At 71.6% G+C, this 55,039-nt stretch carries 52 protein-coding genes (1 of these 52 cut by a window edge); 23 read left to right on the forward strand and 29 right to left on the reverse strand.

Annotation, left to right across the window (positions count from 1 at the left end; genetic code table 11):
- Nucleotides 1–700: 700 nt before the first annotated feature.
- The 3 genes from Q8W67_RS19865 (at nt 701) to mscL (ending at nt 2,758) form a co-directional block, all read left to right on the forward strand.
- Nucleotides 701–1,411, forward strand: coding sequence for a phosphatidylserine decarboxylase (locus Q8W67_RS19865; RefSeq protein WP_305548984.1), 711 nt, complete (start codon nt 701–703; stop codon nt 1,409–1,411).
- A gap of 8 nt (nt 1,412–1,419) precedes the next feature.
- Nucleotides 1,420–2,259 (forward strand): phosphatidylcholine/phosphatidylserine synthase, encoded by an 840-nt coding sequence (locus Q8W67_RS19870; protein ID WP_305548987.1) that lies wholly within the window; start codon nt 1,420–1,422, stop codon nt 2,257–2,259.
- 70 nt (nt 2,260–2,329) lie between these two features.
- The gene (gene mscL / locus Q8W67_RS19875) at nt 2,330–2,758 is read left to right on the forward strand and encodes a large conductance mechanosensitive channel protein MscL (protein WP_305548990.1); all 429 of its coding nucleotides are present in this window, start codon (nt 2,330–2,332) and stop codon (nt 2,756–2,758) included.
- Nucleotides 2,759–2,778: 20 nt separating this feature from the next.
- Here the strand turns inward: mscL and Q8W67_RS19880 are convergent, their stop codons facing one another.
- From Q8W67_RS19880 to Q8W67_RS19945, 14 genes are all read right to left on the reverse strand, one after another.
- Nucleotides 2,779–3,054 (reverse strand): hypothetical protein, encoded by a 276-nt coding sequence (locus Q8W67_RS19880; RefSeq protein ID WP_305548993.1) that lies wholly within the window; start codon nt 3,052–3,054, stop codon nt 2,779–2,781.
- A 139-nt stretch (nt 3,055–3,193) separates the two neighbouring features.
- On the reverse strand, nt 3,194–3,607 hold the full coding sequence (locus tag Q8W67_RS19885) for a DUF1236 domain-containing protein (RefSeq protein WP_305548996.1): 414 nt from the start codon (nt 3,605–3,607) through the stop codon (nt 3,194–3,196).
- Between the two features lie 132 nt (nt 3,608–3,739).
- Entirely contained in the window at nt 3,740–4,480 is a 741-nt protein-coding gene (locus Q8W67_RS19890) for a NepR family anti-sigma factor (RefSeq protein ID WP_370693912.1), read from the reverse strand.
- 155 nt (nt 4,481–4,635) lie between these two features.
- Entirely contained in the window at nt 4,636–5,427 is a 792-nt protein-coding gene (locus Q8W67_RS19895) for a class II glutamine amidotransferase (RefSeq protein WP_305548999.1), read from the reverse strand.
- Between the two features lie 79 nt (nt 5,428–5,506).
- The gene (locus Q8W67_RS19900; protein ID WP_305549002.1) at nt 5,507–5,818 is read right to left on the reverse strand and encodes an oxidase; all 312 of its coding nucleotides are present in this window, start codon (nt 5,816–5,818) and stop codon (nt 5,507–5,509) included.
- A gap of 7 nt (nt 5,819–5,825) precedes the next feature.
- The gene (locus Q8W67_RS19905) at nt 5,826–6,485 is read right to left on the reverse strand and encodes a cytochrome c oxidase subunit 3 (protein ID WP_305549005.1); all 660 of its coding nucleotides are present in this window, start codon (nt 6,483–6,485) and stop codon (nt 5,826–5,828) included.
- Nucleotides 6,482–8,158, reverse strand: coding sequence for a cbb3-type cytochrome c oxidase subunit I (locus tag Q8W67_RS19910; RefSeq protein WP_305549198.1), 1,677 nt, complete (start codon nt 8,156–8,158; stop codon nt 6,482–6,484). The genes Q8W67_RS19905 and Q8W67_RS19910 overlap by 4 nt, the downstream gene beginning before the upstream one ends.
- Before the next feature lie 10 nt (nt 8,159–8,168).
- Nucleotides 8,169–9,143, reverse strand: a complete 975-nt coding sequence (gene coxB, locus Q8W67_RS19915; protein ID WP_305549008.1) for a cytochrome c oxidase subunit II — start codon at nt 9,141–9,143, stop codon at nt 8,169–8,171.
- A 4-nt stretch (nt 9,144–9,147) separates the two neighbouring features.
- Nucleotides 9,148–9,636, reverse strand: a complete 489-nt coding sequence (locus tag Q8W67_RS19920) for a hypothetical protein (RefSeq protein WP_305549010.1) — start codon at nt 9,634–9,636, stop codon at nt 9,148–9,150.
- The gene (locus tag Q8W67_RS19925) at nt 9,633–10,721 is read right to left on the reverse strand and encodes a hypothetical protein (RefSeq protein ID WP_305549013.1); all 1,089 of its coding nucleotides are present in this window, start codon (nt 10,719–10,721) and stop codon (nt 9,633–9,635) included. Before Q8W67_RS19925 ends, Q8W67_RS19920 begins: the two co-directional genes overlap by 4 nt.
- Nucleotides 10,718–11,251: a cytochrome c gene (locus Q8W67_RS19930; protein ID WP_305549016.1), complete on the reverse strand. Its 534-nt coding sequence runs from the start codon at nt 11,249–11,251 to the stop codon at nt 10,718–10,720. The genes Q8W67_RS19925 and Q8W67_RS19930 overlap by 4 nt, the downstream gene beginning before the upstream one ends.
- Nucleotides 11,248–13,269 (reverse strand): quinol:electron acceptor oxidoreductase subunit ActD, encoded by a 2,022-nt coding sequence (locus Q8W67_RS19935; protein ID WP_305549019.1) that lies wholly within the window; start codon nt 13,267–13,269, stop codon nt 11,248–11,250. The genes Q8W67_RS19930 and Q8W67_RS19935 overlap by 4 nt, the downstream gene beginning before the upstream one ends.
- A 2-nt stretch (nt 13,270–13,271) precedes the next feature.
- Entirely contained in the window at nt 13,272–16,262 is a 2,991-nt protein-coding gene (locus Q8W67_RS19940) for a TAT-variant-translocated molybdopterin oxidoreductase (RefSeq protein WP_305549022.1), read from the reverse strand.
- Nucleotides 16,259–16,918: a cytochrome c3 family protein gene (locus Q8W67_RS19945; RefSeq protein ID WP_305549025.1), complete on the reverse strand. Its 660-nt coding sequence runs from the start codon at nt 16,916–16,918 to the stop codon at nt 16,259–16,261. Before Q8W67_RS19945 ends, Q8W67_RS19940 begins: the two co-directional genes overlap by 4 nt.
- 338 nt (nt 16,919–17,256) lie before the next feature.
- Here Q8W67_RS19945 and Q8W67_RS19950 point away from each other — a divergent pair, with 338 nt between their 5' ends.
- The 3 genes from Q8W67_RS19950 (at nt 17,257) to Q8W67_RS19960 (ending at nt 22,284) form a co-directional block, all read left to right on the forward strand.
- Nucleotides 17,257–19,845 carry an ABC transporter ATP-binding protein gene (locus tag Q8W67_RS19950; protein WP_305549028.1) on the forward strand — a complete coding sequence of 863 codons (2,589 nt, stop codon included), beginning with the start codon at nt 17,257–17,259 and terminating at the stop codon, nt 19,843–19,845.
- Nucleotides 19,846–19,937: 92 nt separating this feature from the next.
- Entirely contained in the window at nt 19,938–21,137 is a 1,200-nt protein-coding gene (locus Q8W67_RS19955) for a murein L,D-transpeptidase family protein (protein WP_305549031.1), read from the forward strand.
- A 205-nt stretch (nt 21,138–21,342) separates the two neighbouring features.
- On the forward strand, nt 21,343–22,284 hold the full coding sequence (locus Q8W67_RS19960) for an MBL fold metallo-hydrolase (protein ID WP_305549033.1): 942 nt from the start codon (nt 21,343–21,345) through the stop codon (nt 22,282–22,284).
- A gap of 91 nt (nt 22,285–22,375) precedes the next feature.
- Here Q8W67_RS19960 and Q8W67_RS19965 read toward each other — a convergent pair whose 3' ends face one another.
- Complete coding sequence (locus Q8W67_RS19965) at nt 22,376–22,558, reverse strand: hypothetical protein (protein WP_305549037.1); 183 nt, start codon at nt 22,556–22,558, stop codon at nt 22,376–22,378.
- A 224-nt stretch (nt 22,559–22,782) separates the two neighbouring features.
- On the opposite strand from Q8W67_RS19965, the gene Q8W67_RS19970 reads away from it, so the two are divergent.
- Nucleotides 22,783–24,003 (forward strand): complex I NDUFA9 subunit family protein, encoded by a 1,221-nt coding sequence (locus tag Q8W67_RS19970; RefSeq protein WP_370693913.1) that lies wholly within the window; start codon nt 22,783–22,785, stop codon nt 24,001–24,003.
- A 65-nt stretch (nt 24,004–24,068) separates the two neighbouring features.
- Nucleotides 24,069–25,028: an NAD(P)-dependent oxidoreductase gene (locus tag Q8W67_RS19975; protein ID WP_305549043.1), complete on the forward strand. Its 960-nt coding sequence runs from the start codon at nt 24,069–24,071 to the stop codon at nt 25,026–25,028.
- An 85-nt stretch (nt 25,029–25,113) separates the two neighbouring features.
- Here the strand turns inward: Q8W67_RS19975 and Q8W67_RS19980 are convergent, their stop codons facing one another.
- The 4 genes from Q8W67_RS19980 to Q8W67_RS19995 are packed head-to-tail and all read right to left on the reverse strand — an operon-like array spanning nt 25,114 to nt 28,911.
- Nucleotides 25,114–26,316, reverse strand: a complete 1,203-nt coding sequence (locus tag Q8W67_RS19980; protein WP_305549047.1) for a CaiB/BaiF CoA-transferase family protein — start codon at nt 26,314–26,316, stop codon at nt 25,114–25,116.
- Between the two features lie 11 nt (nt 26,317–26,327).
- Nucleotides 26,328–27,152, reverse strand: coding sequence for an IclR family transcriptional regulator (locus Q8W67_RS19985; protein ID WP_305549050.1), 825 nt, complete (start codon nt 27,150–27,152; stop codon nt 26,328–26,330).
- Nucleotides 27,149–27,898: an enoyl-CoA hydratase-related protein gene (locus Q8W67_RS19990; protein WP_305549053.1), complete on the reverse strand. Its 750-nt coding sequence runs from the start codon at nt 27,896–27,898 to the stop codon at nt 27,149–27,151. Before Q8W67_RS19990 ends, Q8W67_RS19985 begins: the two co-directional genes overlap by 4 nt.
- Nucleotides 27,895–28,911 carry a nitronate monooxygenase family protein gene (locus Q8W67_RS19995; protein ID WP_305549056.1) on the reverse strand — a complete coding sequence of 339 codons (1,017 nt, stop codon included), beginning with the start codon at nt 28,909–28,911 and terminating at the stop codon, nt 27,895–27,897. The genes Q8W67_RS19990 and Q8W67_RS19995 overlap by 4 nt, the downstream gene beginning before the upstream one ends.
- 354 nt (nt 28,912–29,265) lie before the next feature.
- Between Q8W67_RS19995 and Q8W67_RS20000 the strand changes: the two genes are divergently transcribed.
- From Q8W67_RS20000 to Q8W67_RS20015, 4 genes are all read left to right on the forward strand, one after another.
- Complete coding sequence (locus Q8W67_RS20000) at nt 29,266–31,335, forward strand: 3-hydroxyacyl-CoA dehydrogenase NAD-binding domain-containing protein (RefSeq protein ID WP_305549060.1); 2,070 nt, start codon at nt 29,266–29,268, stop codon at nt 31,333–31,335.
- A 16-nt stretch (nt 31,336–31,351) separates the two neighbouring features.
- Nucleotides 31,352–32,539: an acetyl-CoA C-acyltransferase gene (locus Q8W67_RS20005; RefSeq protein ID WP_305549063.1), complete on the forward strand. Its 1,188-nt coding sequence runs from the start codon at nt 31,352–31,354 to the stop codon at nt 32,537–32,539.
- Nucleotides 32,540–32,543: 4 nt separating this feature from the next.
- Nucleotides 32,544–33,740 carry an acyl-CoA dehydrogenase family protein gene (locus tag Q8W67_RS20010; RefSeq protein ID WP_305549066.1) on the forward strand — a complete coding sequence of 399 codons (1,197 nt, stop codon included), beginning with the start codon at nt 32,544–32,546 and terminating at the stop codon, nt 33,738–33,740.
- A 258-nt stretch (nt 33,741–33,998) separates the two neighbouring features.
- Nucleotides 33,999–35,153 carry an acyl-CoA dehydrogenase family protein gene (locus Q8W67_RS20015; RefSeq protein WP_305549069.1) on the forward strand — a complete coding sequence of 385 codons (1,155 nt, stop codon included), beginning with the start codon at nt 33,999–34,001 and terminating at the stop codon, nt 35,151–35,153.
- Between the two features lie 306 nt (nt 35,154–35,459).
- On the opposite strand, the gene Q8W67_RS20020 is transcribed toward Q8W67_RS20015, so the two are convergent.
- From Q8W67_RS20020 to Q8W67_RS20035, 4 genes are all read right to left on the reverse strand, one after another.
- Nucleotides 35,460–36,332, reverse strand: coding sequence for a tetratricopeptide repeat protein (locus Q8W67_RS20020; RefSeq protein ID WP_305549072.1), 873 nt, complete (start codon nt 36,330–36,332; stop codon nt 35,460–35,462).
- A 351-nt stretch (nt 36,333–36,683) separates the two neighbouring features.
- Nucleotides 36,684–37,793, reverse strand: coding sequence for a 5-(carboxyamino)imidazole ribonucleotide synthase (locus Q8W67_RS20025; RefSeq protein ID WP_305549075.1), 1,110 nt, complete (start codon nt 37,791–37,793; stop codon nt 36,684–36,686).
- Nucleotides 37,790–38,287 carry a 5-(carboxyamino)imidazole ribonucleotide mutase gene (gene purE / locus Q8W67_RS20030; RefSeq protein ID WP_305549078.1) on the reverse strand — a complete coding sequence of 166 codons (498 nt, stop codon included), beginning with the start codon at nt 38,285–38,287 and terminating at the stop codon, nt 37,790–37,792. Before purE ends, Q8W67_RS20025 begins: the two co-directional genes overlap by 4 nt.
- A gap of 78 nt (nt 38,288–38,365) precedes the next feature.
- On the reverse strand, nt 38,366–38,626 hold the full coding sequence (locus tag Q8W67_RS20035; RefSeq protein WP_370693914.1) for a YdcH family protein: 261 nt from the start codon (nt 38,624–38,626) through the stop codon (nt 38,366–38,368).
- Between the two features lie 130 nt (nt 38,627–38,756).
- Here Q8W67_RS20035 and Q8W67_RS20040 point away from each other — a divergent pair, with 130 nt between their 5' ends.
- From Q8W67_RS20040 to Q8W67_RS20055, 4 genes are all read left to right on the forward strand, one after another.
- Nucleotides 38,757–38,939, forward strand: coding sequence for a YdcH family protein (locus tag Q8W67_RS20040; RefSeq protein ID WP_305549081.1), 183 nt, complete (start codon nt 38,757–38,759; stop codon nt 38,937–38,939).
- A 366-nt stretch (nt 38,940–39,305) separates the two neighbouring features.
- Entirely contained in the window at nt 39,306–41,231 is a 1,926-nt protein-coding gene (locus Q8W67_RS20045; RefSeq protein ID WP_305549083.1) for a propionyl-CoA synthetase, read from the forward strand.
- A 230-nt stretch (nt 41,232–41,461) separates the two neighbouring features.
- Nucleotides 41,462–41,881, forward strand: coding sequence for a CopG family transcriptional regulator (locus Q8W67_RS20050; protein ID WP_305549086.1), 420 nt, complete (start codon nt 41,462–41,464; stop codon nt 41,879–41,881).
- Between the two features lie 77 nt (nt 41,882–41,958).
- Nucleotides 41,959–43,245 (forward strand): PHB depolymerase family esterase, encoded by a 1,287-nt coding sequence (locus Q8W67_RS20055; protein ID WP_305549089.1) that lies wholly within the window; start codon nt 41,959–41,961, stop codon nt 43,243–43,245.
- An 18-nt stretch (nt 43,246–43,263) separates the two neighbouring features.
- On the opposite strand, the gene Q8W67_RS20060 is transcribed toward Q8W67_RS20055, so the two are convergent.
- Nucleotides 43,264–43,746, reverse strand: a complete 483-nt coding sequence (locus tag Q8W67_RS20060) for a hypothetical protein (protein ID WP_305549092.1) — start codon at nt 43,744–43,746, stop codon at nt 43,264–43,266.
- A gap of 206 nt (nt 43,747–43,952) precedes the next feature.
- On the opposite strand from Q8W67_RS20060, the gene Q8W67_RS20065 reads away from it, so the two are divergent.
- A complete protein-coding gene (locus Q8W67_RS20065; protein ID WP_305549095.1) occupies nt 43,953–45,071 on the forward strand; it encodes an NADH:flavin oxidoreductase/NADH oxidase in 1,119 nt (372 codons plus the stop codon).
- A 9-nt stretch (nt 45,072–45,080) separates the two neighbouring features.
- Here Q8W67_RS20065 and Q8W67_RS20070 read toward each other — a convergent pair whose 3' ends face one another.
- The gene (locus Q8W67_RS20070; protein ID WP_305549098.1) at nt 45,081–45,836 is read right to left on the reverse strand and encodes a phosphodiester glycosidase family protein; all 756 of its coding nucleotides are present in this window, start codon (nt 45,834–45,836) and stop codon (nt 45,081–45,083) included.
- 201 nt (nt 45,837–46,037) lie between these two features.
- Here Q8W67_RS20070 and Q8W67_RS20075 point away from each other — a divergent pair, with 201 nt between their 5' ends.
- The 3 genes from Q8W67_RS20075 (at nt 46,038) to Q8W67_RS20085 (ending at nt 48,916) form a co-directional block, all read left to right on the forward strand.
- Nucleotides 46,038–46,547, forward strand: a complete 510-nt coding sequence (locus Q8W67_RS20075) for a hypothetical protein (RefSeq protein ID WP_305549204.1) — start codon at nt 46,038–46,040, stop codon at nt 46,545–46,547.
- A 191-nt stretch (nt 46,548–46,738) separates the two neighbouring features.
- Nucleotides 46,739–48,043, forward strand: coding sequence for an MFS transporter (locus Q8W67_RS20080; protein WP_305549101.1), 1,305 nt, complete (start codon nt 46,739–46,741; stop codon nt 48,041–48,043).
- A gap of 3 nt (nt 48,044–48,046) precedes the next feature.
- Nucleotides 48,047–48,916, forward strand: a complete 870-nt coding sequence (locus Q8W67_RS20085) for an amidohydrolase (protein WP_305549105.1) — start codon at nt 48,047–48,049, stop codon at nt 48,914–48,916.
- A gap of 78 nt (nt 48,917–48,994) precedes the next feature.
- Here the strand turns inward: Q8W67_RS20085 and Q8W67_RS20090 are convergent, their stop codons facing one another.
- Both Q8W67_RS20090 and Q8W67_RS20095 read right to left on the reverse strand, forming a co-directional pair.
- On the reverse strand, nt 48,995–49,195 hold the full coding sequence (locus Q8W67_RS20090; RefSeq protein ID WP_305549118.1) for a hypothetical protein: 201 nt from the start codon (nt 49,193–49,195) through the stop codon (nt 48,995–48,997).
- 75 nt (nt 49,196–49,270) lie between these two features.
- The gene (locus tag Q8W67_RS20095; RefSeq protein ID WP_305549121.1) at nt 49,271–49,831 is read right to left on the reverse strand and encodes a cupin domain-containing protein; all 561 of its coding nucleotides are present in this window, start codon (nt 49,829–49,831) and stop codon (nt 49,271–49,273) included.
- A gap of 156 nt (nt 49,832–49,987) precedes the next feature.
- Here Q8W67_RS20095 and Q8W67_RS20100 point away from each other — a divergent pair, with 156 nt between their 5' ends.
- On the forward strand, nt 49,988–51,322 hold the full coding sequence (locus tag Q8W67_RS20100; protein ID WP_305549124.1) for an aspartate aminotransferase family protein: 1,335 nt from the start codon (nt 49,988–49,990) through the stop codon (nt 51,320–51,322).
- Nucleotides 51,323–51,423: 101 nt separating this feature from the next.
- Complete coding sequence (locus tag Q8W67_RS20105; protein ID WP_305549127.1) at nt 51,424–52,485, forward strand: SDR family oxidoreductase; 1,062 nt, start codon at nt 51,424–51,426, stop codon at nt 52,483–52,485.
- Nucleotides 52,486–52,628: 143 nt separating this feature from the next.
- Here Q8W67_RS20105 and Q8W67_RS20110 read toward each other — a convergent pair whose 3' ends face one another.
- Both Q8W67_RS20110 and Q8W67_RS20115 read right to left on the reverse strand, forming a co-directional pair.
- Nucleotides 52,629–53,918, reverse strand: coding sequence for an ArgE/DapE family deacylase (locus Q8W67_RS20110; protein WP_305549130.1), 1,290 nt, complete (start codon nt 53,916–53,918; stop codon nt 52,629–52,631).
- A 103-nt stretch (nt 53,919–54,021) separates the two neighbouring features.
- Entirely contained in the window at nt 54,022–54,906 is an 885-nt protein-coding gene (locus tag Q8W67_RS20115) for a LysR family transcriptional regulator (protein WP_305549133.1), read from the reverse strand.
- A gap of 120 nt (nt 54,907–55,026) precedes the next feature.
- On the opposite strand from Q8W67_RS20115, the gene Q8W67_RS20120 reads away from it, so the two are divergent.
- On the forward strand, nt 55,027–55,039 hold the 5' end (the start) of the coding sequence (locus Q8W67_RS20120; RefSeq protein WP_305549136.1) for a nitronate monooxygenase family protein. Its footprint extends 974 nt past the window's final position; the window shows 13 of its 987 coding nt (coding positions 1–13); it begins with the start codon at nt 55,027–55,029; the stop codon falls past the right edge of the window.

A 55,039-nucleotide genomic window follows, 5' to 3' on the forward strand; every position in this document is an offset into this window, starting at 1 on the left:
CTTGACAATGTTCCTATTTTGTGCTCATTAGCCGCCACCTGTTCCCCGGCGCCGCGGGGGTGATCCCGCAGCGCTCGGTTCGGGGCCGTCCCGGTGGCTGACCGGGCGGGCTCGGGGCGACAGGGCGGTGCCCGCGTCGGTGGCTCTCAGCCGCCATCGCCCCGGGCGGCGTGCCGGTACGGGGCGTGTCTCGGATGCGGGCGTGAGACCGGGCGGCCCTTTGCCCGGCGGGGTGCGGAAATGCCCCCGCGCCGACCCGGGTCTGGGCCGACCCTGAGCGACCTGCGGACCCGCCCACTACGAGGCGGGGGGCGGCTGGAAGGCCACGGCGGTGATGCGGGTTCCGGAGGCCGAAAGCCTCGTCCGAGACCGCTAACACGGAGTCGCAGGATCGGGGCGCCGCGAAGACATCGCGACGAGAAAGACGGCACCGGCCGGGGACCAGGCCCGTCCGATGCCGCGGGACGCCGCGGGGATCGGATCCCGCGCGTCTATGGCCGACACCAGGGTTCCCGCGGCGTCCCGCGTCCCTCGTGCTGCTCTTGGGCCATGCCCCCGGCGCCGTCAGGCGCGCGGGGACGATGGCGCGTGCCCGGAGAGGACGGCCGGGACCTCCAAAAAGTTGACGGCGGCCCGGCGGACTGCCATCCGCGCGTCCGACATGTCCGCCCGCCCGCGGCAGCCTTGAGTCCGAAACGCAATGACAGACCTGATCGAGACGATCCGCCGGACGCTCGTGCCGATCCACAAGGAGGGTTATCCCTTCATCCTGATCGGCATCGTGCTCACGGTGCTGGCCGGCTACTTCTCCCAGTTCTTCGGCTGGATCTTCCTGATCCTCACCCTCTGGGTCTGCTACTTCTTCCGCGACCCGGAGCGGATCACCCCGGTGGCGGACGGGCTCGTGGTCTCGCCCGCGGACGGGCGCGTCAATCTGATCGCCACCGTGCTGCCGCCCCCAGAGCTCGACCTGCCGCAGGTGCCGACCCTGCGCGTGTCGGTGTTCATGAACGTGTTCGACTGCCACGTGAACCGGGTGCCGGTGTCGGGCCGGATCGGCCAGATCCACTACACGCCCGGGTTGTTCCTCAACGCCGAACTCGACAAGGCCAGCGAGGACAACGAGCGCAACGGCCTCGTCATCGAGACGAGCCACGCGAGCCAGCCCAAGCGCGTCGGCGTGGTGCAGATCGCCGGCCTGGTGGCGCGGCGGATCGTCGGGTTCGTCTCGGCCGGCGACGTGCTCGGGGTCGGCGAGCGGTTCGGGCTGATCCGCTTCGGCTCGCGGGTGGACGTCTACCTGCCGGCGGGGGCGACCGTGCTGGTCGGACTCGGCCAGAAGGCGGTGGCCGGCGAGACGGTGCTGGCCGATCTCGGCGGCGGTCCGGGGCGCCAGTTCAAGCGGATCTAGGGCCGATCATGGACGATCTCTTCCCGCCCTTCGCGCCCGATCCGAACGAGCCGCGCCCGCGCCGGTTCAAGCCGGTGCCGTTCCGGATGATCGCGCCCAACATGATCACCCTGATGGCGCTCTGCCTCGGGTTGACGGCGATCCGCCTCGCCTTCGAGGGCAAGTTCGAGCCCGCCGTGATCGCCGTGGTGGTGGCGGGCGTGCTCGACGGCATCGACGGCCGGGTGGCGCGGCTGCTCAAGGGCACCTCGCGCTTCGGGGCGGAACTCGATTCGCTCGCCGATTTCGTGAATTTCGGCTGCGCCCCGGCGCTGATCCTCTACGGCTTCGCGCTGTTCCACCTCAAATCCGCCGGCTGGATCGTGGCGCTGATCTTCGCCATCGCGATGGCGCTGCGGCTCGCCCGCTTCAACGCGATGCTCGACGACCCGGATCGGCCGGTATGGAAGAAGGACTTCTTCGTCGGCATGCCGGCCCCGGCGGGCGCGCTCACCGCGATGCTGCCGCTCTACCTGCACTTCCTCGGCTTCCGCTTCGAGACCTGGGCGGCGCCCGCGATCCTGATCTACGTGCTGCTGATCGCCCTGCTGGTCGTCTCCACGGTCCCGACCTACTCGGGCAAGACCATGGGCAAGCGCGTGCCGCGCAGCCTCGTCCTGCCGATTTTCCTGCTCGGCGTCGCGGCCTTCGGCATCCTGATCAGCTATCCGTTCGAGGCGCTGGTGGCGGTGAGCGGCGGCTACCTGCTGACCATCCCGGTGGTCGCCGCCCAGTACCGCCGCCGCGCCAAGGCCGAGCTGGCCATCGCGGCCGAGGATCCGGCGGGGCCGGCGATCAGCGGGGGATAGGCCGGGCACGGCGCTGGCCTTCGCCCGATCGTCCCCTACCTTGGCCGGAGAGGTCCGCGGGGGTTGGCGCATGCTCGAGGAATTCAAGAAGTTCGCGCTTCGCGGAAACGTCGTGGATCTCGCCGTCGGCGTGATCATCGGCGCGGCCTTCGGGGCGATCGTGAACTCGGCCGTGCAGGACCTCTTCATGCCGGCGATCGGCGCGGTGACCGGCGGGCTCGACTTCTCGAACTACTACATCCCGCTCTCGTCCAAGGTGCAGGCCGGGCTGCCCTATGCGGATGCCCGGAAGCAGGGCGCGGTCCTCGGATACGGGCAGTTCCTGACGCTGACCCTGAACTTCGTGATCGTGGCCTTCGTGCTGTTCCTGGTGATCCGGGCCATGAACAAGCTGCAGCGCACCGAGGACAAGAAACCGGAGGCGGTCGCGGAGGTCCCGGCGGACGTGAAGCTCCTGGCGGAGATCCGCGATCTCCTGGCGGCGAAGCCGCGCGTCTGAGAGCCCGGGGCGTCCGGGGTTCAACGCTCGGTCGTGTCGACGTCATCCGGCTTCACCCCGAGCGCGTCGAGGATCTGGTCGAGGGCCTGACCGACCGCGCCGGTGCCCTCCTCGTGGGTCTTCAGCCGGGTCTCGAGCCGGCGGATCTGAGGCTCGAACACGTCCGGAACCGGATCGTCGCCGAGGAAGCGGGGCTTGTCCGGGCCCACCGGCAGCACGCCGCGCAGCTGCTGGCCGAGATGGTCGCGCACCGGTTCCGGCAGCGTGGCGCCGGCCGCCTTCGGATCCTCGCTCATGGTCTCCTCACACATCGGACGGCTTCTCAACGGCCGGTCCGACAAAGCGTTGCGTCGGCACCCGAAGCCGCGCAAAAAACGGGCCCCGGAGCGGGTCGCTCCGGGGCCCGATGGGCCGGCGCGGGACCGGCCCGGCCGATCAGTCGACGACCTCGACGATCCGGTGGCTGCGGTCGACCAGCACCGGGCGATCGTTCACCACGGTGTAGCGGTAGCCCGGCTGCACATGGTACTCGGTCGGGACGTCATAGTACGTCACGCCCGAGGCCGGGAGCGTCGAACCGACGGCGACGCGGCCGTCGTAATCGTACGAGCGGACGTTGCGCTCGCGCACGTAGCTGCGGAAGCGCGGCGCCATGTCGACGCCGAGGATGCCGCCCACCGTGCCGGTGGCCGCACCGACGGCGCCGCCGACGATCCCGCCGATCGGGCCGGCCGCATCGGCGCCCGCGGCCGCGCCGCGCTCGGCGCCGGGGATGGTTCCCTGGGCCTGGGCGGCCAGCGGCAGCGACAGGGCGAGGGCAGAGGCGGCGAGAAGGGTCTTGAAGGTCATACGGGACATCTCCGTTCCGTGGCGTTCCGCCGCAGCAAAGCAGCGAAGCTCGGGCCGGTAACGCCCGATCCCCGGAATCGGATGCATCTTTTTTTCGGCGGGGCCCGCCGTGAGCCCCGCTGCGCGCAGTCTCTACGCGTCCTTGGGCATCGCCGACTGGATGAACCGGTCGGAGCCGAGATCCTCCTCGTCGTAGCCCAGCAGCTCCGCCAGCCGGCCGCGGGCGCGGCTGACCCGACTCTTCACGGTGCCGACCTTGCAGCCCATGATCGTGGCCGCCTCCTCGTAGGAGACGCCCTCGGCTCCCACCAGCACCAGGGCCTCGCGCTGGTCAGGCGGCAGCTTGGCGAGCGCCGATTGCAGATCCTCGACATCGAGGCGGTCGCCCTGGTGCGGGGCCGTGGCCAGCCGGGCCGCGTAGGACCCGTCCTGATCCTCGACCTCGCGGACCCGCTTGCGGTGATCCGAGTAGAAGATGTTGCGCAGGATCGTGAACAGCCACGCGTTGAGGTTGGTCCCCGGCTGGAACCGGGCGCGGTGCTGCCAGCCCTTGAGCAGGGTGTCCTGGACGAGGTCGTCGGACCGGGCCGGGTTCGACGTCAGCGACAGCGCGAAGGCGCGCAGGCTCGGCACCGCGGCGAGCAGCCCGTTGCGGAATTCCGGCTCGATCGCCTCGCCGCGGGCGCGCAGGGCCTCTTCCAGCTTCTCGAGCAGGTCGGCGAAGCGGGAGGGCAGCACCTCTTCGCCGATCCGCTCGTAGACGGTGCGCAGGTGCTCGCCGAGATGCGTGCGGATGTTCGGAGCGAGGTTCGGGCGGCCATCCCGAAGCTCGTCCTCCTGGGACAGGACGGAGTCGGTGTCGTCGCGGGTCATGTGTGTCGCGCTCGTCAGCTCATCGTGGCTCGACCTGTGGTCCAGAAAAGGTCGAGGCGGATCGCTTGGCGGCCGAACTCCCGTGAAGTCCGGTCGATGCTCTCCTGTTACGAGCTTTCTAGCGCATCGGGGGCGCGCATGCACCCTCGTCCCCGTCAAACTTGAGATGCCCCGGCCGGTCTCAACAGGCGGATCGCCCCGTCCCGCAGGGTCAGGACATCGCCCCGGGCGAGGTCTGTCCAGCACTCGTCCCGGGTCAGCGCCTGGGTGGCGATGACGGTGACCACATCATCCTCCGTCGTCTCCCGCGCGAAATCGACCTGCCAATCCTCGTCGATCAGGGTGGCTTTGCCGAACGGCGCCCGACGGGTGAGGTAGCAGAGGCGCTTGCCGCAATGGGCGTAGAGGGTGCGGCTGTCGGTCAGCAGCATGTTGAATACGCCCATCGCGTGCAGCTCGCCCGCGAGCACGGCCACGGCCCGGTCCAGGGTCTCGGGCCGGGGCAGGGACCGGAACCGTGCCTGGAGCCGGCCGAGCATCCAGCAGAAGGCGTGCTCGCTGTCCGTGGTGCCGATCGGCATGAACACGCCCAGCGGCAGCCGCTTCACGCCCTTGAGCTGGCCGTTATGCGCGAAGGTCCAGCGGCGGCCCCACAATTCCCGGGAGAACGGGTGGGTGTTCTCCAGGCTGACGCGGCCCCGATTGGCCTTGCGCACATGGGCCACCACGATGCGGCTCTTGATCGGCATGTCGCGCAGGAGCCGGGCCAGCTGCGAGCGCGAACTCGGCTCGGGCTCGTGGAAGCTGCGGCAGGCGCGGCCGTCGTAGAAGCTGATGCCCCAGCCGTCCGCATGGGGTCCGGTTTCGCCGCCGCGCCGGGCGAGACCGGCGAACGAGAAACGGATGTCGGTCGGCACGTTGGCGCTCATGCCGAGCAGTTCGCACATCGGGATGCAGCCGGGGCAATGCGGGGGAGGGGCGACGTTTAGGAGTGTTCGGCCGCCCGAACAACGGCTTTCGCGCCGTTCAGCGCGCCAGATAGTCGGTGAGCGTCATGCCGACGAGGATGGCGACCCAGAAGAAGCCCAGCCCCGAGAACAGCCGCACCAGCGGCGGCTCGTGGATCACCTCCATGGAGACCAGGAGGATCAGGGCCACCATCACGGCGACGACGAGGAGTTCGACGATCCAGACCTGCGCGAAGGGCAGGGTGGCGCCGAGCGTGACGTTGACGGCGAGCAGGGCGAGCAGCGCCAGGAAGGTCAGCACCGGCGTGCGCAGGCGCCGTCGGAGCAGCGCGCGGTCGTCTGCGCTGAGGGCGGCGAGGGGATTTCGCATCGGCGTCCTACCGGTTGACCACATAGAGGATCGGGAAGGCCAGGATCCAGACGAGGTCGATGAAGTGCCAGTACAGGCCGTAGACCTCGATCCAGTTCTGGTGCCGGGACAGGAAGCCGGCCTTGGCGGCCAGACAGGTCATGCCGAGCAGGAGCGCGATGCCGGTGAAAAGGTGCAGCGCATGCAGGATCGTGGCGACGTAGTAGAGATTCACGAACAGGCGCGCGGCCGGTGTCTCGACGAGCGCGAAGGGCCGATCGTCCAGGAACGGCATCATGTGCTCGTCCCAGTCGGCGTAGTACTCGTAACCCTTGAGCACCAGGAACAGGCTGCCCAAAGCCGCGGTGGCGAGCATCGCCCGGACCATCGCGCGCTGCCAGCCGATGCGCGAGAATTCGATCGCCATCGACATGGTGAGCGACGAGCAGATCAACACCACCGTGTTGGTGGCGCCGATCCAGAATTTGAGGTGCCTGGCCGCCGCGATCGTCGCTTCGGGATGCTGGATCCGGGTGATCAGCGCCACCAGGAACAGGGCCGAGAACAGCAGCAGCTCGGTGATCAGCCACGCCCAGATGCCGAGCTTGGCCGCCTCGCGCTGCTGGGCCACCGTCTCGAAATGTTGGGCGCGGGCGACCCCGACTCCGTCTGCCAGCCGCTGGCTCATCCGTGCTGGTCCCGGGATTCCCGTGCCTGGATCGGGTAATCGTAGGGGATGCGCGGCACTTCGGGCGGCGTGAGGAAATTGTGCGTCGGCGGCGGGGAAGAAGTCTCCCATTCGAGCCCCTTCGCGTTCCACGGGTTGGCGGGCGCCTTCCGCCCGAACCACAGCGAATAGACGAGGTAGAGCATCGGGAAGATGTAGCCCGCCGCCAGGATCGTGGCGCCCGCGGAGGAGAGCACGTTGAGGAGCTGGAACTCGGCCGGATAGGTCGCGTAGCGCCGCGGCATCCCGAGATAGCCCAGGATGAATTGCGGGAAGAAGGTGACGTTGAAGCCGAGGAAGATCAGCAGCGCCGAGACCCGGCCCCAGGGCTCGCTGTACATCCGGCCGGTGAACTTCGGCCACCAGAAGTGCAGGCCGCCCAGGAAGGCCAGAACCGTGCCGCCGACCATGATGTAGTGGAAATGCGCGACCACGAAATAGGTGGCGTGGATGTGCTGGTTGATGGCGAGCGTCGCCAGGTAGAGGCCGGTGAGCCCGCCGAGCACGAACAGGCCGATATAGCCCATCGCGTAGAGCATCGGCGTATCGAGCCGCAGCGAACCCTTATGGATCGTGGCGGTCCAGTTGTAGACCTTGACGGCCGACGGCACCGCCACCGCGAAGGACAGCGCGGAGAAGACCAGCGAGGCCAGGTCGCTCTGGCCGTTGACGAACATGTGGTGCCCCCAGACGAAGAAGGTCACGGAGGCCAGCCCGATCGACGCGTAGGCGACGAAGCGGTAGCCGAACAGCTTCTTCTGCGCGAAGGCCGGCACGATCTCCGAGATCACCCCCATGCCGGGCAGGACCATGATGTACACGGCCGGGTGCGAGTAGAACCAGAACAGGTGCTGGAACAGCACCGGGTCGCCGCCATAGGCCGGGTCGAACACCCCGATATGGAAGGCCCGCTCCATGATCAGCAGGATCAGGGCCGTGGTGATGACGGGGGTCGCCAGGAGGAAGATCAGGCTCGTGGCGTAGTGCGCCCAGACGAAGATCGGCAGCTTGAACCACGTCATGCCCGGCGCCCGCATGGTGTGGATCGTGACCACGAAATTGAGGCCCGTGAGGATCGACGAGAAGCCCACGATGGTGACGCCGATCAGCGCCGGCAGGACCCAGGTGTTCGAGAAGGCGGTGGAGAGCGGCGCGTAGAAGGTCCAGCCGGTATCGACGCCGCCCAGGACCACCGAGACCAGCGTGAACAGCGCGCCCGCCATGAACACGTACCAGCTCGTCAGGTTGAGCTTCGGGAAGGCGAGATCCTTGGCCCCGATCATCAGCGGGATCAGGAAATTGCCAAAGGTCGCGGGGATCGACGGGATCAGGAAGAACCACACCATCACCACACCGTGGATGGTGAACGCCTTGTTGTAGGTGTCGTTGGTCATGATCGCGCCGTTGGGCACGACCAGGGCCAGGCGCACCACGCCGGCCGCCAGGGCGCCGATCACGAAGAAGCCGGTGATCGAGACCAGATAAAGGATCGCGATGCGCTTGTGGTCGGTGGTCAGGAACCACGAGCGCAGGGTCGATTCCGCGTGCAGATAGTCTGTCTTGCGCCCGAGCGTCGCGTCCGGCGTGTGCGGTTCGCGGCGTGCGGTCCCGCCGATGCTGCCCGATGCGCTCATCATGTCACCTTCATGGCGTCGCTTGCGCGGCGTTGCCGGAAGCCGGCGCCGGGTAGGATTTCAGGAAGTCGACGAGGCGCCCGAGCTCGTCGGCCGGGATCCGGCCGGCGAAGCTCGGCATGACCTGCTTGATGCCCCCGGCGAGCCGGTCGCCGTTCGGGTTCAGGATCTTCTCGCGCAGCCACGCGTCGTCGGCCGTCACGGTGCGGCCGTCGGCGAGCTTCACAGAGGATCCGTACAGGCCGGCGAGGCTCGGCGCCTTCACGGGCGAGTCGGGCTCGTGACAGCCGGCGCAGCCATAGGCCTCGTAGAGGGCGCGGCCAGCCGCGACCTTGCCCTGCTGCGCGCCGGCATGGGTCAGCCAGTCCTGGTAGTCACCCGGGTTCATGAAGGTGACCTCGCCGCCCATGATGGAATGGTCGGTGCCGCAATACTCCGAGCAGTAGAGGTGGTAGGTGCCGATCTTGTCGGCCTTGAACCACAGGTCGGTGTAGCGGTCGGGCAGGGCCGCCACCTGCATCCGGACGGCGGGCAGGTAGAGGGCGTGGATCACGTCCTGGCTGATGATGTGCAGCCGGATCGGCTGGCCGATCGGCACGTGCAGGTCGTTGATCTCGGCCTGGCCGGTGGGGTGCTGGAACTTCCACATCCATTGCCGGCCGACCGCCTCGATCACCAACGCGTCCGGGGGGGCGTTCTTCGAGGCGACGAACAGCTTGGCGCCCCAGACGAAGAAGATCAGCGTCAGCAGGAACGGGATCAGCATCCAGCTGATCTCGATGAGGTTCGAGCGGATGCCGGAGGGCTGCCGGTCCGCCTCGGAGCCCTCGCGGTAGCGCAGGGCGAAGTAGGTGATCGCCACGAAGACCGGCACGGTCAGCAGCAGCGTCAGCACCGTGAAGGCCAGGATGAGGACGTCCGTCTCGACAGCATTGGCCGAGACCGCGGCGGGCCAGAGCTGGAGGGAATCGTGGCTCGGCGTCATCGGTCTAGCGCTCCGGCGCGTCGAGGGAGCGGCCGACGATCAGCTCCATGGCCCGGCCGACCGGGATGCGGGCGCGGGTGCGGTCCGGGTCGCGATATCCGTAGCCGGATAGCCGCGCCGACGCCTCCGCCCGCGCGCGGTCGATGTCGGCGTAGGGGTTCGCCTGGAGGTTCGGCGCCGGCGGCATGAGCCGCGCGGTCTGCTGCGGCGTCAGCGCGGGGAGGGCCCGGCGCTGGCTCGCGCTGAAGGCGCCCATCAGCCAGACCATGGTTCCGACCACCGCCAGGGCCGAGAGCGCCAGCCCCGCCATCACCAGCGCGGTGTTGCGGACGTTGACGTCGCGGGTCTCGTGCCCGGGATCGTCGGGATCGCGCTGGGTGTTGGCCGGGGCGCCGCGGGCCGGCCGGCCGTTCAGGAGGCCGGTCCCGCGCAGGGTCAGTCCGGCCAGGATCGCCGGGATCAGGCCGGGACCGGGGGCGCCGCCCTCGCTCACGCCGGCCTCCCGGTGCGACGGGCATCCGGCGCCGTTCGCGCGGCGAGCCCGCGCAGCCCGGGATGGAGCGCGGCAGCAAGGCAGGCCACCGCCAGGGCGGCGAGCCCGTCGGCCGGGCGGATCACGAACCGGTCGCGCAGGGCCGGCGTGACCAGCCAGAACATCTCAAGGGCGTGCACGGCCAGCGCCGCACCGGCGAGGATCCGCGTGGTCGGGCGCCCCGGCCGAAGCGTCGCCAGTCCGGCGAGCACGACGACGATTCCCGCGACGATCGAAAGCCCCCGCCCGAGCCCGCCGCCGCGGGCGAAGTACCACGACACCTCCGGGGGCAGGTTCGCCGACCAGACGATCAGGAACTGCACGAAATGCATGAACGCCCAGAGCCCGAGCAGCACGACCAGGGGCACCAGCCGGCCGCGCCCCGGCGCGGTGCGCCCGCGGCCGACGGGCTCCGGCTCCTCCCAGGCGAGCAGGATCGCGGCCGCGAAGGCGAGGCCGCTCCAGGCCGTCATCACCAGGAGGCCGAGCAGGGTGGAATCGAGCCGCGGATCGAGGGAGGCGATCACGTCGGTCGTAAACAGGGTGCCCACCACCGCGTGCAGGCCCACCGCCGGCACCGTGCGGCCCTCGCCCGGCTCGTCGAAGGGCCGCGCGAAGCGAGCCGAGAGCCAGGTCCAGACCGCCAGGTAGGCGATCACCCTCGCCACGAAGAACGGCGGCGTGAACCACAGGGCCGCGAGCGGCGTGCGCGGCGCCGCCCCGACCCAGGGGTAGACCAGGGGCGCGCCTGCGAGCAGCGGCAGCCCCAGGATTGCCGCCGCCGGCATCAGCGCCATCAGCCGGCGCAAGCCCGCCAGCATCTCGACGCCGCCGCGCTCACGCACCCGCTTTCCGAAGCGCTCAGCCACGATCGTCACCGGCAGGGCGCCCACCGGCAGGGCCAGGAGGACCAGCCAGGCGGCGAGGTAGGAGACCACCGCCCCGCGCCGGCCGGCCGCGAGCCAGCACAGCGCCAGCAGGCCGAGCCCGGCGAGGCCCAGGAAAACAGAGCGCAGCAGAACGGAGCGGCGGCGCGGGCGCCTCATCGCGTCGCCTCCAGCCGGGTCCGGTCGTCCGGCGGCAGGCTCGCCACTGCAGCGTCCTGGCTGAGTTGGAGGGCGCGGACATAGGCGACGATCGCCCAGCGGTCGGCGGAGGGGATCATCTGCGCCATGCCCAACATCGCGCGCCTTCCCTTGGCGATGGCGTCGTAGATCTCGGCCGCGGGGGCCGCGCGCAGAGGTCCGCCGGTGAGGTCGCCGGCCGGCGGGAAGCCGCGCGCCACGATCATGCCCCGGCCGCGTCCGTCCTCACCGTGGCAGGGCGTGCAGAACACCCCGTAGCGCTGCCGGCCCCGGTCCAGCAGGTCCCGGCTGATCGCCTGCGGCTGCGGCACCTCCCGGGACGGATCGGTCCGCGGCACGGTGCCGGCCACGGGCTGGCGCATGGTGATCTGGCGCGGGAAGAACGGGTTCCGGTCCCAGGTCTTGGCTCGGGCCTGATCGGCCATGTCGGCCTCGCCGCAGCCCGTGAGGGCCAAGGGGACCAGAAGAGCGAGGCGGACGGCGCACCTCATCGCGGGATCCTGCGGATCTCGAGGGGGCGCCCGCCCCCGGCCGGCAGGCCCGCGAGCCGCCGCTCGATCCGCGCCGGGTCGAACCGGTCGCCGCGTGCCTCCGCGGAGAGGAAGAAGCGGTCGTCCGAGGCGCGCAGGAAGCCCGGGATGTTGAAGGCCGGGTGGTTCAGCCGCGGCAGGCGGTTGAGCACCAGAAGCGCGAGGTGGATCGCGATGCAGCCGGTCATCATCGCGAAGGAGACGCTCGGCACCACGAAGGAGGGCCAGGAGAGACGCGGACGTCCGCCGATCAGGAAGACGTAGTCGTAGGCCGTCGCGTAGACGCACATCCCGAAGAAGCCCGCGCCGCCGAGCAGCGCGCCGGTGAGCGCGTAGGGCAGGATCGAGCGGCCCTCCAGGCCGAGCGCCCGCAGGGTGCGGGGCATCGGGACCGGACCGTGCCCGTCCAGATGGACATGATCCGGGCGGATCCCCGACACGGCCTGAAGGGCGGCGGCGAGGTCGGACTGGCTCGCGAAGGTGGCGGATACCCCCCAGAGCGGGGCCGGCCCCGGATTCTCCTCGGGGCGGGCGGCGCGGGACGAGGCCTCGCGGGTGGCGGCCTCCGCGGCTTGGGCCCGCGCCAGGGCGAGGCGGCGGCTCTCGATGATCGAGATGGCCGGGAGATAGCGCAGGAACAGCAGCAGCAGGGCCAGGAACAGGCCGACCGAGCCCGCGAAGGTGGCGATGCCCCAGAGATCCACTCCGTAGGGCAGCTTCGAGGACGGCAGGAAGTCCTGGGTGAGGGTCACCACGAGCACCATCACGTGGTCGGCATAGGCGCCGACCGCCACGAGGAGGCCGACCGCGGCGATCGCCGGCGGCGCCGTGCGGGCGCGAGCCGACCACAGGACCTGGGCGGGCAGGACGAGGCCGAGGATCGCCGTCCAGGACACGAGGGCGTGGTCGCCGGTCATGCGCCGCACCAGCACCGCCCGCCCCTCCGGATCGCCGTTGAGGAACGTGTCGAAATACTCGGCGGCGTAGCAATAGGCGCTGGCGCAGCCGAGGCACAGCAGCAGGCGGCCGAGCACGTCGAGGTGGCGGGCGGTCACCAGGGCGTCCAGGCCGTAGACGACGCGGATCAGCACCACGATCACCGCGGTGACGCCGACGCCGGAATAGACCGCGTTCACCAGGAAGCTCACCGGCAGCAGCGTGCTGTGCCAGCCCGGCATCAGCGAGCCCGCGAGCATCACGGAGGCGCCGGTCTGGACCGAGACCACCAGCAGCACGCCGAGCAGCGCCACCGTCCGGTAGGCCTGGACCCAAATCTGCCAGTGGGCGGCCGAGCCGCGCCAGCCCGAGGCGAACAGGCCATAGGCCTGCGCGCGGAACAGCGCGAGCTTGCGGGTCGGCGCCTTCGCGTCGGCCTGGCGCATCGCCTCCGCGAAGGCGCGGTCGCGCAGGGTTGCGAGGTCCGGCAGCAGGCCGATGAACCAGAGGCTCACGCAGATCACCAGGAAGGACACGATGTCGATCGCGTCCCACAGCAGCGGCGAGCGGAACTGCGGCCAGAGGTCGTAGGTGTTGGGGTAGGGCAGGTTCCAGAAGAAGAACCACGGCCGCCCGAGATGGATGATCGGGTAGAGCCCGGCGGCCGCGGTGGCCAGCAGCGCCAGGGTCTCGGCGATGCGGTTCACCGCCCCGCGCCACTCCGCCCCGAGCAGCAGCAGAACCGCCGAGACCAGCAGGCTGCCCGACGCCACGCCGATCCACCAATCGTAGCTCGCGATGTCGAGCGCCCAGACGACGGCGTTGTTGTTGCTCCAGATACCGGGGCCCGCATAGAGCAGATAGCCGAGGGTGAGGACGAACAGGCCGAGCAGCGACACGGCCCCCGCGAACGCGATCCACCAGCGCCGGTTGCGCGGATGCGTCAGCGGGATCGCGGTCACCGCGCCGCCGATGACCCGGAGGGTTTCCTCGGGTCCGATCAGGGGGCCGGCTGACGGGCCGCCGAGGAGGGTGTCGGACATGCTCAGCCCTCCCGTCCGGCCGCATCGGCCGCGGGCGCGAGCCCGGCGAGGTACGTGGTGCGCGGCCGCGTGTTCAGGTGGCCGAGCAGCGCGTATTCCCGGGGTTCCCTCCGGGCGGCCGAGACGCGGCTGTCCGGGTCGGCGACGTTGCCGAAGGTGATCGCCCGGGTCGGGCAGGCGCCCTGGCAGGCGGTCTCGACGGCGCCGTCGGGGATCGGGGCAGCGGCGTCGCTCTGGGCGTCCTTGGCCGACGTGATCCGGGCCGCCGCGATGCGCTGGATGCAGTAGGTGCACTTCTCCATCACGCCGCGGGCGCGCACCGTGACCTCGGGGTTGCGCTGCTGCTGCTGAACCGGGGTCAGGCCGCCGGTATAGTCGAGGTAGTTGAAGCGGCGGACCTTGTAGGGGCAGTAGCTCTGGCAGGTCCGGGTGCCGACGCAGCGGTTGTAGACCTGCAGGTTGAGGCCCTCGCTGTCGTGCAGGGTCGCCTCCACGGGGCAGCCGACCTCGCAGGGCGCCTGCTCGCAATGCATGCACGGCACCGGCTGGAAATGCGTCGTCGGCGCGTCGAGGCCGCCCGCATAGTAGCGGTCGACCCGCAGCCAGCCCATCCAGCGGCCTTTCTCCACCTCGTCGCGGCCGACAACCGGGATGTTGTTCTCCGCCTGGCAGGCGGTGACGCAGGCGTTGCAGCCGGTGCAGGCGTCGAGGTCGATCGCCATGCCCCATTGCGCCGCCCCCCCAGGGTCCTGTCTCTCCGGGGGCGGATAGAACGAGGCGGGCGCGGGCGCCCCCTTCGGATCGCCCACCGGCGCGGCGCCGAGCGCCTGCACGCGCACGATGTCCTGGCCCTCCATCGTGCCGAGGTGCTGCGTGGTCGCCGGCATGCCGCGCCGGCCGGTCTTCCTCAGTCGCGCGCCGGCGAGCCGCCAGGGCGTCTCCGACGGGCGCAGGGCGGCGGCGGCGTAGCCGAGGCCGTGGGACAAGTGGTCCGGTACGTCGCGGCCGTAGCCGAGGCTCAGGGTCACCGTGTCCTCGGCCTGGCCCGGCAGGATCCAGGCCGCTCCCTCGATCCAGCGACCATCCGCCTCGATCCGCACCACGTCGCCCGTGGCGATGCCCTCACGCTCGGCGAGCCGGGGGCTGAGGGCCACCACGTTCTCCCAGACCACCTTGGTCAGGGGCTTCGGCAGTTCCTGGAGCCAGGCGAGGTCGGCATGGGTGCCGTCCCAGAGGGTCGAATCGGGGCGGAACACCACCTCGATCCCGCCCGGCGGCGCCTCCGGCGGGGAGGGCGGCGCGAAGGCCTGAACGCTCTGTGTGAGGGCGACGTCCCGGGGCTCGTGGGCGCTGTCTGGCCAAAAACCCCGGCGCAGGGCGTCCGAAAAGCGGCCGTGGAACGCCGCCTCGTCCTCACCCTCGTTTCGCCAGCGCGCCTTGAGCAGGCCCGACGCGTCCTCGACGCCTTCTCCGCCTTCGCCACCGGCCAGGAAGGCCAGCATCTCCGGCAGCGTACGGCCGTTGTAGAGCGGCGCCACCGTCGGCTGGATCAGCCCCACAGTCCCGTCGAGCGCGCGTGCGTCGCCCCAGGATTCCAGCGGATGGGCGGTGGGCAGATGCCAATCGGCATGCGCGCCGGTCTCGTCGTAATAGAGCCCGGCATGGATCTTGAGCGGCACGCGCGCCATCCGGGCGGCGAAGTCGAGGGCGCCCGGCGCCTCGTAGACCGGGTTGGCGCCGAGCACGAACAGCGCCTGGATGCCGCCCCGCTCGATCGTCTCCGCCAAGTCCGCCAGAGTCCCCGCGCCCTGTTCCACAACGGGCTCCGTGTGCCGCAGGCTCGCCCCGGTATTGCCCAGCGCGCCGTTGAGGCGATGGACCAGTTCATGCAGCTCCGGGGTGGCGGTCAGGCCGGCCGTGACGATGCCGGCGCCCCGGGCCCCGGCCAGGGCCTTGCCGGCGCCCCGCGCCCAGCGGGAAACGGGATCGTCGCCCGCGGGGGCCGCGCCGCCCGCGGTCACACCCAGGAGATCGCGGGCGAGGGCCTCGAGGCGGCCGGCCGGGACCGAGACGCCGTGATCCGCCTTGGCACTGGTGAGCGTCGGGGTCGGCGCCGCGGCGTGCAGGGTGAGGAGGCGGCCCTCCGCGTAGGCCGCGCGCCTCGCCGCGCTCCAGCGCCGGGACAGGCCGACCTGGCCCGGGCCGAGGTCGAGGAAGTCGCCGTCGAGCGCCACGATGGTGCGCGCGCGGCCGAAATCCGGGATCGTCTCCAGCGGCCGTCCATAGGCGCGGCGGGCGCCCTCGTAGACCGCATCGCGTCCGGCGCCCGCACCGACGAACCAGCGGAGCGCCGGAAAGGCGGCCCGCAGCCGGGCGATCTGCGCCGCCACGGTGGGCGAGGTCACCGGGCCGGTCAGCAGCGCCATGCCGGCGCCCCGGGCCTCGCGCCAGGCCGGCATCTGCGCCTGTATCGCCACCCGGAACGCCGCCCAGGAACTCGGCCGGCCGAGATGCTGCACCGCCTGCGAGCGGAACGGGTCATAGAGGCCGAGCACGGAGGCCTGAGCCAGCACGTCGGTGCCGCCGAGGCTCCAGGGATGTTCGGGATTGCCCTCGATCTTCAGCGGCCTTCCGTCCCGGGTGGTGACCAGGATGCCGTTGCCGAACCCGTCGAACAGCGCCGAGGAGGCGTACGACAGGGCCGTGCCCGGCACGATCCGCTCGGGCTGGTTGACGTAGGGCACCTCGAAGTGGCGACTCCCGCCATCGCCGCAGGCCGTGAGCCCGCCGAGTGCGAAGGAGGCCGCCATCAGCTTGAGGAAGCCGCGCCGCTCCGGGGCCGCGGCGAGCCGCGACGCTGAAGGGAATTCGGCGGCGAGGTAGTCGCGGAACTCCGGGCTGTCGGCCACGGCGTCGAGGCTGCGCCAGAAGCGCGGCCCGTCGCTGCCGGCGAGTTTCTCGCGCAACGCCGCGATGTCGGGCCTGCTGGTCATCGGTGGCAGATCCCGCACTCGGTCAGCCGCGCGCCGCCGCGGATGTGGTACTGGGCCACGAGCTTCGGCCCGAGCGTCGCCTGGTTAGCCGGGGGCGACCAGGCCATGTTCCAGACCTGATCCGGCGTCCGCACATACTTCTCCGGCGCCCGGTGGCAATCGAGGCAGAACTGCATCTCGAAGGCGTTGGCCCGGTAGGTCATCTGCATCGACGTGACATCGCCGTGGCAGGTCGAGCAGCCGATGCCCTTCGTCACATGCACCGAGTGGTTGTAGTAGACGTATTGCGGCAGCTTGTTCAGCCGCACCCATTCCAGCGGCTTGTCCTGCGCGTAGCTGTCGCGCACCGGCTTGAGCATGTCCGAGCCTGTCCAGATCTGCGAATGGCAGGTCATGCAGGTGTGGGTCGGCGGGATGCCGGCGGTGGCTTCCTTCTCGACGGTGGTGTGGCAGTAGCGGCAATCGACGCCGAGCTCGCCGGAATGGTGCTTGTGGCTGAACGGCAGCGGCTGGGCCGGCGCGACGCCGACGCCGGTGACGTAGTTCGAGCGCACGATCCCGGCCGCCAGGACCGGCAGGCCGACCACACAGGCCACCCCGGTCATCAGCGCGAGGCGGTAGATCGCGTCCGCCCCGGGGCTGAACAGCTGCGCCATCAGGCGAGCCCGCGGGACGCCACGATCCGGCCGCCGGGTTCGGTCAGCTCAGCCTCTCGCCGCAAGCGTCGCCCCACCCTCTGATTCCGGCTCGGAATGCGCGGCCACGCCCGCGCGGAGCGGCCACGCAGCGCGAAAGCCGCCACGCGATCGTCTCCCGCCGTCGATCGACCAGTTAGAGCATTTCCAGACCGGAACCAGAACCTGTATTACAGGGATGGCTTGTCGCGCAGGGCAGCGCCCTCGCCACGTCGCGCGGAGGCACTTCCCGCGGGCGGCGCGAGGGCCTATGCGGTGCCGGGCCGCGGCACGGCCGCGCGATCCCGCCCCGGACCCGCATGGATTCCGATCCCCTCGTCCTGACCTGGCGCGCCGCGCGGCGCCTGCACGCGACCGCGGCCCTGCTCGCGGTCGGACTCGGCGGTCCGCTCTGCGCGCTTGCCCTGCTGTGCCTGCGCGACCTGGTCGCGGTGCTGCCGCGCGACGAGGCGCCCGCGCTCCCGTTCCTGCGCCTCGTCGTGTCGCTGCCGGGCCGCGAGCTCGTGCTGGCGCGCGGCGTCCCGATGCCCCCCGCCGATCTGGAACTGGCCGCCTTCCTGTGCATCGCCACCTCCGCGCTGGCGCTGGCGGGCCTCGGCTGGCTCGTGGCGCGCCTATGCTTCAAGGCCCAGAACCGGGCCGCGGACGCCGTGCGGGAGAACGTCCTGCGGGCGATCCTCGATGCGCCGGCCGGGGCCCGGGACGAGGCACGCAGCCTCGCCCGCCTCGTCGGCGAGGTGCTGGCCCGGGCCGATCGGCTGCTCGCGGCGGGCATCGTCGTGCCGGCGATGACCTGCGCCGCGCTGCTCCTGGCGCTGGGCTTCGCGGGGCTCGCGGCCCCCCGGCTCATCCCGGCCGCGGCGCTGGGACTGGCGGCGATCGGCCTCGCCTACGGGCTGGTGCTGGAGCGGGCGCGCGACCGGCAGGAGCTGCGCCTGCGCACGAGCGCCAGGGCGGAGACGAACCTGAACGACCTCGTGCGGCGGCTGCCGGCCGTGCGCGGGCATGGGGCGGCCGCCCTCGAGCGATCGCGCATCGCCGCCCGGGTCACTGCGATGCGCACCAAGGTGGCGCGGGCCGAGGCGCGACTGGCCTATGCCCGCGCGCCGGCGCTCGCCCTGGCGGTGATCCTGCCGGCCATCGCCATCGGCACGGCACTGTGGCGCTCGGCGGCGCCGGGGAATCCGCCGACCGTCCCGGTCGATCCCGCCGCGCTCCTGGCGGCGACGGGCGCCTTCGGCCTCGCCGGCTGGCTCGCGGGTATCTGCGCCCGCCTCTGGACGGTGCGCAAGGCCGTCCGCCCGCGCTTCCGGGACCTGGTGCGGATCATCGCGGGCCTCCAGGGCCGGCAGGCGCGGGGCGGCCTGACCGGGCTCGCCCCCCCGCCGCTCCCCCGGTCCGGGATCCTGGCGACCCAGGGCGTCGGTGCCTTCGATCCGGCGACCGGCGAGCGGCTGACCGGCGTCGACGTGGCGGTCGCCATGCCGGGCCACGTGGCGATCACCGGCAGCCGCGGCAGCGGCGCCCGGGTTCTCGCGGCCGTCCTGGCGGGCCAGGTCGAGCCGACTGCGGGCGCCGTCACCTACGCGGGCGCGGACCTGCGCGGCTTCGACGCCTCGGAGCGCGCCCGCCGCATCGCCTTCGCGGCCGGGGAGGCGATCCTGATGGAGGGCTCGCTCCGGCAGAACCTGCTCTACGGCACCGAGCCGGACACCGCGCCCGACGACATCGCGCTCATCGGGATCAGCCGGCTCACGGGGCTCGACGGCTTCGTCTACGCCCGCGGCCTGACCGGCCGCCTCGACCCGGCGACACAGCCCCGGCTGGCAGCGGCGATCGTGTCGGCCCGGCAGACCATGCGGGCTGCGCTGGCCGCCAAGGGGGCCGAGCGCCTGGTCGAGCCGTTCGACCCGGACCGCTACAACCATCAGGCCAACATCGGCGAGAACATCCTGTTCGGCGAGCCGGTGGGCGGCGCCTTCGCGCCGCTCCGCTTCGCCCGCCACCCCTACCTGCGGGCGGTGCTGGAGGCCGAGGAGCTGGTGCGCCCGCTCACGGAGATCGGCCTGTCGGTCGCCCGCAGCACGGTCGAGATCTTCGCGGATCTGCCCAACGACCATCCGCTGTTCGACGCCTATTCGCTGTTCCAGGCCTCGGAGCGCGGCTACTTCGAAGACCTCGTGTTGCGCCTGCCCGATGCCGCGAGCCTGCGCCGGGGATCGGCGGGCCAGCGTGACCGCACGCGGCTGATCGGGCTGGCGCTGCGCTACAGCGAGTCCCGGCACCGCTTCGGGCTGATCGACGCCGCGTTCGAGCAACGGCTGGTTCAGGCGCGCCGCTCCTTCGCCCGGATGCTGCCGTCCCACCTCGCCGGGGCGGTCGAGTTCCACGATCCCGGCCGGGTCAATCCGGCCGCGAGCCTGGAGGAAAACCTGCTGTTCGGGCGGATCAGCCTCGGGGAAGCCAACGCCGAGCCGCGGGTGCGTGCGCTGGTGCGGCGGGTACTCGCCGACGAGGGGCTCGAAGCCTCGGTCTACGGCCTGGGCCTCGACAGCCGGGTGGAGATCCAGCCCAGCACGGGAGCGCTCGCGGACGGCGCGATCAACGCCCGCGAGCGGGTGGCGATCGAGCTGGCCCGCTGCCTCGCCCGCGAGCCCGACATCCTGATCGTCGCGATCGCGCCCGACGAGCGCAAGGCCGAGGGCGTTCGCGAGCGTCTCGCCCGGCTTCGGCAGGCGCGGGCCGGGCGAGGCTTCATCGTCTGCCTGCCCGAGACGGACGTTCTGGAGGGGATCGAGCCGTTCGACGCGGTGATCGCGGTCGAGAACAGCGCCGTGGTCCCGCCCCCGGCCACCCGGGCCGCCGAGGTTGAAGCCGCCCTGTCCTGAGCGGCGGCCTCACGACTGCCGCAATGGCCCGTCAGGTCCAGGGAGCCGTACCCGGCCGGCGCCAGTCCCGGTTGCTTTTGCGCGGACGGTTCATGCCCCTTCCGATCCCGATTGCCCTTGCCGCTGGCCTCGCGCTCCTGGCCCTGTGCGGCCCCGCCGCGGCGCAGGCCGGGAAGGCCGAGGCGCCGATCCCGGCCGCGACGCTGGCCCTGATGGCGCAGAAGGGCACCGCGGCCTCTTCCCCGGTCCTGTTCCGGGCCTACAAGAAGGAATCGGAGATCGAGGTCTGGAAGAAGGGCCCGGCCGGGTTCGTCTACATCAAGACCTTCCCGATCTGCCGCTGGTCCGGCCAGCTCGGGCCGAAGCGCAAGAACGGCGACCGGCAGACTCCGGAGGGGTTCTACACGGTGCCCCGGCGCCAGATGAACCCGAACTCGCACTATTACCTGTCCTTCGACGTCGGCTATCCCAACGCCTACGATCGGGCCCACGGGGGCACCGGCTCCGCCGTGATGGTGCACGGCATCTGCTCGTCGATGGGCTGCTTCGCCATGACGAACGGCACGGTCGGGGAGATCTACGCCATCGCCCGCGAGGCCCTGAAGGGTGGGCAGGCGGCCTTCCAATTCCAATCCTACCCGTTCCGGATGACCGCCGAGAACATGGCCCGCCACCGGATGGACCCGAACATCGCGTTCTGGCGCGAGCTCAAGGCCGGGTCCGACCGGTTCGAGGCGAGCCGGGAGGAGCTCCAGGTCTCGGTCGCGGCTGGCCGCTACGCCTTCGCGCCGTCCCGGGACCCCGCCCGGGAGGCGGCCGTCGCCACGCGCCGGGCCGTGGAGGAGGCGCGCATGGCGGCGCTGGCCGAGACCGGCGAGCCCGCCGTGCGCACCACCTATTCCGACGGCGGCCAGAACGCCTTCTGGGCGGCCTACACGGCCCGGGGCGGTGCGGTCGGCGACATCAGCCGGCCGGAGGCCTTGGCCTTCGCCGGCCAGGAGGTCGTGGTCGTGCCGGGCCACCGTCCGCCGCATCCGGTGCCGGAAGCCGTCTGGGCCAAGTGGGCCGCGCCCGATTCCGCGCTCTCGCCGAGGCGGATGGCGGGATTCGTCCCGGTCTACGAGCGCACGCCCGACCCGTTCGCGGCGCTCGCCGCGTTCCCGGCCCGCTACGGCGACGGTCTCCCCTCCATGCTGGCGGCCGGCCTCAGCGGATCCGGCGGGGCGGTCGCGGCGGCCCTGGGTCCGGCCGGATCGTCCTCTGGACTCCTCGCCTCCGCCGAGCGCCTCTAGGGATGCCGGGCCCCCGGGACGCGGCCGGTCCGTGTGCGCGGCCGCACATCACGGCGGTCCGAGGCTCACCAATTCATGGTACGGCAGGAGATGGACGGTACTCCTGTTCCGTCGGCCTGCCGTATTCAGAGCTACCTTCCCGGAACGGCGACGGGGTCTCGATCGTAACCGATCGGGATCGACTGTCCGCAGATTCGTGATCGCCATGTCCAACTGTTCCGAGCCGACCATCTGTGCGGCCGACGAGGACCTCGTCCTCCGCTTCTGGGGTGTCCGCGGCTCGACCCCCGTGAGCGGCCCGCAATACGCCGAGTTCGGCGGCAGCACGCCCTGCATCGAGGTCCGCTGCGGCCAGCGGATGTTCGTGGTCGATGCGGGCTCGGGCATCTACAATCTCGGGCAGGGCCACCGCACCGACCTCCCGAAGGAGGTCGACCTGCTGTTCAGCCATCTCCATCTCGACCACACCGCGGGCCTTCCCTTCTTCAAGCCGGCGGTCCTCGACTGCGACCGGGTGATCAACACCTATTGCGGCAATCTCGGCGGCGAATCGGCCGGCCCGACTCTCGACCGCCTGTTCGCGCCGCCGCTGTTCCCGGTTACCCTCGACAGGCTGTGCTGCACGTTCCGCCATCACGGCTTCGAGGCCGGGCAGACGCTGGTCTTCCCGGACGGGGCGCGGGTCGCCACCATCCCGCTGAACCATCCGCAGGGATCGGTGGGCTACCGGTTCGAGCATGGCGGCCGCCGCCTGTGCCTGATCAGTGACATCGAGCACAGCGACCCGTGGCCGGAGCCGGAACTGGCGCGGTTCGTCGCGGGGGCCGATCTGATGGTCTACGACGGAATGTTCACAGACGGCGAATATCCGACCTGCCGCGGCTGGGGGCACTCGACTTGGCAGAAGGGCGTCGAACTCGCCCAGAGGTCCGGCGTCAAGGCGCTTGCGATCATCCACCTGCATCCGGCCCACTCCGACACGGCTCTGCGCGACATGGAGGCGGATCTCCAGGCGGAGATGCCCACCGCCTTCATCGCCCGCGAACTGCAGAGCATCACGGTCGGCGCCCCACGCTCGGTCGGTCGCCGGTCGGGCGGCCGCCAACCGGTAGCGCGTGAGATCCGCCGTCGGATCAAGGTGGCCTGAGACTGCGCGCCAAGCGTCGAATGATCGCTCAGAGCCTGATGCGGAGCGGTGGAATCCGGTTTTCCGAACCCATCACGCGACGCCGAGCAGCTCAGGTGGGTCGCCCCTTACGCCCCCGGCTGAACCGGCCGAAAGCGAACAGCACGAACAGCGCAACACCGATGATCAGGATGCTCCAGCCGTAGTTGCTGACGAGCTGCTCGTCGATCGGGTGGCCGATCCGGCCGAGCGCGACGAGCAATCCGAAGACGGCGATCGCCGCCGAGACGAGCATCCCTAGAATCATCCTGGTCCCCGGCGCGGCCCGGCCGCATGCCTCGGCCGGGCGAATCAGTCCGTGGAAATGCACGGGACCGACACCCGTTCCCGATCGTTTCCCGGGCAGCCGCGCGGTAATCGGGCCTCGACGCGCACGGGCGGCTCCCAAGGCGCCGAACTTAGGCTAAGTAGGCCGCACGACGGCGCCCCGGGGCGCGCGAGGAGCCCGAGACCAAGGCGATGACCGGCCAAGAGACTACGCCTCAGGACAGCATGCCCGCATCCACCGCCGCACCGGGCCCCCTGCGCCCGCAATCCCAGCTCGTGACGATCTTCGGGGGCTCCGGCTTCCTGGGCCGCCACGTGGTGCGGGCGCTCGCCAAGCGCGGCTACCGGATCCGCGTCGCGGTGCGCCGGCCGGACCTCGCGCTGTTCCTGCAGCCGCTGGGCAAGGTCAACCAGATCGTGGCCGTCCAGGCCAACCTGCGCTACCCCGAATCGGTGGCCCGCGCGGCTGAGCGCTCGGACGTGCTGATCAACCTCGTCGGCATCCTTCAGGAGACCGGGTCGCAGAGCTTCGCGCGGCTCCAGGTCGACGGGGCGGCGGAGATCGCCCGCGCCGCCGCCCGGCAGGGCGCCCGGATGATCCACGTTTCGGCGATCGGCGCGGACCCGGCCTCGCCGTCCGTCTACGCCCGCACCAAGGCCGAGGGCGAGGCGCGGGTCTTCGCCGCCTGTCCGGACGCGGTGGTGTTCCGGCCCTCCCTGGTCTTCGGGCCGGGCGACAGCTTCTTCAACCGCTTCGCCGGCCTCGCCCGGGCGCTCCCGGTCCTGCCGCTGGCGGGCGGCCAGTCGCGCTTCCAGCCGGTCTTCGTCGGCGACGTCGCCGAGGCGATCGCCCGGGCGGTCGACGGCACCGTGGCCGGCGGAAAGGTCTACGAACTCGGCGGCCCGGAGGTGGCGACGCTGGATCATCTCGTGCGCTACATGCTGAAGACGATCCAGCGCAAACGCGCCGTCGTCGACCTACCCCTGCCCGTGGCCAAGCTTCAGGCCCGGCTGCTGGAGGTCGCCGACACCCTGACCTTCGGGTTGCTGCCCGACGCCCTGAAGCTCACCCGCGACCAGGTGATCCTGCTCCAGAACGACAACGTCGTGTCAGAGGCCGCGAAGGCCGAGGGCCGGACCTTTGAGGGCCTCGGGATCACCCCGACCGCCGCCGAAGCGATTGTGCCGGGCTATCTCTGGCCCTACCGCAAGGCCGGTCAGTTCGCCACCGACCGGGATGAGGAGGCTCTGTCCGAGGTGCCGGATACGACGGCGGCCAAGCCCATGGCGGCCGGCTCGCAACACCGGCCGAACACCGCCTCCGGGCCGGCGATCGGCGCGGATGCCGGCAGCGCACCCGGCAGCGCGCAGAGCCGGATGGGCATGCGTTGGGGCACCCGGACCCCGGGCTAGGTGGACCGGACGTTCGGAACCGGTGCGATGATCGCGCCCCCTCGGGACAGATCGGCAGGCCGGGTGTGAGACGCATCCTCGTCACCGGCGCCGCAGGCTTCGTCGGTGGCCATGTCCTGCCGCTCCTGGCGGGCACGGGCGACAGGGTCGCCGGGATCGGGCGCGGGCTTCCCCCGCGCCTGCCCGCGGGCGTCGCCTACGAGAGCATCGACCTCCTCGACGAGGCGGCGCTCGGCGCCTTCGTGGCGCGCTTCCGACCGACCGCGATCCTGCATCTGGCCGGCCTGGCCTCAGTGGCCGACTCCGCCAGCGGGCCGGGGCAGACCTGGCGGGTGAACGTCAACGGCCTGATGAACCTCGTGGCGGCGGTGGAGGCGGTGCCGGGCTGCACGTTCTTCTTCGTCAGCTCGGGCGAGGTCTACGGCAGCGCCTTCCTGGCGGGCCACGCCCTCACCGAGGAGGCAGAGCCCCTGCCGCGCAACACCTACGCACGATCGAAATGGGTCGGCGAGCAGCTGCTGCGCGACCTGCTGCCCCGGATCGGCGTGAAGCTCGTGGTGCTGCGCCCGTTCAACCACATCGGTCCGGGCCAGGACGAGCGCTTCGTCGTGGCCTCCTTCGCCGGGCAGATTGCCCGGATCGAGGCCGGCCTTGCACCGCCCCGGCTCGAGGTCGGCAACCTCTCGTCCTATCGCGACTTTCTCGACGTGGCGGATGTGGCGGGCGCCTATGCCGACTTGATCGGCCGGGCGGAATCCCTGGCCGACGGGAGCGTGTTCAACATCAGCTCCGGCCAGCCCCGCACGATCGCGAGCGTGCTCGACGGCCTGCGCGCCCTCGCGCAGGTCCCGTTCGAGATCCGCGTCGCCCCCGAGCGGGTGCGCCCCGCGGAGATCCCCCTGGCGGCTGGCGATGCCGGCCACCTGCGCGCCGCCACCGGCTGGGAGCCCCGGGTCGCCTGGGACGCCGCCCTGGCGCGGGTGCTGGACGATGCCCGAGTCCGGCTGGCGCGGGTTGGGGGCTGAGGGCCGAAGTGGTGGGTCAAGGGCGCAGGCGCGCCGCTCTCCCTCCCCCTCCTGCGGGGAAGGGCCTGCACACCCGCGCTCTACCCTACCGAACCACGCCCTTCGCCACGAGCGCGTCCCGGGCGTCGGCCGGGTAGTCCAGCCGTTCCGCCAGGATCTCGTGGCTCGAATCCCCGAGGCCCGGCGGCATGCGGCGAACCGGGAGGCGGCGCCCGTCGAGCCGGTAGGGCGGGGCGATGACGTGGGCGTTGCCGGCTCCCTCGACCACGAGCCCGGCTTCCTGCGACCGCTCGCAGGTGAGCGCCTCGCGCAGGCCCATCACCTCGCCGCACGGGATGCCCGCTCCGCGCAGGCGCGCGATCAGCGCCGCCCGGTCCCACTTGGCGAGCTCGGCCTCCAATATCGGAATGAAGGCGGCGCGATTCTTCGAGCGGTCGAGGTTGGTGGAAAAGCGCGGGTCGCTGCACAGGTCCGGGCGGTTCAACACCTGCTCGCAGAAGCGGCGGTACTGGCCGTTGTTGCCCACCGTGATCACCACCGGCCCGTCGCCGGCTTCGAACACCCCGTAGGGCACGATCGAGGGATGGGCGTTGCCGTAGCGCGGCGGATCGATGCCCCGGGCGAGCGCCTCCAGGCCGTAATAGGAGGTCAGCGCCACGCCGCAATCGAACAGGGCGAGGTCGATCGTCTTGCCGCGCCCGGTGCGCTCGCGCTGGAACAGGGCGGCGAGCACGGCCTGCGCGGCGTATTGCCCGGTGAACAGGTCCACCGCCGCGACCCCGAACTTCAGGGGCGGCCCCCCGGCCTCGCCGTTGAGCGCCATGACGCCGGATTCGCCCTGCACCACGAGGTCGTAGCCGGGCCGGCCGGCCTCCGAGCCGGCCGAGCTGTAGCCCGCGATCGAGCAGTAGATCAGCCGCGGGTTCTCGGCTGAGAGCGCCGCGTAGCCGAGGCCCAGCCGGTCTGCGCCTCCGGTCTTGAAGTTCTGCACCAGCACGTCGCTCTCGCGGGCCAGCGCCCTGACGATCGCCAGCCCCTCGGGCGTGGCGAGGTCGACCCCGATCGAGCGCTTGTTGCGGTTCACGCTGTCGAAATACGAGGTGTTGCCGGGGCTGGTTGGGACGCCCCAGTCCCGTGTGTCGTCCCCCCGCTCAGGATGCTCGACCTTGATCACGTCGGCGCCGAGATCGCCCAGAACCTGCGCGCACCACGGCCCCGCCAGGACCCGGGACAGATCGAGGACGCGGATCCCGGCGAGCGGGAGGTCGGGGGCGGAGTCAGCTTCCATCGAACAGATCCTCAGGCTCCCATCACGCCGTCGAGGCTGCGCACGGCCGCGACGAGCTTCGGGCGCACCACCTCCATGAGGAAGCGGGCGTCGGTGATGACGGTCGGCGCGCCGCAATTGACCGACATCGGCGGCAAGCCACCGCCGGGGTAGAACCCCACCGCGATGGCGCAGACCGTCTCCTGCCAGTCGCCGAACGAGGTGCAGCAGCCGATCTCCCGGTGCTCGGCCACGGCCCGGTCGAGACCGTCGCGCAGGGCGGGCCAGGCGACGGGGTCCAGGGCCTTCAGGTCCTCGTAGATGCTCTCGCGCTCGCGGTCCGGGCAGATCGCCACGTAGGCGCGCCCCATGGCGCTGCGGGCGAGCGAGATCCGCGAGCCGGTGTCGAGGTTCAGCGAGATCGCGGCCGGGCCGCGCTGGCAATCGACGTAGCGCATGCTGAGCCGGTCGCGCACCCCGAGCCCCACCGAGGCGTTCGCCGCCTCCGCCACCGCGCGCAGGACCGGCCGGGCGATGCCGCGCACGTCGAGGCCGCCCAGAGCCGCCGAGCTGAGGGCGATCGTCGCCGTGCCGAGCCGGTAGCGGCCGGTCTCGGGCAGGTGCTGCAGGTAGCCGAGCTTGGTCAGGGTGTAGGTCAGCCGCGACACGGTCGAGCGCGGCAGGCCGCAAGCCTCGGCGATGTCGTGGTTGGCGAGGCTCGTCCGGCCCGGGCCGAAGCAGGCGAGCACCGCAAGGCCCCGGGCGAGCGCCGTGACGAAGTGGCGATCCTCCTTCGCGCCGTCGGCGCCGGGCGCCGCCTCGTCGGGGTCGGGCAGAAGGGTGCCGTCCGCGCTCATCGGCGCAGGAACGCCGCGAAGGCCGCCTGCGCGTCCGGGCCGCGGCGCAGCGCGTGGAACACCTCCGCCTCCTCGGCGAGTGCGCGGGCGACGATCGCGTCGTGACCCCGGCGCAGGGCCCGCTTGGTGGCCACGATCGAGGCCAGCGGCAGGGCTGCCAGGGCCCGGGCCCGGCCGAGCGCCGTCTCCTGGGCCGCCCCTTCCGGGACGGCGGCGTTGACGAGGCCGGCCGCTACCGCTTCCTCGGCGCCGAAGGGCGCGCCGAGCAACAGCAATTCGGCCGCGCGCTTGAAGCCGGCTGCGAGCGGCAGGAGGTAGCTCGACCCGCCCTCCGGACTGAGGCCGAGCGCCGTGAACGGCATCCGGAAGCGGGCGCCGGCCCCGGCATAGGCCAGGTCGCAATGCAGGAGCAGCGTGGTGCCGATGCCGACCGCGTGCCCCTCGACCGCCGCGACGACGGGCTTCGGGCAGGCGCGCAGGGCGTTCAGGAAGGTCAGGCCGGGACTGTCGCCGCGCGTCCCAGGGCTCGGCTCGACATCCTGGAAATCCTTGAGGTCGTTGCCGGCGGTGAAGCAGCCGCCAGCCCCGGTGAGCACCAGGGCACGCACGGCCTCGTCCCGGCCCGCCGCGTCGAAGGCGGCGGCCAGGCCGGCATAGGTCGCCCGGTCGAGGGCGTTGCGCCTGTCCGGCCGGTCGATGGTGACCATCCGGATCCCGGGCTCCGGATCGGCGACGCGGACGCTCACGGGAGAACCTCGCCCGCGTAGGCGGCCGAGACGCCCGAGAGCCGCGCCCGCGCGGCGTCGTATTCCCGGGCGAGCCGCGCCACGAGATCGGCGGTGGCCGGCGCGTCGGTGACGCTGCCGACGCCCTGACCGGCGCCCCAGACGTCCCGCCACGCCTTGGCGGTGCCGCTGCCGAAGTTCATCGCGGTCTTGTCGCGCGCCGGCAGCGCCTCGGGATCGAGCCCGGCGGCGCGGATGCTCGGCGTGAGGTAGTTGCCCGGCACGCCGGTGAAGTAGGGTGTGTACAGGATGTCGGCCGCCGCGCTGCCGGCGATCATGTCCTTGTAGGCCGGAGCCGCGTTCGCCTCCCGGGTGGCGATGAACCGGGTGCCCATATAGGCAAGGTCGGCGCCCATGGCCTGCGCGGCCAGGATCGCCGAGCCCGTGGTGATCGCCCCCGACAGGATCAGCGGCCCGTCGTAGAAGCGCCGGATCTCGCCAAGCAGCGCGAAGGGGCTGAGCGTGCCCGCATGGCCGCCCGCACCGGCGCAGACCAGGATCAGCCCGTCGACCCCCGCCTCCAGCGCCTTCTCGGCGTGCCGCACCGTGGTGACGTCGTGGAACACGACGCCGCCATAGGCGTGCACCGGGCGGATCACCGCGTCCGGCGCCCGCAGGGAGGTGATGATGATCGGCACCTGATGCCGGACGCAGGCCTCGACATCTTGCGCCAGACGGTCGTTCGAGGCGTGGACGATCTGGTTCACCGCGAAGGGCGCGACGCGCCGCCGGGGATCCGCCGCGCGTGCCTCTGCGAGGGTCCGGGTGATCCGCGTGAGCCATTCATCCAGGAGTTCGGGCGGCCGCGCGTTCAGCGCGGGGAACGAGCCGACCACGCCGGAGAGGCATTGGGCGATCACGAGATCCGGTCCCGAGACGATGAACATCGGCGCACAGATCACCGGCAGGGCGAGCCGGCCGCGCAGGGCTTCGGGGAGGCGGCCGGCCGGAGGGTTCTCGGGACCGTCGCTCACCGCGCGCCCCATGACCCGCGCAAAGCCGTCCGCCCCCGCGCCGTCCGGGCGCTGCCGGGCTTCTCGCCGAGATCGATGCCGCGCACCGCCATCCTCCCTGATCGGTCGGGCGGTCCGGCTTTTCGGGCTCGCATGCGCCGCAACCGAAGCCGAGTCTCGCCCGGGGTCGGCTTGAATGGCATGGCGCCCGGCACCGGTCAAACAGCTCCACCGTACCGATTCCGCAATGCAGAATGGATGGATCATGCTCCGCGACAACCCCGGCGCATCCTTGACGCGGCCTCTCCGGCAGACCAACATCCCGGCGCTTTGCGAACTATCATTCTGCACTGCAGAACAAGGAGGAGAGCCTAAGTGGTTCGTCACGAGGTCGATGGCGGCGTCGCCGTGCTCACGCTCGCCAACCCGCCGGTTAACGCGCTGGGCGCCGAGACGCGGGCGGCCCTCGATGCAGCCCTGGCGCAGGCGGTTGCAGACGAATCGGTCCGGGTGATCGTGCTGGCCGCCGAGGGGCGGGTGTTCGTGGGCGGCGCCGACATCTCGGAATTCGGCAAGCCGCCGCGCCCGCCGAGCCTGCCGGATGTCCTGGAGCGGCTCGATGCCTGTCCGAAGCCCGTGGTCGCGGCCATCGGCGGCGCGGCTCTGGGCGGCGGCCTGGAGCTGGCGATGGCCTGCCACGGCCGGATCGCCGCGCCGACCGCCAAGCTCGGCCTGCCGGAGATCAAGCTCGGGATCATACCGGGGGCCGGGGGCACGCAGCGCCTGCCCCGCCTGATCGGGCCGGACGCGGCCTTCCCGATGATGCTCACTGGCGAGCCGGTCCCGGCCGGGAAGGCCGCGGCCCTGGGCATCGTCGACGCCGTCGTGCTGGGCGACCTCGTCGCAGCGGCTCGGACACGCGCCCTGGAACTCGCCGATTCGGGCGCGCTGCCACGGGTGCGCGACCGGTCCGACAAGCTGACCGCGGAGGCGCGCGACCGGTTCGAGGCACAGGCCGCCGAGGCGGTGAAGCGCGACCCCGACGCGACCAACGTCCACGCCCTGGTGCGGGCCGTCCGGGCCGGCCTGGAGCAGGACTTCGACGCGGCCGTGTCGGTGGAGCGGGCCGAGTTCCGCATGCTGGTGGAGGATCCGCGCTCCAAGGCCCTGCGCTACGCGTTCTTCGCCGAGCGCGAGGCGGCCCGGGTTCCGGGCCTGCCGAAGGACACGCCCCGCCGCGCCATCGAGACCGCCGCGGTGATCGGCGCCGGCACGATGGGCGGGGGCATCGCCATGTGCTTCGCCAATGCCGGCATCCCGGTCACCGTGATCGAGACCGAGGCCGGCGCCCTGGAGCGCGGCCTCGCGCGGGTGAAAGACCTCTATGCCGGCTCGGCCAAGCGCGGCTCGATCACCGAGGCCCAGCGCGACGAACGGGTCGGCCGAATCACCGGGGCGATCGGCCTGGAGCATGCCGGAGCGGCCGACATCGTGATCGAGGCGGCCTTCGAGGATATGGGCGTCAAGCGTGCGATCTTCTCCAAGCTCGACACGATCGCCAAGCCCGGCGCGATCCTGGCCACCAACACCTCATATCTCGACGTCAACGCCATCGCGGCGGTGACCGGCCGGCCGCAGGACGTGCTCGGCCTGCACTTCTTCAGCCCGGCCAACGTCATGCGCCTCGTCGAGGTGGTCCGGGCCGATAAGACGGCGCCGGACGTGCTCGCCACGGCCCTCGACCTGGGCAAGCGACTCAACAAGCTGCCGGTGACGGTGGGCGTGTGCTTCGGCTTCGTCGGCAACCGCATGCTGGAGCGCCGCAGCCGGGCCGGCGAGCGCCTGCTGCTCGAAGGCGCGCTGCCCCACGCGGTCGACGCGGCGGTCACCGCCTTCGGCTTCCGGATGGGCCCCTTCGCCATGGGCGACCTCGCGGGCCTCGATATCGGCTGGCGCTCGCGCAAGGATTTCGGCGGCCGGGCGCCGGTCGCCGATTCGCTGGCCGAGATGGGCCGCTACGGCCAGAAGACCGGCCGCGGCTTCTACCTCTACCCGGACGGCGCCCGGACTGGCACCCGCGACCCGGAGGTCGAGGCGCTGATCGAGCGGGTCGCCGCCGAGCACGGCGTCACCCGCCGCAGCTTCACGCCGGACGAGATCGTGGCGCGGCTCATGTACCCGATGGTCAACGAGGGCGCCCGGATCCTGGAGGAGGGGATCGCGGCCCGGCCCGGCGACATCGATACGATCTGGATCAACGGCTACAACTGGCCCGCTTGGCGCGGTGGCCCGATGCACTGGGCCGACACCGTCGGGTTGAAGACCATCGCCGAGGCGCTCACCCGCTTCGCGGCCGAGACCGGCGACGACAGCCAGGAGCCGGCGCCGCTCCTGAAGAAGCTCGCCGCCGAAGGCGGCAGCTTCGCCGGCCTGAAGAACGCCTGAGCGGGAGGGAGATCCCATGACCGACGCGGTGATCGTCTCGACCGCCCGCACGCCCATCGGCAAGGCCCATCGCGGCGCGCTGAACCTCACCCGCGGCGCCGACCTCGCCGCCCACGCCATCCGCGGCGCCCTGGATCGGGCGCGGCTTGAACCGGAAGCTGTGGAAGAGGTGGTGCTCGGCTGCGGCTATCCGGAGAACGCCACCGGCGGCAACGTCGCCCGGCACGCCGCCCTGGTGGCGGGGATCCCGGTGGACTCGGCGGGCGTCACGGTCTCGCGCTTCTGCGCCTCGGGCCTGGAGGCGATCGCCAGCGCGGCTCGGCGGATCATCCTCGACGGCGTGCCGGTGGCTGTGGCCGGCGGCGTCGAGTCGATCAGCCTCGTGCAGCCGAAGGTCCAGCGGGAACTCACCCGCAACGCGTGGCTGGAGGCCCACCTGCCGGCGATCTACATGCCGATGATCGAGACCGCCGACATCGTGGCGGAGCGCTACGGCATCTCCCGAGAGGCGCAGGACCGTTTCGCCCTGGAGAGCCAGCGCCGCACCGCCGCCGCGCAGGAACGCGGATTGTTCGACGACGAGATCGTCCCGATGAGCGCCCTGATGGCGGTGACCGACAAGGCCACCGGCGAGACCCGGGAGGTCGAGACTCGGCTCGCCAAGGACGAGGGCAACCGGCCGGACACGACGCTCGACGGTCTCGCCAAGCTCAAGCCCGTGCGCGGGGAGGGGGCCTTCATCACGGCGGGCAATGCCAGCCAGCTCTCCGACGGGGCCTCGGCCAGCGTGCTGATGTCGGCCGACGAGGCGGCGCGGCGCGACCTCGAACCGCTCGGCATCTTCCGGGGCTTCGCCTCCGCCGGCTGCGGGCCGGACGAGATGGGCATCGGTCCGGTCTTCGCCGTCCCGCGACTCCTGGAGCGGCAGGGGCTGACGGTGGCCGATATCGACCTGTGGGAGCTGAACGAGGCCTTCGCGTCCCAGTCGGTCTATTGCCGCGACACGCTCGGGATCGATCCGGACACGGTCAACGTCAACGGCGGCGCGATCGCGGTGGGCCATCCCTTCGGCATGTCGGGGGCGCGGCTCGTGGGCCACGCCCTGCTGGAGGGGCGCCGCCGCGGGTCGCGCTACGCCGTGGTGACGATGTGCGTGGCTGGCGGCCAGGGTTGCGCCGGCCTGTTCGAGATCGCGCGGAGCTGAGACGATGGACCTGCGCTTCACCGCCGACGAGATCGCGTTCCGCGACGAGGTCCGAACCTTTTGCCGGGAGCAGATTCCGGCCGAGATCCGCCGCAAGGTCTCTGAGGGACGCAGCCTCTCGAAGGAGGACTTCGTCACATCCCAGCGCATCCTCAATGCCAAGGGCTGGGCGGTGCCGCACTGGCCCGCCGAATGGGGCGGCCGGGATTGGACCCCGATCCAGCGCTACATCTATACGGAGGAGCTGTTCCAGGCGGCGGTGCCGCTGCCGCAGCAGTTCAACTGCTACATGTTCGGCCCGGTGCTGGCGACCTTCGGGCGGCAGGACCAGAAGGAACGCTTCCTGGCCCGCGCCGCCAATCTCGACGATTGGTGGTGCCAGGGGTTCTCCGAGCCGGGGGCCGGCTCCGACCTCGCCTCGCTGAAGACGAAGGCGGTGCGCGACGGTGACCACTACGTCGTGGACGGCCAGAAGACCTGGACGACGCTAGGCCAGCACGCCGACTGGATCTTCTGCCTCGTCCGCACCGACTTCGAGGCCAAGAAGCAGCGCGGCATCTCCTTCCTGCTGATCGACATGAAGTCGCCCGGCATCACCGTGCGCCCGATCATCACCCTGGAGGGCCGGCACGAGGTCAACGAGGTCTTCTTCGACGCGGTGCGCGTGCCGGTCGAGAACCTCGTCGGCGACGAGAACCGGGGCTGGGACTACGCCAAGTTCCTGCTCGCCAACGAGCGCACCGGAATCGCCCGGATCGGCCTCACCAAGGAGCGGATCGCCCGCATCAAGCGCCTCGCCCGGGAGATGCCGGCCGGGTCCGGCACGATGTGGGACGACCGCGATTTCCGCGGCCGGGTCGCGGAGGTCGAGGTCGAGCTGAAGGCGCTGGAGATCACCCAGATGCGGGTGGCGGCCAAGCAGGGCAGGGCGGATTCGGTGGAGCCCGACCCCGCCTCCTCGCTCCTCAAGATTCGCGGCTCGCAGCTCCAGCAGGCGGCGACCGAATTACTGGTTGAGCTCGCCGGTCCGTTCGCCCTGGCGGCGCCGTCGCGTGGGGCTGGGGCCAACAACCTGCCCGGCGGCTTCGACTGGGTCGACGCGGCGGCCCCGAGCTACTTCAACAACCGCAAGGTCTCGATCTACGGCGGCTCGAACGAGATCCAGCACAACGTCATCGCCAAGGGGATCCTGGGGTTGTGAGGGATCGCCCCCTCCCGGGGGCGATCGCATGGCATGCGTGCTTTCAAAAACACTGTCGTCGCTCAGAGCTATCCTTCGATCGGCGACGCGACGTCGGCCGTCTAACGCACCGTGGCATTCCGGTGCGCCGCAGGCGGGCCCGGGACGGCAAGGCGGGTGTTCGGATCTCGGTACAACTCCCACGACCCGCGGGAGACTGATGTTTCCATCTGCGATGGCCTTGCCCGCAAAGGGGAGGCGAGGGGAGAGGAACGCGACATGGATTTCGACCTGAACGAGGACCAGTCGCTGCTGCGCGACAGCGTCGAGCGGCTGGCCGCCGACCTGTACCCGTCCCTGGAGAGCCGGCAGGGCCGGCTGAAGGCGCCGCTCGGCTTCCCCGAGGCGGGCTGGAAAGCCCTCGCCGAACTCGGCGTGACCGGCCTGCCCTTCTCGGAGGCGGAGGGCGGGCTCGGCGGCGGCCCGGTGGAGACCATGCTGGTGATGGAGGCGGTGGGCCGCAACCTCGTGGTCGAGCCCCTCTTCGCGAGCCTCGTGCTCGGCTCGACGGCGCTGCGACTCGGCGGCAGCCCGGCGCAGAAGGAGCGCCTCGTCCCGGGCCTGATCGCCGGGGATCTTCGCCTGACCCTCGCCCATACCGAGCGTCAGTCCCGCTACGACCTCGAGGACGTGGCGACCACGGCCCGGCGCTCCGGCGACGGCTTCGTCCTGAGCGGGGCCAAGTGCGTCGTGCCCAATGCCGACGCGGCGGGCCTGTTGGTGGTATCGGCCCGGGTCTCCGGGGAGCGGCGCGACCCGCACGGGATCGGCCTGTTCCTGGTGCCGGCGGATGCCGAGGGCGTCGCGATCGAGGCCTATCCGACCCAGGACGGGGGCCGGGCCGCGGAAGTCTCGTTCTCGGAGGTTCGGCTCCCGGCCGATGCGGCTCTGGGCGACCCCGAGGCCGGCCTGCCGCACCTCGAGCGGGTGGTGGAGCACGGGATCGCGGCCCTGGCCGCCGAGGCGGTGGGCTCCATGGACGCGCTCCACAGGCTCACGGTGGAGTATCTCAAGACGCGCAAGCAGTTCGGGGTCAGCGTCGGCTCGTTCCAGGCCCTGCAGCACCGGTCCGTGGACATGCTGATCCAGCTCGAGCAGGCCCGCTCGATGGCGATCTATGGCGCCATGATGGTGGAGGCGGAAGATCCGCGCGCGCGGGCGGCGGCCCTGTCGGCCGTGAAGGTGCAGATCAACAAGGCCTGCCGCTTCGTCGGCCAGGAGGCGGTCCAGCTCCACGGCGGCATCGGCATGACCATGGAGTATGTCGGCGCCCACCATTTCAAGCGGCTCGCCATGATCGAGTACCAGCTCGGCGACACCGCCCATCACCTGCGCCGGATCACCCAGGAGGAGAACGGGCTGCTGGCGGCGTGAGAGGGGGGATTCTCGCCACCCGATCCACCGCCTCAGGATGATGCGGGGTGTGGTTCGGATGAGCGTTGCGCGGCCCTGCGTTTGGCCAGCATCAGCACCCCGCCCCGGTCGCCGCGGATCAGAGCGCCTTTCTCGGCGGGGCTCCAATCCTCGTAGCGCCGCTCGGCCGCGCGCGCTCACGGTCCGACTCATCCCGTAGCGGGACGCCGAGCTTAGCGCATCGTACCGCGCGTCCTACCCTTGACCTCATCCTGAAGGGGGCCCTCAGGATGAGGGGAGATCGGGATCGGGTGTTGGCCCAGGAAATCAGTTGAACAGCGAGCCCACGCCGCCCTGAACGCGGCCGAGGCCCGCCCGCGCGACGGCGTTGTTGGGGTCGATCGTCGAGGCGCGCTGGTAGTTGTCGAGCGCCTCCTTGCGCTGGCCCGATTTCTCGTAGGCGAGGCCTCGGTAGGCCCAGGACGTGGCGTCCTTGTTGTTGACGTTGAGCGCCGCGTTGTAGTCCTCGATCGCCTTCGGATACTGGTTCGTGGCGATCAGGCTCTGACCCCGGGCCGCATAGGGCGCCGCCACGAACGGGTTGCGGTCGATCGCGGCGTCGAAATCGGCGATGGCCTGGGTGTCCTGACCCTGCTTCTGCCGCACGAGGCCGCGGGCATGGTAGGCCTCGGCCGATTCGGGCATCAGCCGGATCGCGACGTTGAGGTCGGCGAGCGCCGGGTCGAGATTGCCCTGCGCGCGCTCGACATTGGCGCGCCCGATGTAGGCCGGGCCGTAATTCGGGTCGATGCTGATCGCCTTGCTGAAATCCTGGAGCGCGGCTGCGTCGCGGCCGATCTGCCGCTCCGCGAGGGCGCGGTTGTTGTAGGCCGAACCCGAGTTCGGGTCGATCTGCACGGCCTTGGTGAAGTCCGCGATGGCGTCGTTGAACTGGCCGGCGCGGGCATAGGCGGCGCCGCGGGTGTTGAAGGCGGCGGCGTCGTTCGGATTGCGCTGCACGACCTCGGTGAGGGAAGCGATGTTGACGTTGGTGGCGCCCGTGGTGTCCGTCTCCAGCACCGCGTATTGCCGCGGGCCGGCGGCACTGCCGACGGTCTCGCAGCCCGCCAGTGCCGCGGCCGAGAGCGAGGCCGCGCCGATCAGCGCCATCTTCAGTGCCAGCCTGTTGCGTACGATCATCGCCCCACTCTCCCCGGGGCTCGGCCCGCATCCGGCGCACCCACCCCGCCCTCGAATTCCAAGTCGTCCCGCCCGCACCGCGCCCCGGGCCCTGTCTCCGGGGGCACCGTCGCGCATCGCGGTGAATGCCGGCTTAAGACGCGGCCGCTCGCGAGCCATCCCGTCGTCCGTCCCGGCAGGACAAGGGCGGCGCGGACGGAATCGATCGACGGTGTTCGTGCCGGCCGCGACTTGGTGGAAGCGGCGGGATGTGGCGAAGGTATGGCTCGATGCCGCGCCGGACCCCATCGCGGGGTCCGGCGCGCGCGCGGTGGCGCAGGTGTGTTCCCGAAGCCGCAGCGCCGGGCCCGTTCAGGCCCCTGCTGAACCCCCGAGCCGCGTGACGTGCCCCATCTTGCGGCCGGGCCGCGCCTCGCCCTTGCCGTAGAGATGCAGATGGGCGCCGGGCTCGGCCAGCAGCGCGCGCCAGTCGTCGGCCTGGGCGCCGATCAGGTTGCGCATCTCGACCGAAAGGCCCCCGACCCGGGCGGGGTCGCCCAGCGGCCAGCCGCAGACCGCCCGGACATGCTGGGCGAATTGCGAGGTCAGCGCCCCCTCGATGGTCCAGTGGCCGGAATTGTGCACCCGCGGCGCGATCTCGTTGACCACGAGGCTCTCGGCGCCGTCCGCGCGCACCAGGAACATCTCCACTGCGAGCACGCCGACATAGCCCAGCGCGTCGGCGATCCGCTTGGTGATGTCGAGGGCGGCGCGGGCGGTCTCCGGGGTCAGGCCCGGGGCCGGGACCCGGGTCAGCGCCAGGATGTGGTCGCGGTGCTCGTTCTCGCACAGGTCGAAGGCCGCGAAGCTGCCGTCCCGGCCGCGGGCGGCCACCACCGAGACTTCGCGCTCGAACGGCACGAAGCCCTCCAGGATCAGCGGCGCGCCGCCGAACTCGGCGAAGAGCGCGTTGCGGTCGCCCTCGGCCCGCGCGCGCAGGATCCGCTGGCCCTTGCCGTCATAGCCGAACCGGCGGGTCTTGAGCACAGCCGGCAGGCCGAGCGCCTCGATCGCCCGGTCGAGGTCGTCCGGCGTGTCGACCGCCCGGAACGGCGCGGTCGGAATGCCCAACCCGTTGATGAAGTCCTTCTCGGACAGGCGGTCCTGCGTGGTGGACAGCGCCTCAGCGTTCGGGTGCAGCGGGGCGTGCCGGGCCAGGATGTCGGCGGTGGCGCGCGGGATGTTCTCGAACTCGTAGGTGACCGCGTCGACGCTCTGCGCGAAGGCCGCCAGCGCCTCCGCATCGTCGTAGGCCGCGCAGGTCGTCCGGGCGGCCACGTCGAAGGCGGGACTGTCCTGGTCGGGCGCGTAGACGTGGCTCTTGAGCCCGTAATTCGCCGCGGCGAGCGCGATCATGCGCCCGAGTTGGCCGCCGCCGACGATGCCGAGGGTGGAGCCGGGGCCGAGAATCCTGTCCGTCACGCGTTCGCTTCCGTCTCCGGCCGTTCGGCCACCGCGCCGGTCTGGGCCGCGCGCCACGCATCGAGGCGCTCCGCCAGGCCCGGGTCGGAGAGCGCCAGCACCGCGACCGCCAGGAGGGCCGCGTTGACCGCTCCGGCCCGGCCGATCGCCAGAGTCCCCACCGGGATGCCCGCCGGCATCTGGACGATGGAGAGCAGGCTGTCCTGGCCGGACAGGGCCTTGGATTCCACCGGCACGCCGAAGACCGGCAGGCGGGTCATCGCGGCGGCCATGCCGGGCAGGTGCGCCGCCCCGCCGGCGCCGGCGATCACCACCTTGAGCCCGGCCGCCACCGCGCCCCGGGCGAAGGCGACGAGACGGTCGGGCGTGCGGTGGGCCGAGACGATCCGGGCGTCGTAGGGCACGCCGAGAGCCTCGAGCGTCTCCGCGGCATGCCGCATGGTCGCCCAGTCGGATTGGCTGCCCATGATGATCGCGACCGGAGGCGCCGACATCGTTTGTCCCGGCAAAAGAGGCCGCTTACAGGCGGGGCGGGCCGGCGGCAAGGCGCGCCCCCGGGGCGTCCACCGACATCAGGCGATGATGTCCGGGGTGAGCGCGTCCTCGATGTGGAAGATCCGGTCGCGCAGCGTCAGCTTGCGCTTCTTGAGGCGCTGGATCTGGAGCTGGTCCCCCGCAATGCTGCACTCCAGCGCCTCGATGGCGCCGTCGAGGTCCCGATGCTCCTCGCGCAACCGGCCCAGTTCGGCCAGGAGGTCCGACTGCGTGCTCTCACCCGACTCGTCCGCCATCGTCACCTGCGGGACCGAAGACCGTTCAATGCCGAGGAGCATGCGTTACGCCCCCGCCCGGGACAAGCCGCCCGGCAAGCATTCGTGAGGCTTAGCCAGAGAAAACGCTTCGACAGCTGCGGCCTCCTGTGCCAGTCTCGGTGTGTCGGAACGATGACAGGAGATTCGACTCATGTCGCTGCAGACGCATCTGAGCCAACTCGCCCGGAAGCACGAAGCCCTCGAGCGCGAGATTCAGGAAGCGATCCACAGGCCTTCGGCGAACGACCTTCACATCGCCGAACTGAAGCGACGGAAACTCCTTCTCAAGGACCAGATCAACAGGCTGCAGGCGGGCAGCGATACGCTGCACTGAGCCGCCCCTGAGACGTCCCCGGACGTAACGATACGAACATGACGAGAGTCGCCGCGTCGGCGCGTCCGATGCGGCGGCTTGCACCGATCCGTTTGATCCGAAGTCCGGGCCGAAGTGACCGTCGGACCCTGTTCGATCCCTGCCCGACGGCCGGCGAGACTTCGGCACACCCACCCGCGCCCTCTTCCTGACGCGCCCCGAAGCACTTCGCGCGTGCGGTCGCCTGCGGGCAGGGAAGGTTCCAGGCGCGACAGCCCCTTGCGGCCGACCGTAGCCGCCCGCGATAAACCCGCCTCCCTCCCGCGGAAGAATGGGCTAATCTGCGCGTGGTGCCGCCGAAGAGCGGTCCGCGAGGAAGCGCCAACGATGACGACCGCCAGCCTCCCCGGCCGCTATCCCGAGATCTACGAGGCGGCGCGCCGCGACCCTGAGGCGTTCTGGCTCGACGCGGCGCGGGCGCTCGACTGGTCGCAGGCGCCTGAGCGCGCCTTTGCGCCGGATTCCGGGCCCTACGGCCGCTGGTTTCCGGACGCGACGCTGAACGCCTGCCACAACGCGGTCGACCGCCATGCCGACGGGCTCCGGGCGGACCAGGCGGCGATCCGCTACGATTCGCCCGTTACCGGCACGAAGCGCAGCATTAGCTACAGCGCGCTGCGCGACGCGGTGTCGGTGCTCGCCGCGGTTCTGGCCGGCCTCGGCGTCGGCAAGGGGGACCGGGTGATCCTGTACATGCCGATGGTGCCAGAGGCGCTGTTCGGCATGCTGGCCTGCGCCCGGCTCGGCGCCGTGCACTCGGTGGTGTTCGGCGGCTTCGCGGCCAACGAGCTGGCCGTGCGGATCGAGGATGCGGCCCCGAAGGTCATCCTGGCGGCCTCGTGCGGCATCGAGCCCAACCGGGTGGTCGCCTACAAGCCGCTCCTCGACGCGGCGATCGCCGCGTCGCGGCACAAGCCTGAGTCCTGCCTGATCCTGCAGCGGCCCCAATGCGCCGCCGACCTCGTCGCCGGTCGCGACCACGACTGGGCAGAGACGGTCGCGGCCGCCCAAACGGCGGGGAAGCGGGCGGACTGCGTGCCGGTGGCCGCCACCGACCCGCTCTACATCCTCTATACCTCCGGCACGACGGGCAAGCCGAAGGGTGTGGTCCGCGACACGGGCGGCTACCTCGTGGCCCTGGCCTGGTCGATGCCGAACCTCTACGGCGTGCAGCCGGGCGAGACCTACTTCTGCGCCTCCGACATCGGCTGGGTGGTGGGCCATTCCTACATCGTCTACGCGCCGCTGCTCCACGGCTGCACCACGGTCCTGTACGAGGGCAAGCCGGTGGGCACGCCCGATGCCGGCGCCTTCTGGCGCGTGGTCGCCGAATACGGGGTCGCCTGCCTGTTCACGGCACCGACGGCCCTGCGGGCGATCAAGAAGGAGGATCCGGCCGGATCGCTCATCGCCGATCACGACCTCTCGGGCTTCCGCAGCCTGTTCCTGGCCGGTGAGCGGGCGGACCCGGATTCGGTCGCCTGGGCGGAGCGGGTGCTCGGCCGCCCGGTGATCGACCATTGGTGGCAGACAGAGACGGGCTGGCCGATCGCCGGCAACCCGCTGGGCCTCGGCCTCCTGCCGGTCAAACACGGCAGCACCTGCGTGCCGATGCCGGGTTACCGGGTCGAGGTCCTGGACGAGGGCGGCAAGCCCGTCACGGCCGGCACGATGGGCACCATCGCGATCCGGCTGCCCCTCCCGCCCGGCTGCCTGCCGACCCTCTGGGGCTCGGACGCGCGGATGCGGTCGAGCTACCTCGCCACCTTCCCGGGCTATTACGACACCTCGGACGCGGGGGTGATCGATGCGGACGGCTACATCACCGTCCTCGGGCGGACCGACGACATCATCAACGTCGCGGGCCATCGCCTGTCCACCGGCGGCATGGAGGCGGTGCTGGCCGGCCATCCGGACGTGGCCGAATGCGCCGTCATCGGGATACGCGACGCGCTGAAGGGCGAGGTGCCCTGCGGCTTCGTCGTCCTGAAGGCCCGGGTCGCCCGCGCGCCCGAGGAGATCGAGCGCGAACTCGTCGCCAAGGTGCGCGACGAGATCGGGCCGGTGGCGGCCTTCAAGCTGGTGCTCACCGTGCCGCGTCTGCCCAAGACCCGCTCCGGCAAAATCCTGCGCGCGACCATGAAGCGCATCGCCGACCACGAGCCCTGGACGATGCCGGCGACCATCGACGACGCCACCGCGCTCGACGAGATCGGCGCGAGCCTCAAGGGACGCGGGATCGGCGCGGCCTGAGCCCGCGGCGGGCTCACGACCTGCACCCTGGCGAACGCCGCGACCCGGCGGCGCGCCCGCATCGCAGCGGAGCGCCGCTCCGGGGCGCTCCGATGCGCTCGCGATGACGAGGCCTCCGAGACACGCCGATGTCCGGCGCCAAGCCCACGCGTCACGCCCGCACCTTGTAGTCTGACATCCAGGAACCATCTTCAGACCATCCAACCGGATGGCGTGGAGAGTCTGAGGCGATGACCGAGAACGTGCACGAACTTCGGCCCCGGGTCCCGGACAGCGAGAAGATCACGGTCAATCTCGGCTTCGTCGATCTCGGCCGCGTCGACCTGATGGTCCGCGACGGGTTCTACGCCAACCGCGCCGACTTCATCCGCACCGCCGTGCGCAACCAGCTGGACCGGCAGGAGGAGGCGGTTCGCCAATCCGTGGCGCGCCGCCAGCTTCGGCTGGGGGTCTCGCACTATGCGCGGGCCGCACTGGAGGCGGCCCGCGATGCCGGCACGCCCCTGCACATCCAGGTCCTCGGCCTCGCCACCATCGCGGCTGACGTCACCCCCGAGCTGGCCCGCGCCGCGATCGCCTCCGTCGAGGTGCTCGGCGCCTTCCAGGCCAGCCCCGCCGTCAAGGCTGCACTGGCCGACCGTATCGCCTGACGCTCGCCTACAGCCCGGTAGGACGGCCGAGCGCATCCGCCGACCGTGTCCCGACCGCGCGCAAGAGGATCGACCCGATGAAACACTTTCCCAAGATGGATTTCCTGAACTTCGATCTTTCGAAGCTGGACCTCGCCACGTTCGGCACGCCCGACACGGAGGACGCGCGCGCCGCCCGAGCCGCCCGGGTGACGGAAGCGATGGGGCGGTTCCAGCGCCGGCAGGCCGCAGCCTTCGCCCGCTGGGTCGAGGCGCGCGGAACCCAGGCCGATCCGGAGGGAACTCCCGGGACCACCCTCGACATGGAGGCCCCCGGGACCCCCGGCGGCGCCTGGACGGCGCCGGATCCGGCCGCGGCAGCGGAGCGGGCGGCCCCCGAGGCGGTCGACCTCTCGGCGGTGATGCGCACGCTGCGGGACGGCTTGGCCAAGGGCGGTCTGGCGGTTGGCGGTCTGGCGGTTGGCGGCCTTCCGGCCGGCCGCGGCGTCTCCGTCCCGGTGCCGCCCGGCGCGCGATTCGAGGAGCGGGTGTTCACGGGTACCGCGGGCAGCCGCCGCTACAAGGTCTACGTACCGAGCGGCCATACCGGCCAGAGGCTGCCGGTGATCGTGATGCTTCATGGCTGCACGCAGAACCCGGACGACTTCGCCGCCGGCACGCGGATGAACGCGCTGGCCGAGGAGCAGACCTTCCTGGTCGCCTACCCGGAGCAATCCCAGTCGGCCAACATGCAGCGCTGCTGGAACTGGTACGCGGCCGGCGACCAGGCGCGCGATGGCGGGGAGCCGGCGCTGATCGCCGGGATCGCCCGGGCGGTCGTCGCGGAGTTCTCGGCCGATCCGGACCGGGTCTACGCCGCGGGGCTATCGGCCGGGGGCGCCGCGGCGGCGATCCTGGCAGCGACGCATCCGGACCTCTTCGCGGCCGTCGGCGTCCATTCCGGGCTGGCCTGCGGCTCGGCCCGGGACGTCGCCACCGCCTTCGCGGCGATGAAGGGGCAGGGCGGCGCCACGGGGCGCAACCCGCAGCCGGTCCCCACCATCGTGTTTCACGGCGACGGCGACCGCACGGTGCATCCCGCCAACGGCGACCAAGTGATCGCGCAGGCCATGGCGGTCTCCGACCTCGCCGAGACGGTCAGCGGGGGCACGAGCCCGGGCGGCGTCGCCTATACCCGGACGCTCCGCAGCGACGCCACCGGCCGGGCGCTACTGGAACAGTGGGTCCTGCACGGTGTCGGACATGCCTGGTCGGGGGGCAGCCCGGACGGATCCTACACCGAGCCCCGCGGCCCGGATGCGAGCCGCGAGATGGTCCGGTTCTTCCTGGCCCACGCACGCACGTCCGCCGTCCGGACCCGATGAGCCGGGCCGGCGCTGCCCTCAATCCGCGTCGGACCCGTCCGGATCCTCGTCCGCGTCGGCGGCCGGGACCGAGGGGGCCGGGGCGTCGGCGCTGAAGGTCGTGTCCGTGGAGACGGCGGCCGGCACCCGCTGCGGGTTCGGCTCGGACGGGATCAGGGTCGCGCTCGCCGCGACGAGACCGGCGAGCGCCCGCAGGTCCTGGGGCTGGCGCGGGTCGCGCGAGATCAGCGTCGCGTCCCGCTGGAGGCGGAGGTTGCAGGCCTGCGAGGGCAGGCCGCCGTCCGGCGTGCAGGCATCGTGGCGCGCGCACGCCACGTCGAGTGCGTCGATCGGCGCCAGCGGGGCGTTGTTGCCCGGGCCGCAGTAATTGCCGTGGATCAGGATCTTGGGGCCGCCGAACGCCGCGGGCTGCGCCGCCGCCGGACGAGCGAGGCAGGCCGCGAGGGCGAGGGGGGCGGCGACCAGGGCGGCGATCCGGGCGGAATGTTTCGGGAGTATCATGGGAGGACCTCGAGCGATCTCGCCCCCTCAGGCGCTTCGCGTCGCCGGCTTCAGTCAGGCCGCCGTCCTGCCAGCAATTCCGAGCCGGGCCCTCGGTTCCCGATCGCGGCCGCGCGGGCTGCCGAGGCCGAGCTTCCGCGCCGCAGGGCGCTGGCCCTGGCCGCGGCTTTGCACCACATAGGGTTGCCCCCCTGCCGGAGCCCCCGATGACCGCCCGCCTGTTCGAACCCCTCGCCCTCGACCGGCTCACGCTCGAGAACCGCATCCTGATCGCGCCGATGTGCCAGTATTCGGCCCGCGACGGCGAGGCCACCGACTGGCACATGATGCATCTCGGGCAACTCGCCATGTCGGGAGCCGGCCTGCTGACCCTGGAGGCCACCGCGGTCTCCCCGGAGGCGCGGATCACCGCCTGGGATCTCGGCCTGTACTCGGACGGCTGCGAGAGGGCCCTCGCGCGCGTGCTCGACGCCGTGCGCGAGTACGCGCCGATCCCGATCTGCATCCAGATCGCCCATGCCGGGCGCAAGGCGTCGAGCGCGGCGCCCTGGGCGGGCGGCCAGCAGATCCCGCCTGAGCATCCCTACGGCTGGCGCACGGAGGCGCCCTCGGCGGTCCCGCACGGCGAGTCCGAGGTGCCGCCCCATGCCCTCGATGCCGCCGACCTGAAGCGCATCCGGGATGAATTCGTGGCCACCGCCCGGCGCGCCGTGCGCCTCGGCATCGAGGCCGTGGAGCTGCACGGTGCCCACGGCTACCTGCTGCACCAGTTCCTGTCGCCGATCGCCAACAAGCGCACCGACGCCTACGGCGGCAGCCTCGCCAACCGCATGCGCTTCCCGCTCGAAATCTACGATGCGGTGCGCGACGTGGTCCCGGCGGGCAATCCCGTCTGGCTGCGCGTCTCGGCCACCGACTGGGTCGAGGACGGCTGGGATCTCGACGAGACCGTGGAGCTTGCCCAGGCCCTCAAGCGGGCTGGCTCGCCGGCGCTCCATGTCTCGACGGGCGGCGTCTCGCCGAAACAGGCGATCCGGCTCGGGCCGGGCTACCAGGTGCCCTTCGCCGAGCGGATCAAGGCCGAGACCGGGCTCACCACCATCGCGGTGGGCCTGATCACCGAGGCCGCCCAGGCGGAGGCGATCCTGGCCGAGGGCCGGGCGGACGCGATCTCGCTGGCCCGGGCCATGCTGTACGACCCGCGCTGGCCCTGGCACGCCGCGGCCGAACTCGGTGCGCAAGTGCGGGCGCCCAAGCAGTACTGGCGCTCGCAGCCGCGGGCGTTGAAGGACCTGTTCAAAGATTCGGCGTTCGGGCAGCGGTGAAGCGCCGCCTCAGCGCGCCAGTGCACCGACCAGCGGCCCGAGGGGCCGGCTGATGTCCGACCGGCCGAGACCAGGCGCGTAGAGGCTCGACACCGTGCCGTCGAGGAACAGGGCGTTGCGGCAGCCGAGATCGTCCCGGAACAGCCGCGCGAAGGCCCCGAAGGTCACCGGGCGCTCGGAGATGGCGAACACGACCGTGCGGCCGTCCTCCTGCACCCCGACGCCGTTGCGGATCTTCTGGCTCGGCCCGTCGGCCGAGATCTTCGGGTGGATCTCCCCGTCGATCACCAGCATCGGGCCGGATTGCGTGGCGTAGTCCGGCCGGATCCGAGCCCGGAGGTAATGGGCGGTGTCGAGGACGCCCGCCCGCTCGCCCTTCACCCAGAAGATGCCGTTGGGCTTGAGGTGGAAGTTGCCCGGCCCGTCCGTGGTGGAGACGCGCTTCATCTCGCGCCCGTCCTCGATGTAGAGGCCGACCGGCGCCTGATCCTTGTCGTACATGCCGGCATTCATCGCGAAACCGAGGCGCGCGCCCTGCGTCTCGGCCAGCGAGCCCAGCGAGCCGTAGGGCCGGCCGTCCTCCTGGAGCCAGAACAGCCGCAGGCGCTGCCGCCGCAGGTCGACCGTGCAGACCGTGAACCGTTCGCCCTGGGCCTCGACCGGGCGGCACAGGTCCGGGGTCGCCGGGGCCGCCACAGCCCGGCCGGCGACGGCCGCCAGGGCGAGGAACGCGATCAACAGAGCGTGAACCGGGCGCGTCGTCATGAAGGGTCCGAGATGCCCAAGGGCGGGGAGGGGGCCGATCGAGGCCCTGTCACCTGGGAAAGCGGCGATTTTCGAGCCTCGCCTTGCGCCGGCCTTGCGCCCGCTGCCAGCGGCGGCGCGCCGCGGGGGCCGGCTGAACTGTTTTGCCGATTCGAGCGTTTCTTGGCCACGAGGGCGACGATTCCAGACGGAGATGACGTGATGAAGGTTGCAGTGCTCGGCTCGGCCCTGCTGGCTGCGGGTGCCTTGGCGTTGGCGCCGGCCACCGCCGACGCCCGCGGTTTCGGTGGCGGCGGCTTCCACGGTGGTGGCTTCCACGGCGGCGGTTTCGGTGGTGGCTTCCACGGCGGCGGTTTCCGGGGTGGCTTCGGCGGCGGCGGGTTCCGCGGCGGCTTCGGCGGTTTCCGGGGTGCCGGCTTCCGCCCGGGCGGCTTCGGCTACGGCGGCCGGGGCTTCTACGGCCGCGGCTATCGCGGCGGTTACGGCTACGGCCTCGGCGGCCTGGGTCTCGGCGTCGGGCTGGGCCTGGCAGCCGGCGGCCTCTACGGGGGCTACGGTTACGGCTACCCGGGCTACGGCTACGGTGGCGCATATGCGCCGGTCGGCTACGGGTACGGCGACTACGGCTACGGCGGGGGCTGCTACACGGTCCCGCGCGTGCGGTGGACGCCCTACGGCTACCGCCGGGTCCTGGTCGAGCGCTGCTACTGAGCGACGCGACTCCGGATCTTGGTCATGACCCCCTCGCCGCCGAAGCGGATTCCGGCTCGGCGGCGCGGGCTTCGCCCGAAACGACGGAAAGAGGCCGCCCCAGGGCGGCCTTTTTCTTGACGTGGGCCGCCCCACGCGGTTGGACAGCTCGGCCATAGTACCGATACTGGTATCCGGCGGGGGAGAGCGCGATGCGTACGACAGCCGGGCCGGGGAATGCGGGCGTGGAGGCGGTCGAAATCCGCGACGCCAGCCTCACGGCCTTCTACCGCTCCATGACGCCGCCGGAGCGGCACACCTTCTGGGCCTGCGCCGCGGGGTGGTGCCTCGACGGCATGGACTTCATGATCTACCCGCTGGTCATCGGGACGATCATGAGCCTGTGGCACGTCGATTCCGGCACGGCGGGCCTCGCCTCCACGGTGACGCTGCTGGCCTCGGCGCTGGGCGGATGGCTCGCGGGCTTCGTCGCAGACCGGATCGGCCGGGTGCTCACCCTCCAGATCACGATCCTGTGGTTCTCGGTCTTCTCGCTACTCTGCGCCTTCGTTCAGAACTTCGAGCAGCTGCTTGTCGCCCGGGCGATCCTGGGCCTCGGCTTCGGCGGCGAGTGGGCGGCCGGCGCCGTGCTGATCGGCGAGACCATCCGGGCCGAGTACCGCGGCCGCGCCGTCGGCTCCGTCCAGTCCGGCTGGGCGATCGGCTGGGGCCTGGCGGTCCTGGCCCAGGCGGTGACCTTCTCGCTGCTGCCCCCTGAGACCGCCTGGCGCTGGATGTTCGCGGTGGGCGCCTTGCCGGCGCTCCTGGTGTTCTACCTGCGCCGCTACGTCGAGGAGCCGCAGGTCGCCGCCGAAACCCGCGCTCGCGCCGCCGCGTCCGGGGATCGGCCGAAGATCTGGGAGATCTTCTCCGGGCCGATCCTCAAGACGACCCTGCTCGCATCCCTGGCGGCGGCGGGCTGCCAGGGCGGCTACTACGCGATCACCACCTGGGTGCCGCGCTTCCTCACCACCGAGCGTCACCTGTCGGTCGTGTCCTCCACGGGCTACCTCTCGGCGCTGATCATCGGCTCATTCACGGGCTATCTCGTGGGTGCCTGGCTGGCCGACCGGCTCGGGCGCCGCCCGCTGTTCCTGATCTTCTCGGTCGGCGCCATCGCGGTGGTCGTCGCCTATACGCAGATCCCGCTCTCGAACGGCATGCTCTGGGTGCTGGGCTTTCCGCTTGGGTTCTTCGCCTCCGGCTATTTCTCGGGGATGGGCGCCTTCCTGACCGAACTGTACCCGACCCGCCTGCGCGGCTCGGGGCAGGGGTTCTGCTACAATTTCGGCCGGGGCGTCGGCGCCCTGTTCCCGGCGCTGGTCGGCTATCTCGCCGAGCGCGCCGGCCTCGCCTCGGCCATCGCGATCTTCGCCGCCGTGGCCTACGGGATCTTCTTCCTGGCGGCCTTCGCGCTGCCCGAGACCCGGGGCCGGGTGCTACACGCGGATTCCTGAAGCATGCCCGAGATCCGAGACTGCCCCGCCCCCGATCCGAACCCGGGCGGGCCGACCCGCTACCGGGTGCCGGCCGGCGCGGTGGACACCCACGCCCACGTGATCGGCCTGCCGCCGGCCTATCCGCTCGTGCCGGATCGCAGCTACACGCCCCCGGCCGCGCCGGCGGAACGGTATCTCGCGATGCTCGACGGGACCGGCATGGCCAACGGCGTGCTGGTCCAGGTCAGCGTCCACGGCACCGACAACCGGCTGATGGTGGAGACGCTCCGCGCCAACCGGGCGCGCCTGCGCGGCATCGCGGTGATTCCGCTGGGCCTGCCCGACCGGGAACTGGCCGCCCTGAAGGAGGCCGGGGTGGTGGGCCTGCGCCTCAACGTGCTGTTCGGCGGCGGCGTCGGGCTCGACCAGGTCGAGGCCTACGCGGCGCTCGCCCGGGAGATGGGCTGGCACCTGCAGTTCCTGCTCGACGCCCGGGACCTGCCGCCGATCACCGGCCGCCTGTCGCGCTTGGCCGTACCGCTCGTGTTCGACCATATGGGCCACATGCCGGCCTCGGCGGGCCTCGACCATCCGGGATTCCAGGCGCTGCTCGGCCTCGTGCGCGACGGCCACTGGGTGAAGCTGTCGGGCGCCTTCCGGGATTCCGTGGCCGGCCCGCCCTACGCCGACACGATCCCGTTCGCCCGCGCTCTGAACGAGGTTGCGCCCGAGCGCTGCCTCTGGGGCTCGGACTGGCCGCACGTGGCCGCCTGGGACGGGCCGCCGCGGCTCTCCGCGCTGCTCGACCTGATGGCCGATTGGGTGCCGGATGCGGAACGGCGCCGGCAGCTCTTCGTCGACAATCCGCGCCGGCTCTACGGTTTCGTTTAGGGCGCGGCCGGGCGTTTTCCGCTCGAATCGCTCGGCCGATCTTCCGCGCCGCCGCGCGTCCTGCGACCGGAAGCCGTATCAGACCCGCCGGTCGACGCTCTGGCCCTGACCCGCGGGCGCCGGCGGCCCGGCATTGGCCGCGCCCTGGGCGGCGCTATCCGCCACGAGACCGGCCACGGCCTTCTCGGCCGCGATCTGCTGCCGCGCCACGGCGGTGCCGATCTGCTGGTTCTGGGACGACCCCAGCATCTGGACGGCGGTCGCTGCGAGAGAGGTCATTCACACGGGATAGCAGGCGGCCCCTGAATCCGGCGTTACCCGGATCTGTCGCCTTTGACCGGACAGAGCAGCGTCCTAAAAGCTCGGCGGCGTGCAGGCGCTCACCACCTCGCAGGGATTCGGGCCGACGCAGCGGAAGCGGTGCGGGCGGCGACTGTCGAAGCTGTAGGCGTCGCCGGGGCCAAGGATGCGCCGCTCCTCGCCGACCGTGACCTCCAGGCGTCCGCTCAAGACGATGCCGCCCTCCTCGCCCTCGTGGGAGAGCGGCACGCGGCCGGTATCGGCGCCGGGTTCGTAGCGTTCCTTCAGGAGCTGGAGCTTGCGTCCGAACAGGCTGTCGCCGACCTGCAGGAACGAGATCGCGCCCTTGGCCGACTTGCGGCCGATCTCGGTCAGCTCATGAGCGGCGAAGAACGCCTTGCGCTCGGGTTCCGGCTCCAGGGCGAAGAACTCGGCCATGCCGATCGGAACCCCGTCGAGGATGCGCTTCAGGGCGCCCACCGACGGGTTCACCCGGTTCGCCTCGATCAGCGAGATCGCCGAGTTGGTCACCCCGGCCCGCTTGGCGAGCGACCGCTGAGACAGGCCGTGGCGGGCGCGCACGAAGCGCAGCCGCGCGCCGACATCGATGCTCATCCGCCCCGGCCCCGTTTCAGGTGTTGAGGATCCTGCAACGGTGCCGCCCGCGGCCCCGATTCTGCAAGGGCTTGGGGGCGATCAGAAAAGGACTTGTTGCCCGATCGCCGAAGGTGTCCCCTGGCGATCGTCGCCCGCCCGCCGGAGAGCCGCCCCATGACCGATCATCCCTTGCGCAACGCGCAGTCCCTCGACGCCTTCTGGATGCCGTTCACGGCCAACCGGCAGTTCAAGGCGGCGCCGCGGATGCTCGTGGCCGCGGAGGGCATGCACTACACCGCCGACGACGGCCGCACGGTCCTCGACGGCACCGCCGGCCTCTGGTGCGTCAATGCCGGCCATGGGCGCCGGGGGATCGCCGCCGCGGTGGAGCGCCAGCTCGCGACGCTCGACTTCGCCCCGACCTTTCAGATGGGCCACCCGATCGCCTTCGAGTTCGCCGAGCGGCTCGCCGAGATCGCGCCGGGCGGGCCGGCCGCCGGCCTCGACCGGGTGTTCTTCACCGGCTCCGGCTCGGAATCGGTCGACACGGCGCTCAAGATCGCGCTCGCCTACCAGCGGGCGATCGGGCAGGGCACCCGCACCCGGCTGATCGGCCGCGAGCGCGGCTATCACGGCGTCGGCTTCGGCGGCATCTCGGTGGGCGGCATCGTCTCGAACCGGCGGGTCTTCCCGCAGCTCCCGGGCACCGACCACCTGCGCCACACCCACGACCTCGCCCGCAACGCCTTCACGAAGGGCCAGCCCGAGCACGGGGCGGACCTCGCCGACGACCTGGAGCGGCTGGTGGCGCTCCACGGGCCCGAGACCATCGCGGCCTGCATCGTCGAGCCGGTGGCGGGCTCCACCGGCGTTCTGGTCCCGCCGAAGGGCTATCTCCAGCGCCTGCGCGAGATCTGCACGCGGCACGGTATCCTGCTGATCTTCGACGAGGTCATATCCGGCTTCGGCCGCCTCGGCGCCCCCTTCGCGACGGATTATTTCGGGGTCGTGCCGGACCTCGTCAGCACCGCCAAGGGCCTGACCAACGGCACGGTGCCGATGGGTGCCGTGTTCGCGAGCCGGACCGTGCACGACGCGCTGATGAACGGCCCGGACGGGATCGAGCTGTTCCACGGCTACACCTATTCCGGTCACCCGGTCGCCTGCGCGGCCGGGCTCGCGACCCTCGACATCTACCGGGAGGAGGGGCTGCTGACCCGCGCCGCCGCGGTCGCCGACGATTGGGCGGCGGCGATGCACGACCTGCGCGGCCGCAAGAACGTCATCGACATCCGCACCATCGGGCTGATCGCCGGCATCGAGCTGGCGCCGCGGCCCGAGGCGCCCGGCAGGCGCGCCTACGAGGCGTTCGTGGACTGCTTCGCGCGCGGCCTGCTGATCCGCGTCACCGGCGACATCATCGCGCTCTCGCCGCCGCTGATCATCGAGCGCGGCCAGATCGGCGAGATCGTGGAGGTTCTGGGGGCGGCGATCGACCGGGTCGCGTGAGCTTCGCGCAGGCGCCCTCCGGCGCCGCGCACCCTTGAAGCGGGGGCGTGCCCGCCGCATCTGCCCCGGTTCCGGCGATGGGCCGGGTGCAAGGGTACTTCATGTCGAACACCGCCTTGATCGTCGGCGCCAGCGGGATCGTCGGCAGTGCCACTTCGGCGCTGCTCGCCGGCGCGGGCTGGCGGGTCGCCGGCCTCGCCCGCAAGCCGGTGGCGCAGGCGGGGGTCGAGGCGGTGGTGGCCGACCTGCAGGACCCGGCCTCCCTGGAGCGGGCGCTGGCCGGCCTCGCGCCGACCCACGTGTTCCTCGCGACCTGGCAGCGGCGCCCCACCGAGGCGGAGATGATCCGCGTCAACCGGGCGATGGTCGAGAACCTGCTCGACGCCCTGCGGCCGAAGGGCAGCGTGCGCCACGTCGCCCTGGTGACGGGGCTGAAGCACTATCTCGGGCCCTTCGAGGCCTACGGCCAAGGCAGCCTGCCGCAGACGCCGTTCCGCGAGGATCAGGGCCGGCTCGACATCGAGAATTTCTACTACGCCCAGGAGGACGCGGTCTTTGCCGCGAGCGCCCGCGACGGCTTCACCTGGAGCGTGCACCGTCCGCACACGATCATCGGCAAGGCGGTGGGCAACGCCATGAACATGGGCACGACGCTGGCCTGCTACGCGACCCTGTGCCGGGAGCTGAAGCGCCCTTTCACCTTCCCGGGCTCGGCCATGCAGTGGAACGGGCTCACCGACATGACCGACGCGCGGCTCCTGGCGCGCCACCTGCTCTGGGCCTCTACGGAGCCGAAGGCCGCGAACGAGGCGTTCAACGTGGTCGACGGCGACGTCTTCCGCTGGAGCTGGATGTGGGGCCGGATCGCCGATTGGTTCGGGATCGAGGCGGTGCCGTTCGACGGCACAGTCCGGCCGCTGGAGGCGCGGATGGCGCAGGACGGGCCGGCCTGGGCCGCCATCGTCGCGCGCCACGGCCTGGCCGAGCCGGACCTCGAAAAACTCGCCTCGCCCTGGCACACGGATGCCGATCTCGGCCGCCCGATCGAGGTCGTCACCGACATGAGCAAGAGCCGGCGCCTCGGCTTTACGGCCTACCAGCCCACCGACGACGCGTTCTTCGACCTCTTCAGCCAGCTCCGCGCGGACCGGCTGATTCCCTGACGGTCAGGCTGTCGTCGCGTCGCACAGGCTCGAAGGAACGTCCGGTCCGGCGATGACACGCGTCGTTCCCGACGCGGGGAGGGGACGCGGGCGCGTCCGGCCATCGCCTGCATCCGTCAAGGATATGTGAAACCGTCGCCCCCTCAGCCGGTCCGCCGCTCGGTGCCGCACCATTCGGCCACGAACAACGCCATCGCGGTGGTGCAGCGCTTCACCGAGGCGAGGCTGACGCGCTCGTCGAAGCCGTGGATGCCTTCGGCGGTCGGGCCGTAGCACAGGGCCGGGATTCGGTCGTAGAGGGCGTGCACCCGCGTATCGAGGTAGCAGGGCGACATGAAGCTCTCGAGCGGTGCGCCGATCGCCCGCTCGTGCGCGCGGCCGAGCACGGCCTCGGCCTCCGAGCCCGCCTCCAGCACGTAGCCCTCGACGAAGAAGCCGTTGAAGGTCACGCAGGGGGGGCTGTTGGCCAGGAACGGATCGGTGCGGGCGAAGTCGGCGACAGCGGCCTCGATCTCGGCCGCGGCGCGCGCCGCCGGCACGCCCGGATAGATCGCGACCCGGCAGTCGATCCGGCACCAGGCCGGGACCGAGGAGGCCCAGTCGCCGCCCTCGATCCGGCCGATGTTGAGGTTGATCGGGTGGTCGTCCGCCTCGAAATGCCGGTGCCTATCCTTCTGCGCGTTCCAGCGCGCCTCGAGGTCGCGCAGCGCGCCGATCACCCGGTAGGTGGCATCGATCGCGTTGGCGCCAGCTCCCATCTCGCGCACGTGGACGGGCACGCCCCGAACCTCCACGGTGAACCACAGCACGCCGGTATTGGCACGCACGAGCTTCTCGTCCTCGGGCTCCGGAATCAGAACGGCGTCGGCCCGGTAGCCGCGCAGGTGCGCCGCGAGCGCGCCGTTGCCGGTGGATTCCTCCTCGACCACGGACTGGATCGTCACCGAGGCCGCCGGCTGTAGGCCGAGGCGGGAGAGGGCGTCGAGGGCGAACAGGTTGGCCGCGTGACCGGCCTTCATGTCGCCGGCCCCGCGGCCGTAGAGCCAGTCGCCCGCGATCACCGGATCGAAGGGCGGGTGCGTCCACAGGTCGAGGGGGCCGGCCGGCACCACGTCGACATGGGCCTGGAGGATCAGCGAGCGCCCGGTCTCGGTGGCGGGCCGGTGGTGGCAGACGACGATCGGCGCGTCCGAGTGGCGTTCGTCGATCTTCGAGCCGCCGGGATGGGCCGCGATGGCGGCGCGATCCATGGCGAAGCGCTCGGTGGCGTAGCCCCGGGCCCGGAACGCGCCGAACACGTAATCCTGGCAGGCCTGCTCCGCGCCCCGGAGCGAGGCGAACCGGACCAGGGCCTGCGTGTGCGCGACCTGGTCGGAAAAACCCTCCGCCACGGAGGCTTCGATCTCGGCGGCGAGGACGGGGTCGAGGGCCATGGGATCTCCGGTCAGGTCTGGGTCGGGAGGAGGCGCCCGGTGTCAGGCGGGTGTCAACGGGCGCAGGTCGACCGGCGCACCATCCGTGCCGAAGCGGGTCCCGTCACGCCGAAAAGGCCGTCCGGATCTGCTCGGCGAAGCACGCGAAGGCGACGGTCGGCACGCTGTCGCCGCGATGGACCAGCAGGGTCTGGACGTGCCCGGCCCCCTCGGGCAGCGCGTGGACCGAAAGGCGGCCGGCGCTCCGGGCGGGCTCGGCCACGATCCGCGGGAGCAGGGTCACGCCCATCACGGCCGCCACGCAGCCGATGATGCCGTCCAGCGTCCCGAACTCCATGCGGCGCACGTGCACGAGCCCCTGCCGGGCCAGGAAATCCTCCAGGCGCCGGCGATAGGAGCAGCCGGCGCGGAACACGAGCACCTTCGCCTCCCGGGCGCGCGACAGCCCGTCGAGCAGCGCCTCCAGGCTGGCGATGGCGGGATGCGCCGCCAGAATCAGCTCCTCGGTGAGCACCGGGAGCGCCACGAGCCCCGCCTGCGCCACCGGCCCGGCCACGAAGGCGCCCTCCAGCGACCGATCGAGGACACGGCCGATCAGCCATTCCGTCGGCCCGGTCTCCAGCGCGATATCGACCTCCGGATGCCGGTTGGCGAAAGCGGCGAGCGGACCGGGCAGGCGGAGGGCGGCCGTCGTCTCCATGGCGCCGATCCGCAGCGGCCCGCGGGGCTCCCCCTCGGCCAGGACGGCGTGCTGCGCCTCCGTGAGCAGAAGCCCGACCTGGAGCGCGTAGGGCAGGAGGCGCTCCCCGGCCTGGGTCAGTGTGACCCCGCGGCTGCCCCGGTAGAACAGCGGCACCCGCATGGCCCGCTCCAGGGCACGGATCCGGGCCGTGACGTTCGACTGGACGGTGTTGAGCCGCGCCGCCGCCCGCCCGATCCCGCCGGTCTCGGCCACGGCCGCGAAGAACATCAGGTCGACGCTGTTCATGCCATCTGCTTTCACGATGGCTTCCTTCTGAAGGAATCGTTTTTCGCGCGTCAAGCGGGCCGCTACATCCTGGGCTATCTCGATCCATGCCCGCAGGGCGGGCGATCGCGCGGGGTGGCCATGGCCTTGAGAA

The sequence above is a fragment of the Methylobacterium sp. NEAU K genome (genome assembly GCF_030700285.1).
Classification (GTDB): Bacteria; Pseudomonadota; Alphaproteobacteria; order Rhizobiales; family Beijerinckiaceae; genus Methylobacterium.

Excerpts from the sequence above, each read along its gene's own strand:
- coxB (WP_305549008.1), bottom strand. The coding sequence starts at position 9,143 with ATGACGCCGAGCCACGATTCCCTCCAGCTCTGGCCCGCCGCGGTCTCG.
- Q8W67_RS20035 (WP_370693914.1), bottom strand. The coding sequence starts at position 38,626 with ATGCTCCTCGGCATTGAACGGTCTTCGGTCCCGCAGGTGACGATGGCG.
- Q8W67_RS20105 (WP_305549127.1), top strand. The coding sequence starts at position 51,424 with ATGTCGAACACCGCCTTGATCGTCGGCGCCAGCGGGATCGTCGGCAGT.
- Q8W67_RS19960 (WP_305549033.1), top strand. The coding sequence starts at position 21,343 with ATGTCCAACTGTTCCGAGCCGACCATCTGTGCGGCCGACGAGGACCTC.
- Q8W67_RS20080 (WP_305549101.1), top strand. The coding sequence starts at position 46,739 with ATGCGTACGACAGCCGGGCCGGGGAATGCGGGCGTGGAGGCGGTCGAA.
- Q8W67_RS19965 (WP_305549037.1), bottom strand. The coding sequence starts at position 22,558 with ATGCTCGTCTCGGCGGCGATCGCCGTCTTCGGATTGCTCGTCGCGCTC.
- Q8W67_RS19950 (WP_305549028.1), top strand. The coding sequence starts at position 17,257 with ATGGATTCCGATCCCCTCGTCCTGACCTGGCGCGCCGCGCGGCGCCTG.
- Q8W67_RS20055 (WP_305549089.1), top strand. The coding sequence starts at position 41,959 with ATGAAACACTTTCCCAAGATGGATTTCCTGAACTTCGATCTTTCGAAG.
- Q8W67_RS19880 (WP_305548993.1), bottom strand. The coding sequence starts at position 3,054 with ATGAGCGAGGATCCGAAGGCGGCCGGCGCCACGCTGCCGGAACCGGTG.
- Q8W67_RS19980 (WP_305549047.1), bottom strand. The coding sequence starts at position 26,316 with ATGGAAGCTGACTCCGCCCCCGACCTCCCGCTCGCCGGGATCCGCGTC.
- Q8W67_RS20065 (WP_305549095.1), top strand. The coding sequence starts at position 43,953 with ATGACCGCCCGCCTGTTCGAACCCCTCGCCCTCGACCGGCTCACGCTC.
- Q8W67_RS20075 (WP_305549204.1), top strand. The coding sequence starts at position 46,038 with ATGAAGGTTGCAGTGCTCGGCTCGGCCCTGCTGGCTGCGGGTGCCTTG.
- Q8W67_RS20050 (WP_305549086.1), top strand. The coding sequence starts at position 41,462 with ATGACCGAGAACGTGCACGAACTTCGGCCCCGGGTCCCGGACAGCGAG.
- Q8W67_RS20005 (WP_305549063.1), top strand. The coding sequence starts at position 31,352 with ATGACCGACGCGGTGATCGTCTCGACCGCCCGCACGCCCATCGGCAAG.
- purE (WP_305549078.1), bottom strand. The coding sequence starts at position 38,287 with ATGTCGGCGCCTCCGGTCGCGATCATCATGGGCAGCCAATCCGACTGG.
- Q8W67_RS20070 (WP_305549098.1), bottom strand. The coding sequence starts at position 45,836 with ATGACGACGCGCCCGGTTCACGCTCTGTTGATCGCGTTCCTCGCCCTG.
- Q8W67_RS19940 (WP_305549022.1), bottom strand. The coding sequence starts at position 16,262 with ATGACCAGCAGGCCCGACATCGCGGCGTTGCGCGAGAAACTCGCCGGC.
- mscL (WP_305548990.1), top strand. The coding sequence starts at position 2,330 with ATGCTCGAGGAATTCAAGAAGTTCGCGCTTCGCGGAAACGTCGTGGAT.
- Q8W67_RS19910 (WP_305549198.1), bottom strand. The coding sequence starts at position 8,158 with ATGAGCGCATCGGGCAGCATCGGCGGGACCGCACGCCGCGAACCGCAC.
- Q8W67_RS20095 (WP_305549121.1), bottom strand. The coding sequence starts at position 49,831 with ATGAGCATCGATGTCGGCGCGCGGCTGCGCTTCGTGCGCGCCCGCCAC.
- Q8W67_RS19955 (WP_305549031.1), top strand. The coding sequence starts at position 19,938 with ATGCCCCTTCCGATCCCGATTGCCCTTGCCGCTGGCCTCGCGCTCCTG.
- Q8W67_RS19900 (WP_305549002.1), bottom strand. The coding sequence starts at position 5,818 with ATGCGAAATCCCCTCGCCGCCCTCAGCGCAGACGACCGCGCGCTGCTC.
- Q8W67_RS20110 (WP_305549130.1), bottom strand. The coding sequence starts at position 53,918 with ATGGCCCTCGACCCCGTCCTCGCCGCCGAGATCGAAGCCTCCGTGGCG.
- Q8W67_RS20015 (WP_305549069.1), top strand. The coding sequence starts at position 33,999 with ATGGATTTCGACCTGAACGAGGACCAGTCGCTGCTGCGCGACAGCGTC.
- Q8W67_RS20060 (WP_305549092.1), bottom strand. The coding sequence starts at position 43,746 with ATGATACTCCCGAAACATTCCGCCCGGATCGCCGCCCTGGTCGCCGCC.
- Q8W67_RS19930 (WP_305549016.1), bottom strand. The coding sequence starts at position 11,251 with ATGAGGTGCGCCGTCCGCCTCGCTCTTCTGGTCCCCTTGGCCCTCACG.
- Q8W67_RS20115 (WP_305549133.1), bottom strand. The coding sequence starts at position 54,906 with ATGAACAGCGTCGACCTGATGTTCTTCGCGGCCGTGGCCGAGACCGGC.
- Q8W67_RS20100 (WP_305549124.1), top strand. The coding sequence starts at position 49,988 with ATGACCGATCATCCCTTGCGCAACGCGCAGTCCCTCGACGCCTTCTGG.
- Q8W67_RS20020 (WP_305549072.1), bottom strand. The coding sequence starts at position 36,332 with ATGATCGTACGCAACAGGCTGGCACTGAAGATGGCGCTGATCGGCGCG.
- Q8W67_RS19895 (WP_305548999.1), bottom strand. The coding sequence starts at position 5,427 with ATGTGCGAACTGCTCGGCATGAGCGCCAACGTGCCGACCGACATCCGT.
- Q8W67_RS20040 (WP_305549081.1), top strand. The coding sequence starts at position 38,757 with ATGTCGCTGCAGACGCATCTGAGCCAACTCGCCCGGAAGCACGAAGCC.
- Q8W67_RS19985 (WP_305549050.1), bottom strand. The coding sequence starts at position 27,152 with ATGAGCGCGGACGGCACCCTTCTGCCCGACCCCGACGAGGCGGCGCCC.
- Q8W67_RS19945 (WP_305549025.1), bottom strand. The coding sequence starts at position 16,918 with ATGGCGCAGCTGTTCAGCCCCGGGGCGGACGCGATCTACCGCCTCGCG.
- Q8W67_RS19935 (WP_305549019.1), bottom strand. The coding sequence starts at position 13,269 with ATGTCCGACACCCTCCTCGGCGGCCCGTCAGCCGGCCCCCTGATCGGA.
- Q8W67_RS20045 (WP_305549083.1), top strand. The coding sequence starts at position 39,306 with ATGACGACCGCCAGCCTCCCCGGCCGCTATCCCGAGATCTACGAGGCG.
- Q8W67_RS19885 (WP_305548996.1), bottom strand. The coding sequence starts at position 3,607 with ATGACCTTCAAGACCCTTCTCGCCGCCTCTGCCCTCGCCCTGTCGCTG.
- Q8W67_RS19925 (WP_305549013.1), bottom strand. The coding sequence starts at position 10,721 with ATGAGGCGCCCGCGCCGCCGCTCCGTTCTGCTGCGCTCTGTTTTCCTG.
- Q8W67_RS20090 (WP_305549118.1), bottom strand. The coding sequence starts at position 49,195 with ATGACCTCTCTCGCAGCGACCGCCGTCCAGATGCTGGGGTCGTCCCAG.
- Q8W67_RS19970 (WP_370693913.1), top strand. The coding sequence starts at position 22,783 with ATGACCGGCCAAGAGACTACGCCTCAGGACAGCATGCCCGCATCCACC.
- Q8W67_RS19890 (WP_370693912.1), bottom strand. The coding sequence starts at position 4,480 with ATGACCCGCGACGACACCGACTCCGTCCTGTCCCAGGAGGACGAGCTT.
- Q8W67_RS19865 (WP_305548984.1), top strand. The coding sequence starts at position 701 with ATGACAGACCTGATCGAGACGATCCGCCGGACGCTCGTGCCGATCCAC.
- Q8W67_RS19870 (WP_305548987.1), top strand. The coding sequence starts at position 1,420 with ATGGACGATCTCTTCCCGCCCTTCGCGCCCGATCCGAACGAGCCGCGC.
- Q8W67_RS20010 (WP_305549066.1), top strand. The coding sequence starts at position 32,544 with ATGGACCTGCGCTTCACCGCCGACGAGATCGCGTTCCGCGACGAGGTC.
- Q8W67_RS20085 (WP_305549105.1), top strand. The coding sequence starts at position 48,047 with ATGCCCGAGATCCGAGACTGCCCCGCCCCCGATCCGAACCCGGGCGGG.
- Q8W67_RS19905 (WP_305549005.1), bottom strand. The coding sequence starts at position 6,485 with ATGAGCCAGCGGCTGGCAGACGGAGTCGGGGTCGCCCGCGCCCAACAT.